Annotated in this window: 51 protein-coding genes and 2 pseudogenes (2 of these 53 cut by a window edge); 43 read left to right on the top strand and 10 right to left on the bottom strand. The window is 48.0% G+C overall.

Going from position 1 to position 57,671, the window contains the following annotated elements; genetic code table 11:
* From trxA to BJP58_RS05035, 7 genes are all read left to right on the top strand, one after another.
* On the top strand, positions 1-64 hold the final stretch of the coding sequence (gene trxA, locus BJP58_RS05065; protein ID WP_194544832.1) for a thioredoxin. Its footprint begins 248 nt before the window's first position; the window shows 64 of its 312 coding nt (coding positions 249-312); its start codon lies beyond the left edge, outside the window; it ends in the stop codon at positions 62-64.
* Positions 65-140: 76 nt separating this feature from the next.
* On the top strand, positions 141-1,685 hold the full coding sequence (locus tag BJP58_RS05060; RefSeq protein ID WP_194543055.1) for a right-handed parallel beta-helix repeat-containing protein: 1,545 nt from the start codon (positions 141-143) through the stop codon (positions 1,683-1,685).
* A gap of 282 nt (positions 1,686-1,967) precedes the next feature.
* Complete coding sequence (locus BJP58_RS05055; RefSeq protein WP_233354968.1) at positions 1,968-2,444, top strand: MarR family transcriptional regulator; 477 nt, start codon at positions 1,968-1,970, stop codon at positions 2,442-2,444.
* A gap of 20 nt (positions 2,445-2,464) precedes the next feature.
* Positions 2,465-2,878: a nuclear transport factor 2 family protein gene (locus BJP58_RS05050; RefSeq protein ID WP_194543054.1), complete on the top strand. Its 414-nt coding sequence runs from the start codon at positions 2,465-2,467 to the stop codon at positions 2,876-2,878.
* Positions 2,879-3,114: 236 nt separating this feature from the next.
* Positions 3,115-3,540, top strand: coding sequence for a disulfide oxidoreductase (locus BJP58_RS05045; RefSeq protein ID WP_194543053.1), 426 nt, complete (start codon positions 3,115-3,117; stop codon positions 3,538-3,540).
* A 180-nt stretch (positions 3,541-3,720) separates the two neighbouring features.
* Complete coding sequence (locus tag BJP58_RS05040) at positions 3,721-4,344, top strand: flavin reductase family protein (protein WP_194543052.1); 624 nt, start codon at positions 3,721-3,723, stop codon at positions 4,342-4,344.
* A 95-nt stretch (positions 4,345-4,439) separates the two neighbouring features.
* A complete protein-coding gene (locus BJP58_RS05035) occupies positions 4,440-5,126 on the top strand; it encodes a sulfite exporter TauE/SafE family protein (protein ID WP_194544830.1) in 687 nt (228 codons plus the stop codon).
* A 6-nt stretch (positions 5,127-5,132) separates the two neighbouring features.
* Here the strand turns inward: BJP58_RS05035 and BJP58_RS05030 are convergent, their stop codons facing one another.
* A complete protein-coding gene (locus tag BJP58_RS05030; RefSeq protein WP_194543051.1) occupies positions 5,133-5,540 on the bottom strand; it encodes a FixH family protein in 408 nt (135 codons plus the stop codon).
* Between the two features lie 488 nt (positions 5,541-6,028).
* On the opposite strand from BJP58_RS05030, the gene BJP58_RS05025 reads away from it, so the two are divergent.
* The 7 genes and pseudogenes from BJP58_RS05025 (at position 6,029) to BJP58_RS04995 (ending at position 13,662) form a co-directional block, all read left to right on the top strand.
* Positions 6,029-6,400, top strand: coding sequence for an iron chaperone (locus BJP58_RS05025; RefSeq protein WP_194543050.1), 372 nt, complete (start codon positions 6,029-6,031; stop codon positions 6,398-6,400).
* A gap of 259 nt (positions 6,401-6,659) precedes the next feature.
* Positions 6,660-7,436 (top strand): TerC family protein, encoded by a 777-nt coding sequence (locus BJP58_RS05020; RefSeq protein WP_194543049.1) that lies wholly within the window; start codon positions 6,660-6,662, stop codon positions 7,434-7,436.
* Between the two features lie 240 nt (positions 7,437-7,676).
* The gene (locus BJP58_RS05015) at positions 7,677-9,932 is read left to right on the top strand and encodes an ATP-binding cassette domain-containing protein (RefSeq protein ID WP_194543048.1); all 2,256 of its coding nucleotides are present in this window, start codon (positions 7,677-7,679) and stop codon (positions 9,930-9,932) included.
* A 44-nt stretch (positions 9,933-9,976) separates the two neighbouring features.
* Positions 9,977-10,474, top strand: a complete 498-nt coding sequence (locus BJP58_RS05010; protein ID WP_194543047.1) for a DinB family protein — start codon at positions 9,977-9,979, stop codon at positions 10,472-10,474.
* Between the two features lie 191 nt (positions 10,475-10,665).
* A pseudogene (locus tag BJP58_RS05005) lies at positions 10,666-10,985 on the top strand (SRPBCC domain-containing protein); the annotation flags it as partial.
* Positions 10,986-11,267: 282 nt separating this feature from the next.
* The gene (locus BJP58_RS05000; protein WP_071220814.1) at positions 11,268-12,518 is read left to right on the top strand and encodes an MFS transporter; all 1,251 of its coding nucleotides are present in this window, start codon (positions 11,268-11,270) and stop codon (positions 12,516-12,518) included.
* A gap of 265 nt (positions 12,519-12,783) precedes the next feature.
* A complete protein-coding gene (locus BJP58_RS04995; protein ID WP_194543045.1) occupies positions 12,784-13,662 on the top strand; it encodes an ADP-ribosylglycohydrolase family protein in 879 nt (292 codons plus the stop codon).
* Here BJP58_RS04995 and BJP58_RS04990 read toward each other — a convergent pair.
* Positions 13,657-14,046: a hypothetical protein gene (locus BJP58_RS04990; protein ID WP_194543044.1), complete on the bottom strand. Its 390-nt coding sequence runs from the start codon at positions 14,044-14,046 to the stop codon at positions 13,657-13,659. The genes BJP58_RS04995 and BJP58_RS04990 overlap by 6 nt on opposite strands.
* A 177-nt stretch (positions 14,047-14,223) precedes the next feature.
* Between BJP58_RS04990 and BJP58_RS04985 the strand changes: the two genes are divergently transcribed.
* Complete coding sequence (locus BJP58_RS04985) at positions 14,224-14,586, top strand: DUF4181 domain-containing protein (RefSeq protein ID WP_194543043.1); 363 nt, start codon at positions 14,224-14,226, stop codon at positions 14,584-14,586.
* 138 nt (positions 14,587-14,724) lie between these two features.
* On the opposite strand, the gene BJP58_RS04980 is transcribed toward BJP58_RS04985, so the two are convergent.
* From BJP58_RS04980 to BJP58_RS04965, 4 genes are read right to left on the bottom strand one after another with little or no spacing between them, the layout of a single operon-like run.
* Positions 14,725-15,120: a hypothetical protein gene (locus BJP58_RS04980; RefSeq protein WP_194543042.1), complete on the bottom strand. Its 396-nt coding sequence runs from the start codon at positions 15,118-15,120 to the stop codon at positions 14,725-14,727.
* On the bottom strand, positions 15,093-16,511 hold the full coding sequence (locus BJP58_RS04975; protein ID WP_194543041.1) for a sensor histidine kinase: 1,419 nt from the start codon (positions 16,509-16,511) through the stop codon (positions 15,093-15,095). Before BJP58_RS04975 ends, BJP58_RS04980 begins: the two co-directional genes overlap by 28 nt.
* The gene (locus BJP58_RS04970; protein ID WP_194543040.1) at positions 16,508-17,179 is read right to left on the bottom strand and encodes a response regulator transcription factor; all 672 of its coding nucleotides are present in this window, start codon (positions 17,177-17,179) and stop codon (positions 16,508-16,510) included. The genes BJP58_RS04975 and BJP58_RS04970 overlap by 4 nt, the downstream gene beginning before the upstream one ends.
* 23 nt (positions 17,180-17,202) lie before the next feature.
* A complete protein-coding gene (locus tag BJP58_RS04965) occupies positions 17,203-19,326 on the bottom strand; it encodes an MMPL family transporter (RefSeq protein WP_194543039.1) in 2,124 nt (707 codons plus the stop codon).
* Positions 19,327-19,722: 396 nt separating this feature from the next.
* Here BJP58_RS04965 and BJP58_RS04960 point away from each other — a divergent pair, with 396 nt between their 5' ends.
* From BJP58_RS04960 to helD, 19 genes and pseudogenes are all read left to right on the top strand, one after another.
* Complete coding sequence (locus tag BJP58_RS04960; protein WP_194543038.1) at positions 19,723-21,993, top strand: AraC family transcriptional regulator; 2,271 nt, start codon at positions 19,723-19,725, stop codon at positions 21,991-21,993.
* Between the two features lie 210 nt (positions 21,994-22,203).
* Positions 22,204-23,169 (top strand): ABC transporter permease, encoded by a 966-nt coding sequence (locus BJP58_RS04955; RefSeq protein WP_233354967.1) that lies wholly within the window; start codon positions 22,204-22,206, stop codon positions 23,167-23,169.
* Positions 23,170-23,183: 14 nt separating this feature from the next.
* Positions 23,184-24,083: a carbohydrate ABC transporter permease gene (locus BJP58_RS04950; RefSeq protein ID WP_071220825.1), complete on the top strand. Its 900-nt coding sequence runs from the start codon at positions 23,184-23,186 to the stop codon at positions 24,081-24,083.
* 53 nt (positions 24,084-24,136) lie between these two features.
* On the top strand, positions 24,137-25,780 hold the full coding sequence (locus BJP58_RS04945; RefSeq protein ID WP_194543036.1) for an extracellular solute-binding protein: 1,644 nt from the start codon (positions 24,137-24,139) through the stop codon (positions 25,778-25,780).
* 70 nt (positions 25,781-25,850) lie between these two features.
* Positions 25,851-26,930, top strand: a complete 1,080-nt coding sequence (locus tag BJP58_RS04940) for a glycoside hydrolase family 88/105 protein (protein ID WP_194543035.1) — start codon at positions 25,851-25,853, stop codon at positions 26,928-26,930.
* Positions 26,931-27,229: 299 nt separating this feature from the next.
* Entirely contained in the window at positions 27,230-28,228 is a 999-nt protein-coding gene (locus BJP58_RS04935) for an alpha/beta hydrolase (RefSeq protein ID WP_194543034.1), read from the top strand.
* 85 nt (positions 28,229-28,313) lie between these two features.
* Positions 28,314-30,101 (top strand): sensor histidine kinase, encoded by a 1,788-nt coding sequence (locus BJP58_RS04930; RefSeq protein ID WP_194543033.1) that lies wholly within the window; start codon positions 28,314-28,316, stop codon positions 30,099-30,101.
* Positions 30,073-31,692 (top strand): response regulator, encoded by a 1,620-nt coding sequence (locus BJP58_RS04925; RefSeq protein WP_194543032.1) that lies wholly within the window; start codon positions 30,073-30,075, stop codon positions 31,690-31,692. Before BJP58_RS04930 ends, BJP58_RS04925 begins: the two co-directional genes overlap by 29 nt.
* 95 nt (positions 31,693-31,787) lie before the next feature.
* Complete coding sequence (locus BJP58_RS04920; protein ID WP_194543031.1) at positions 31,788-33,302, top strand: ABC transporter substrate-binding protein; 1,515 nt, start codon at positions 31,788-31,790, stop codon at positions 33,300-33,302.
* A gap of 396 nt (positions 33,303-33,698) precedes the next feature.
* Entirely contained in the window at positions 33,699-34,568 is an 870-nt protein-coding gene (locus BJP58_RS04915; protein WP_194544829.1) for an ABC transporter permease, read from the top strand.
* A gap of 12 nt (positions 34,569-34,580) precedes the next feature.
* Positions 34,581-35,465: a carbohydrate ABC transporter permease gene (locus tag BJP58_RS04910; RefSeq protein ID WP_194543030.1), complete on the top strand. Its 885-nt coding sequence runs from the start codon at positions 34,581-34,583 to the stop codon at positions 35,463-35,465.
* Positions 35,466-35,512: 47 nt separating this feature from the next.
* Positions 35,513-38,059: a glycoside hydrolase family 3 N-terminal domain-containing protein gene (locus BJP58_RS04905; protein WP_194543029.1), complete on the top strand. Its 2,547-nt coding sequence runs from the start codon at positions 35,513-35,515 to the stop codon at positions 38,057-38,059.
* A gap of 35 nt (positions 38,060-38,094) precedes the next feature.
* Positions 38,095-40,320 carry a beta-glucosidase family protein gene (locus BJP58_RS04900; RefSeq protein WP_194544828.1) on the top strand — a complete coding sequence of 742 codons (2,226 nt, stop codon included), beginning with the start codon at positions 38,095-38,097 and terminating at the stop codon, positions 40,318-40,320.
* Between the two features lie 100 nt (positions 40,321-40,420).
* On the top strand, positions 40,421-42,364 hold the full coding sequence (locus BJP58_RS04895) for a beta-N-acetylhexosaminidase (RefSeq protein ID WP_194543028.1): 1,944 nt from the start codon (positions 40,421-40,423) through the stop codon (positions 42,362-42,364).
* Positions 42,365-42,671: 307 nt separating this feature from the next.
* Positions 42,672-43,133, top strand: a complete 462-nt coding sequence (locus BJP58_RS04890) for a MarR family winged helix-turn-helix transcriptional regulator (RefSeq protein WP_233355114.1) — start codon at positions 42,672-42,674, stop codon at positions 43,131-43,133.
* Between the two features lie 24 nt (positions 43,134-43,157).
* A complete protein-coding gene (locus tag BJP58_RS04885) occupies positions 43,158-43,772 on the top strand; it encodes an NAD(P)-dependent oxidoreductase (protein WP_194543027.1) in 615 nt (204 codons plus the stop codon).
* Between the two features lie 15 nt (positions 43,773-43,787).
* Positions 43,788-44,249, top strand: coding sequence for a DUF2269 family protein (locus BJP58_RS34225; RefSeq protein ID WP_194543026.1), 462 nt, complete (start codon positions 43,788-43,790; stop codon positions 44,247-44,249).
* Positions 44,250-44,401: 152 nt separating this feature from the next.
* Positions 44,402-44,824, top strand: a pseudogene (locus BJP58_RS04875) (aldo/keto reductase); the annotation flags it as partial.
* A gap of 287 nt (positions 44,825-45,111) precedes the next feature.
* Entirely contained in the window at positions 45,112-47,529 is a 2,418-nt protein-coding gene (helD, locus tag BJP58_RS04870; RefSeq protein WP_194543025.1) for an RNA polymerase recycling motor HelD, read from the top strand.
* A 334-nt stretch (positions 47,530-47,863) separates the two neighbouring features.
* Here the strand turns inward: helD and BJP58_RS04865 are convergent, their stop codons facing one another.
* Complete coding sequence (locus tag BJP58_RS04865; protein ID WP_194543024.1) at positions 47,864-48,787, bottom strand: S66 peptidase family protein; 924 nt, start codon at positions 48,785-48,787, stop codon at positions 47,864-47,866.
* A 173-nt stretch (positions 48,788-48,960) separates the two neighbouring features.
* Complete coding sequence (locus tag BJP58_RS04860) at positions 48,961-49,863, bottom strand: LysR family transcriptional regulator (RefSeq protein ID WP_194543023.1); 903 nt, start codon at positions 49,861-49,863, stop codon at positions 48,961-48,963.
* 193 nt (positions 49,864-50,056) lie between these two features.
* On the opposite strand from BJP58_RS04860, the gene BJP58_RS04855 reads away from it, so the two are divergent.
* The 8 genes from BJP58_RS04855 to BJP58_RS04820 all read left to right on the top strand — a co-directional run bounded on the left by BJP58_RS04855 (position 50,057) and on the right by BJP58_RS04820 (position 55,031).
* Complete coding sequence (locus tag BJP58_RS04855) at positions 50,057-50,527, top strand: DinB family protein (protein ID WP_194543022.1); 471 nt, start codon at positions 50,057-50,059, stop codon at positions 50,525-50,527.
* Positions 50,528-50,638: 111 nt separating this feature from the next.
* A complete protein-coding gene (locus BJP58_RS04850; RefSeq protein ID WP_194543021.1) occupies positions 50,639-51,043 on the top strand; it encodes a nuclear transport factor 2 family protein in 405 nt (134 codons plus the stop codon).
* Between the two features lie 273 nt (positions 51,044-51,316).
* The gene (locus BJP58_RS04845; protein WP_194543020.1) at positions 51,317-51,493 is read left to right on the top strand and encodes a hypothetical protein; all 177 of its coding nucleotides are present in this window, start codon (positions 51,317-51,319) and stop codon (positions 51,491-51,493) included.
* The gene (locus BJP58_RS04840) at positions 51,486-52,046 is read left to right on the top strand and encodes a pyridoxamine 5'-phosphate oxidase family protein (protein WP_194543019.1); all 561 of its coding nucleotides are present in this window, start codon (positions 51,486-51,488) and stop codon (positions 52,044-52,046) included. Before BJP58_RS04845 ends, BJP58_RS04840 begins: the two co-directional genes overlap by 8 nt.
* Positions 51,938-53,035, top strand: coding sequence for a hypothetical protein (locus tag BJP58_RS04835; RefSeq protein WP_199341200.1), 1,098 nt, complete (start codon positions 51,938-51,940; stop codon positions 53,033-53,035). The genes BJP58_RS04840 and BJP58_RS04835 overlap by 109 nt, the downstream gene beginning before the upstream one ends.
* Before the next feature lie 220 nt (positions 53,036-53,255).
* Entirely contained in the window at positions 53,256-53,849 is a 594-nt protein-coding gene (locus BJP58_RS04830) for a YdeI/OmpD-associated family protein (RefSeq protein ID WP_194543018.1), read from the top strand.
* Between the two features lie 244 nt (positions 53,850-54,093).
* Complete coding sequence (locus BJP58_RS04825) at positions 54,094-54,594, top strand: MerR family transcriptional regulator (protein ID WP_194543017.1); 501 nt, start codon at positions 54,094-54,096, stop codon at positions 54,592-54,594.
* 2 nt (positions 54,595-54,596) lie between these two features.
* Entirely contained in the window at positions 54,597-55,031 is a 435-nt protein-coding gene (locus BJP58_RS04820; RefSeq protein WP_194543016.1) for an SRPBCC family protein, read from the top strand.
* A 102-nt stretch (positions 55,032-55,133) separates the two neighbouring features.
* Here the strand turns inward: BJP58_RS04820 and BJP58_RS04815 are convergent, their stop codons facing one another.
* A complete protein-coding gene (locus BJP58_RS04815; protein WP_181469777.1) occupies positions 55,134-55,307 on the bottom strand; it encodes a hypothetical protein in 174 nt (57 codons plus the stop codon).
* 84 nt (positions 55,308-55,391) lie between these two features.
* Entirely contained in the window at positions 55,392-56,018 is a 627-nt protein-coding gene (locus BJP58_RS04810; protein WP_194543015.1) for a class I SAM-dependent methyltransferase, read from the bottom strand.
* A gap of 528 nt (positions 56,019-56,546) precedes the next feature.
* Between BJP58_RS04810 and BJP58_RS04805 the strand changes: the two genes are divergently transcribed.
* Positions 56,547-57,671, top strand: partial view of an S-layer homology domain-containing protein gene (locus BJP58_RS04805; protein WP_194543014.1) — the beginning only. The gene runs 4,809 nt beyond the window's last position; the window shows 1,125 of its 5,934 coding nt (coding positions 1-1,125); its start codon is at positions 56,547-56,549; its stop codon lies off the right edge, out of view.

Here is a 57,671-nt window from a genome sequence, read left to right as displayed (position 1 = left end):
GCTTCTATATAAAGAAGCGGGCATATTGCCGAAACATGTCTTGAAACAACGCACTGCCTTTTAGGCTTTCCCATATTCGTAGTGACTCGAGTATTGATCTCCATGTAATATAAATAGGAACAGATGGGAGATGAGGAACGATGTTGAAATTAGTAAAGGCGTTGCTGGTGGGATTGAGCATAACTGTATTTGGTTTGGATTCTGGAAATGTACAATCTTCCCCCGTGTCGGCAGCCGGTACTGAGTACTATGTAGCTACCGACGGGAGTGACTCCAATCCAGGGACGATGATTGCGCCTTGGAAGACGCTGCAGCATGCGGCTGAGGAGGCTGATCCGGGCAGCTTGATTTACGTTCGGGGCGGCGTATATAATCAAAAACTCAAGATAACACGTTCCGGTACAGCCTCGCAGGGTCCCATAACTTTCAAGAACTATGGTTCAGAGAAAGCTATCATCGATGGTACTGGACTTTCAGTCAACGGGATCGAAGGGCTTGTCGAGCTAACCAATGTGAATTACATTACGATTCAAGGCTTGGAGATTCGCAACTATACAACGACTTCCAGAAACGCGGTTCCTGTTGGAATTTATGTTCAAGGTTCTGGCGGCTTTATAAATCTGACGAATAACAAAATCCATGATATCAAGAGCACAGTCACACCTATCGGCAGCGATTTGCTTGGCAGAGATGCTCATGGTATCGCCGTATACGGCACCAAAGCTCCGGAATCGCTTCATGACATTACGATTCACGGGAATGAGCTGTACAATCTAATCTTGGGTTCCAGTGAAACACTGGTGCTGAATGGTAATGTAGATACGTTTAAAGTAACGGACAATCTCATTCACGATAACGACAACATCGGGATCGATATTATCGGTTTCGAGGGAACTGCGCCGGAAGAAGCATACGACCAGGCCCGAAATGGTTTGGTGAAAGGCAATCGGGTATATAATATTTCCTCCAACAACAATCCTTCTTATGGGAAAAAACTCCCGAATAACAGTAATGCAGCCGGTGGTATTTATGTTGATGGCGGTAAAGACAGCATTATTGAGCAGAACTACAGCAACAACAATGACATCGGCATTGAAATTGCCTCGGAGCATGCGGGCAAATCCACCAGTGATATTACGATCCGAAGCAACGTGGTGCACAATAACCGGTTGACGGGCATCGCCATGGGTGGATACGACGACGAACGGGGGTCAACGGTGAATTGCAAGATCGTGAACAACACCGTCTACAATAACGATCTTTTAGGTGAGGGCAGCGGTCAGCTCTATGTGCAGTATGATACGAAAAATAACGTGATTAAGAACAATATCATTGTGGCCAGTTCAACGGGTGTGCTGATCTACAATGAATATACAAAAAATTCAGGTAACGTGGTGGATTACAATCTATATTTTTCACCAGGCGGTAGCACGGATGCTTTCTGGACATGGAAGAACAAAGATTATGCTGGCTTTTCCGCATATCAAGCGGGAACCGGCAACGATGCGCATTCATTCTTCAAGGATCCTGCATTCGTCAATGCTTCAGGAGGTAACTTTCATCTTCAATCTTCGTCCCCAGCGATTGATGCGGGTTCGACGGATTACGGGATCATCGGTACCCAGGACATTGACGGGCAGCCAAGAGTGCAAGGGGCCGATGTGAACATTGGCGCTGATGAGTAAAGTTATGCTTTTTAGAATCGAGTAACAGAGTTGGAATGTTAAGAGAGATTAATAATAGGCTGTTTCGGCAGCAATCGTATGTTCTTATGTGGACAACGTTGTATTATTTTAAGCTAACATCTTCGAACCCATCTACTGTCGCCAATTTTGGCGGCTTTTTTGTCTTCCTGTTATTACTTTTCCCCAATATGTTTTATGAGCTTAGTTTCTTGACATATTTTTGTTAACCGGTAAACTATAATTGTTGAATGGTTAACAATATTCTCATAGGAGGTGACTCCCATGACCTCAAATAAACGTAAAGAAGCGATTGAAGCTGTCCAACATTTCATTATGAATAGAGAGAAAAGTTTACGGGCTCGGAACACGTCGATCGAGAGTGCTGTTGGTTCAGATTCAGTAAAATACTGGTCCATGACGCAACTTCACATCTTATCTTTAGTAAAGCGTCACCCATGTCAATTGAATAATACGTCTTTAGCAACGGAATTAAATTTATCAAAATCCGCTATAACCAAAGCCATAAATACATTGATTCAACACGATTTAGTCGTGACTGCAAAGAAAACGGACAATCTTAAAGAAATTTATTATGAGGCTACAGATCAAGGGAAGCAGTTGGCTGCAGAGCATGATAATCTGCATCAGCAAGCTGAAGAGAAGTACTACGAACTGTTCAGTCATTTTAATGATAACGAAATCGATGTGATTATTCGCTTTCTTAATACGTGGCTGCTGATGACTTCGGAATCCAAATAACTCTGTAGGAGATGACCAAAATGAACAAGCAGGAAGCTATTCGTTTTATATCGCAAATGTATAACGACATTATAGTTAATTTTGATTTTGTTAAAATACCCGATTATTTTCATAACCGATACTATCAAGTGACTGATGGCAAAAAGATAAACTTGGAAGAATTTAAGAATCATCTAACTGCATTAAAAGCTACAGTAGACAAAATTACCGTTTCTCCATTTTACGATACCCTCTATGACGAAGAGCTTCAAACTTTGACATTGCGATACACCGTAGATGTTACCAAGAAAAGCGGAACCCGGGGGTTAATTGAGCTTATCGCGATTTTTGAAATAAAAAACGGCAAGATTGTTCGTTGTAATGAAATCTCGCATGCCCTTCATCATGTTAACGAGTTTAAGGAACTTGCAAGCATTTCTTCTCCAGTTGTTTAATCTTGGTGTCCTGGAGCGCAATTAACACTGTCGGTATTATTACCGGCAGTCTTTTTGACTCATGATCTGATCTAAGGAGAGGATAAGGATATTGAGAAGTTGAAAGGAACGTGTTTTTGAATCTATAGCCCGAAGGAGCCATTTTCATTTACTGACAATTAAGAGAAAATGAGAAAACATATGACCAAATCTCGTATGATGGCTAGAACAAAAATAGAAGGGAGGTCGTTTGAACAATGAATAAAACGGGAGTATGGCTGTTTTTTGCATGGACTGTATCAGCTGTGGCAACTAGCGGAAGTTTGTTTCTTAGTGAAGTATGGCATTTTACGCCATGCGTCTTATGTTGGTACCAAAGGATCTTCATGTATCCATTAGTCATTGTCTTGGGAATCGCGGCATATCGGCAAAAGACGCACATTGTCCCATACATCCTACCCCTTGTCATCATTGGCGGAGGCATATCTACATATCATAGTATCATTCAAAAACTCCCCAAAGAGTCGGATATTGCCGCATGCGGGCCGGTGTCCTGCTTGAATGACTATTTGAATTGGTTCGGTTGGTTGACCATTCCGATGCTGGCATTTGCCGCATTCGTGCTCATCGCCGTGGCTCTATTGCTGGCCCTTCGCTCGCAGAAGCAACATACAAACCAGTGATGAAAGCTGCTCTTATTATATGACCTGTAACAGCCGTCCTTAGGGTCGGCTGTTTTCAATCAACAATGAATGGTAGGGATCCAGTTTTTATATCTTGCGGTCTTATTCCATAACCCTATGCTCCAATAACGAGCTTGTGATACATTACATAAAAATCATGTCGAGGAGATGGAATCTGATATGCATAAAGTCATACATCCAAAAATTCATTATTTCGGGACTTCGGTCGTGTTGATAAGTACCATCAACGAAGACGGCACACCCAACCTGGCTCCGATGTCCTCAGCCTGGTGGCTCAATCAATCATGCATGCTTGGTATGAGCAGCAAGTCTCAGACTGTTCAAAATATCATTCGTGAAGGGGAGTGCGTGCTTAATCTCCCGTCGACTGACTTGATTCCCGCAGTTGAGCGTCTGACCCTGTTAACAGGTCGCAACCCGGTCCCTGAGTCGAAAGCAGCAAGGGGGTATCAGTTTGAGGCGAACAAATTCGGTGTCGCAGGGTTAACACCACTTCCGTCCCAGCTCGTTCAAGCGCCGCGTGTGAAAGAATGCCCTGTCCATCTGGAAGCCAGGTTTGTTAAGCTCCATCCTTTTGAAGAACCAAGCTCACTTGTTGCCATCGAAGTGCGCATCGATAAAGTTCATGTCGAGGCAGATCTTCTTATGGATGCCCATTCAAACTATGTCGATCCTTCGAAATGGAATCCGATGATTATGAATTTTTGCGAATATTTCGGTCTAAGCGAGCAATTGTCCTCATCAAAATTAGCGCCGGTATTCGGACCTGATTCAGTAGAATAATTATTCTTAATAATCGCGCACCTTCATACAATGAATGGATTTGCGATCCTATGAAGAACGGCGTATATTGTCCGGCCGGGAAGGGGGTTGAGAACATGGACTGGACGGGGAGCGGATTACTGTTAGTAGCTCTGACAGGCTTGATGGGGGCGCCGCATTGCCTGGTGATGTGCGGAGGGATCGTTTCTTCTCTGGCCCTTCGAACCAGCAGTTCTCCGCTTGCTTCTACGTTAGCCTACAACGCTGGCAGAGTGACAACGTACACGGTGATCGGAGGCTTTATGGGGATGGTGGGCTCCTTCCTGGATGTGGCTGGCAGCTTTGTTGGCTTTCAAGGCGCGGCCAGCATCATTGGAGGTCTGCTCATTCTGCTGTGGACATTTCGTCGGTACACACTGCCCATTTATAACGCGCATCTGCCGAGACATTCTTTGTTGCATCTGAAATTGGAACGGCTTGGTCAGCGGTATGAGTTGTTTGCGACTTTTCTAACGGGCCTCCTGCTCGGTTTTCTTCCATGCGGTTTGACCTATGCGATGCACATGAATGCAGCGGCATCCGGATCTGGTCTGGAAGGCCTCTTGATCATGCTGGTATTTGGACTTTCGACTTTTCCCATTCTACTCCTAACGGCGCTGTCCGCCGGCAGTTTAACGAAAAAGTGGCGCAGAGGAATGCGTAAACTCGGCGGATTTCTGGCCTTTTTAATGGGGGTGCTTTCCATTTTAAAAGGAATTAGCGCTAACGGATGGATCCCGGGAATTCACCCATGGTTATGGTAAGCAGGGCTAGCGAACGTTGAACAACGTCCTCACCGTGACATTTTGATCCTCCCAACGAAGGACCGCTTCCGCTTCCCAAAGTCCTTGCATAACAGGTACGGCCGTTGCGCTGTATACACCCGGCTTTGATTCGACAATCTCGGCGGGAAACACACCACAAAACATATCGGGCATCTTGAGGTTTAGTTTAATATCGGCATTAGCAATGGGTTTCTCAGGCAGCTCGGTAATGAAAACCTGGAAGGACGTTTCTTTCATGGGTTCTGCGACAGATTGAACGGTTTGTATTTCCATGCGAAGCTGCCCATCAGTATACAGGTTTTCTACTTTGGAACGATCATGAACCTGCTGGTAAAGAATCATAGCCGCGATTATAAAGAGCAACAACAAAGCCATGCCCCATCTTGTCTTCATGATATCCCTTCTTTCGCCTGAAAACATGAGTATTCTCTCATAGGTATGTAAAAAAAGGTCAGAACATGCACATATGGATGACAAGAAATACCGGGCCGGACCCTCTACAACTTTCTAGGGATGTAGGAACTTCCCTGTGAAATGGCTGCGGAGGTTTTTTTGTGCCAAATGAACTTTTATCTTAATGCACCATTAAGATTCCCGTAGGCTCCGCTTTTGATGCCAACCAGGGGCGTTTAATTACAATGTGGATAAATTGGCCATGATAACAAAGGTGAATCGCAATATGGGGTCATTTTCTATTTGAATACAAAAGCGTAGAAACCAAGACATATCATTATATATTGAAAAAAAACTTGATGGGAGAAATAAAAAAACTCTCTTGCATAAGAAAATCCTCTTGTATTAGAATTGTGTGGGGATCGTATATGTTGAGAATATATAGTTGCTTCTCCGATCGACATCATTTTCATATTAGGAGGAACAACATGGAAGTCTTTGCAGAATATTTAGCACATATTGATAACCCTGAACATCGTGAACGTACGGAAGAGGTTTTGGCTTGGGTAACTAAAAAATTCCCGGAATTAATGCCGAAAATGGCGTGGAACCAGCCTATGTTTACCGACCACGGCACATTTATCATCGGCTTTAGCATTGCCAAACAACATTTGGCTGTTGCACCTGAAAGAGTAGTGATTCAGCATTTTTCTGATGAAATTGTACAGGCTGGCTATGATCACACCAAAGAGTTAGTACGTATCCGGTGGGAAAGACCGGTGGACTTCTCATTACTTGAGAAAATGATCGAGTTTAATATTATGGATAAGGCTGACTGTACAACTTTTTGGCGAAAATAGCAAAAAAAGAATGTATAGGAAAATCCCCTTTGAAAAGGGGATTTTTGATGCTGGCTTCGGGAAGTCGCCAAGCTGACCGTGGATCTGAAAATTTGGCCTGAAATGAATGAAACGAGACGTTACTTGACAACGTAATAACGAAAGGAAGTCATGGAACAATCAAAACTGGGGAAAAACCTCTGCTCTTTAAAGTGGAGATTAGATGTTTTCAGCCAGAAGTTTAACCATGAGCATCGCACATAAGAGAGGGGAAGTACTGTTGGAGTCAATTTGGCTAGAGTATGCATGGGCATTACTAATTCTTATTGGATTGGAAGGTTTACTATCGGCGGATAATGCCCTTGTGTTGGCAGTTATCGCGAAGCACTTACCGGAGGACCAGAAGAAGAAAGCGATCAATTACGGGATCATTATGGCTTTTGTTTTTCGCTTCGCGGCTTTATTTGCGATATCGTTTATTGCGAACGTCTGGCAAATACAGGCGATTGGAGCTGCTTATCTTCTGTACCTCGGATTAAAGCACATCATCAAAGCACGTTTCGGTAAGGAAAATAAAAATATTCGCGAGGACATAAAGAAAGATGCTGCCGGTAAAGGCTTCTGGCCAACGGTAAGCAAAATTGCGATTGCGGATCTGGCCTTTGCGATTGATTCCATTCTTGCTGCTGTGGCTCTGGCACTGGGTCTCCCAGATTCACCGCTTCCTGATTTCGGTGGTATGGACGGAGGTCAATTCTTGGTTGTTGTGCTTGGCGGAATCGCCGGGCTTATTCTGATCAAATTTGCAGCCACATGGTTTGTTAAGCTGCTTGCTCAACGGCCAGCGCTGGAGACCACGGCTTATGCAATCGTGGCATGGGTCGGTGTCAAGCTCGCTGTGATTACCTTAGCCCATGAAGATATTGGGGTGTTAGATCACCATTTCCCACATAGCACAGTCTGGACCATAATCTTCTATGGTGTCTTGGTGGCGATAGCCCTTCTCGGTTGGTTTGCACCTGGTAAAAGTAAACAGTCACAGACCGAGCAACTATAGTTCCGTCTTTCGATCATAGTTGACAGATGGCCTTCCCTTAAGGGAGGGCCATTTTTGCATGCCTGTCTAAAATTCAATATGAGCAAAATTATGGATTGACATGACACGAAGTAGTTTCCTATAATCATTGTGTCACTAAATGGTGTCCAATTAGTATATGCTTATACATACCACACTTCAGCCCACTCTTCATATTACAAAACAGGTTGCGTTTGAACCCAGATCGGAAGGATGTTAGCCATGAGCGAATCGAATCAGGAATATATCGTAATCTCGGCTGCGAGGGAAAACAATCTCAAGAACGTATCCTTGCGCATTCCCAAGCGGAAGATCACGATATTCACCGGGGTATCCGGATCCGGCAAGTCATCGATCGTCTTCGATACGATTGCCGCAGAATCCACGCGTTTGCTGAATGAGAACTTCAGTATGTTCGTGCGTAACTTTCTTCCTCGTTATCCGCAGCCAGATGCGGACGCGATCGAGAATCTGAGCATGGCTGTAATCGTTGATCAGAAGCGGCTAGGCGGCGGTTCCCATTCCACGATGGGCACGATTACCGATATTTCTCCCATTCTCCGTCTTCTCTTTTCCCGAGTGGGACAGCCTTATGTCGGACAAGCGAACATGTTCTCGTTTAACGATCCGCAAGGCATGTGTCCCGAATGTAACGGGATTGGCCGGAAATTAGGCGTCGATATGAGCAAGGCGCTGGATATGTCAAAGTCGCTCAACGAGGGGGCTATTATGCTGCCGGACTATTCGGTGAACGGCTGGGAGTGGAACATGATCGTGCAGACCGGGGACTTTGATCTCGATAAGAAGCTGAACGACTATTCGGATGATGAACTGGATCAGCTGCTGTACGCCAAGGCAAGGAAAGTAAAGATGGACTTCGCCGGCAAGGCAACGAATATTACAGTAGAAGGCGTCATTGAGAAGTTCACGAATAAATACATCAAGCAGGATGTGAAGACGAAGTCCGAGCGCACACAAAAAGCTGTTGCACCCTACATTTCAGAGGGCCCGTGTTCCAGCTGCCGCGGTGCCAGACTAAGTCAGGCAGCCCTTAGCTGCAGGATCAATGGACTCAACATTGCGGAAATGTCCTCCATGGAGGTTGGTCAGCTCATTCGAGTTATCCGGGAGATTGACAACGCGGTCGCAGCGCCGATGGTGAAGTCACTAACGGAGCGGCTGCAGCATCTGGTGGATATCGGGCTTGACTACCTGACGCTGGATCGCGAAACGGACACTTTGTCCGGCGGCGAGTCGCAACGCGTCAAGATGGTGAAGCACCTGAGCGGCAGTCTGGTAGATGTCACCTACATCTTCGATGAGCCCAGCGTGGGCCTACACCCCCGTGATGTACACCGGTTAAATGAATTGCTTCAGAAACTGCGCGACAAGGGCAATACCGTGATTGTTGTCGAGCATGATCCCGATGTGATCAAGGTGGCGGATCATATCGTAGACGTAGGACCTCACGCCGGCAGCCGCGGCGGGACGATCGTATATGAAGGAAGCTTCGAAGGCTTATTGGAGGCAGGCACGCTGACAGGCACTCATATGAAGCGGCCGCTGCAGCTGAAACAAGATTGCAGGCAACCCTCCGGCAAGCTATCTATCCAGGATGCCACACTTCACAACCTTCAGAACGTGAGTTTAGATATTCCAACCGGCGTACTGACCGTCGTTACTGGCGTTGCAGGCTCTGGCAAGAGTACGCTGATTAACGAAGTATTCCTCAGCCACCATCCGGATGCGATTGTCATTGACCAATCGGCGGTAGGCGTGTCAACACGCTCGAATCCTGCAACCTATACGGGCATAATGGACGATGTTCGCAAAGCGTTTGCTTCTGCAAACAAGGTCAATCAAGGTTTGTTCAGCTTCAACTCCAAAGGGGCTTGCGATAACTGTCAAGGGCTGGGTGTAGTGTATACAGATCTTGCATTCCTCGAGAACGTGAAGCTGCCATGCGAAGTATGCGGAGGCAGACGGTTTAAGGAAGAGGTGCTCGAGTACAAATTAAACGGCAAATCCATTGCAGAAGTGCTGGAGATGACGGTGGAGCAGGCATTGGAATTTTTTGAACTAAAAGAGGTTGTGCGCAAGCTGCAAGCAATGAGTGATGTAGGGCTGAACTATATTACACTCGGCCAGCCGCTCAGTACGCTCTCAGGCGGGGAATGCCAGCGGATCAAGCTGGCAAGCGAGCTGTATAAGAAGGGGAGCATCTACGTGATGGATGAGCCGACGACGGGCCTACATATGTCAGATATCGGTGACCTGCTTGGGATCATGAACCGTCTCGTGGATGCAGGCAATACGGTGATCGTCATCGAGCATAACCTCGACGTGATCAGTCAAGCGGATTGGATTATCGATATGGGACCGGACGGGGGGAGCCGGGGTGGCCAAGTGGTATTCGAGGGCACACCTTCGAAGATCATCCATGCGGAGCAGTCGATCACGGGAAGATATTTGATGTAATCTTAACCCACTTGTGTCTGCCATAAAAGAAGGAGAGGGAAACTATGACGAAACCATTAATTATCGGAGATGCCGAACATGAATTGGCTCAAACGCGCCGAATTCTGGAGTGCTTACCCGAGGAGCATATGACCTGGAAGCCCCACGTAAAATCAATGACATTAGGCGGGCTCGCCACGCATCTGATCAACCTGCTGAACTGGCAAGTCGCGATTCTTCTATACCCGGAATTCGATCTTTCATCCGTGCCGATTCGGCGGGAAGCTTTGGAAAGACGCGAAGACGTGCTGGAGGAATTTGACGCGAACGTTATACAGATTAATAAGCTGTTAGCCGAATGCGACGAGAAATCGCTCGCCGAGGAATGGATCTTGCGGAACGGCGACTATATTCTCCAGCGTCAACCGCGTGCAATCGCGCTTCGCACTTTCGGCTTAAGTCACATGGTTCACCACCGGGCGCAGCTCGGAGTTTATCTACGGCTGCTTGATGTTCCGGTGCCGGGCATGTACGGTCCCTCAGCCGATGAGGAAGGCAAGTGAAGTAAGGAAAGTCGCAGGACATGGTCAGAGGATGAGGACATATACGAAGTCGCGGAAATCGCGACTTTTTTTGTCAGCCGATATGGACAAGAAAATATATTCCGAAATCGGGCGTTATCGTATGCGACGATTGGGTTATAGAAGTGAGCAATCTGAAAGAAATCCATGAATGAATAACCTGCTATGATCGAAAACAGGAGCACTTGTCGAAGTGGTGGGGCCTCAAGGTTTTACGATGACTACTCAGCAGTTTGATATGAAACCGGGTGGTACATGGGAGTTTATTATGCACGGTCCTGATGGCGTTGATTTTCCCAACACCAACGTGTTTGTTGTGGTCGTTAAACCCGAGCGAATCGTTATCAAACATGCCGTGTTTCCGCATTTTCTGGCGTCAGTAAGCGTTGAGGAACTGGAAGGTAAGACACATTTGACGTATCAAACCGTTTTTGAGGAAACGGTCGCTGTATTCGATAAGGTGAAAACCTATGCCGTTCAAGGTGCCGAATAGACCATGGACCGTCTTGAGGAACATCTGGCAAGTATGTCTTGACACTAACGGCAAACGCTGGTTCCGAGCCCGATTTAATCAGTATGCAAAAGCTGCTATTGGTGGCTTTTTGGTTAAATGAAATGGTACTTTACGTCGTGAGTAGATTCGAATATTGAATATGTAAATTCAGTCTTAAGGAGGAGGTCAACGATGATGAAGTCCGTATAATAAGGATTGGAAAGGAGAGACATACCACGACTCAAGCTGGCATTTTTATAGACAAATTGGAGGTTGAAAAGATTGAATAGGCACGACACAAGCACTAATGCACCAAGCCTTCTTCGCAATCGGTTCCTGCAGACGATTTTATTATCAAGCGTGCTTCTGCAGATCGGAATCTGGGTACGTAATTTTGCTATCCTTCTGTATGTAGCGGATAGAACCAATAATGATCCATACGCTATTTCGCTAATCAGCGTAGCAGAATTTGCCCCGATATTTGTTTTTTCGTTCATCGGAGGTACATTTGCGGACCGATGGAAGCCAAAGCGAACGATGATCTGGTGCGATTTATTATCCGCGGTATCGGTATTCGTAGTGCTTCTGACCATCCATTACGGTTCATGGCAATCCGTCTACCTTGTCGCATTCATCTCAGCTATTCTTTCGCAGTTCTCTCAACCTTCAAGTATGCGATTGTTTAAGTATCACGTGTCTGAAGAACAACTGCAGCAAGGGATGGCTTTGTTCCAATCGCTGATGGCCATCTTCATGGTCCTTGGCCCTATGCTTGGTACATTTGTTTACAGCACGTTCGGCCTTGAAACATCGATCGCTGTAATGGGCGTAGTTTTTCTGTTATCCGCGCTCGTCCTGATTCGCCTGCCGGAGGATGATATGAAATCTCAAACAGCCGCCGTAAAAGGGCAATTCCGTAAAGATTTCGTTGAAGGCTTCCGCTATGTTTGGCAAAGTCAAGTGCTGCGCATGCTCGGGCTTGCGTTTATTCTCGCCGGACTCGCTGTTGGCGTAGCCCAAGCGCTCAACCTGTTTATCGTAACGGAGCGGCTGGGCAGGAGCGAGGAGTTCCTGCAATATCTGCTAATGGTGAATGGCGCAGCCATGCTCATCGGGGGCGGGATCGTGGCCGTCTTCGCGAAGCGGGTTCCGCCGCAGGTTCTTCTTGCCATAGGCATGCTGGCAGGGGCGGTCTGTACAACCATTGTGGGGTATTCCACTAGTGTTCCGGTCACGCTGACCGTTCAATTTCTAAATGGGCTTGTTTTTCCTTGCATTCATATCGGGATCAGTACCATGATCCTGAAATGGTCGCATGCTTCCATTGTCGGTCGGGTGAATGGGGTTCTGAATCCGATGTTTGTTGGGATGATGGTCATTTCCATGTCTTTCGCGGGCGCGTTAAAGGACGCCTTTTCGCTGAGTACGATCTATAGCGGAGCAGGATTACTATTTCTTCTTGGCTCACTCGTCATGGTGCCGATCATGAACCAAAAAGCGCCGGAACATGTACTTACTGCACAAGAGACATAATCTCGCACGATCGATAAGGTTATGTGAAGAAGGGCCGGCTAAAAAAATAGTCGGTTCTCCCTCATTCCCAGGGGGGGAACTTCCAGCACAAATAACTTTACGAATCGGGATGGTTAGAGCATATGCGCAGCCGAAGTCGCGAAAATCGCGGCTTTTTTAATTTACCGATGCCCCATTTCTTTATATTTAGAAGATGACCACTGTCCATTTTGTTATAATTAACTTAATGGATTTCTTATTTAATGAACAGATACGAGGTGGTTGTATGGACAATATATTATATAACCGAATCAAAGGCGGCCTGTATGGAGTGGCTGTAGGCGACGCGCTTGGCGGAACGACGGAGTTTATGAGTGTGCAGGAGATTAAGGAGAAGCACGGCTATTTGACGGAGATCATCGGCGGCGGGGTGTGGCAGCTGGAACCGGGCGAAGTGACCGACGATACGATGATGACGCTGTGCGTGGCAGCAGGAATTCACGAAAATCCAGGAGAGCCAATGGAGGCGATCGGGCGTTTCTTCATGGAATGGTACCGTTCGAGGCCCAAAGACATCGGGAATATCATCCGTCATGTTTTTCAAAAGTATGAGGGAGACTGGTTCGAAGCGGCCTTTGTGGCGCACATGGATATGGGGCAAAGCGGCGGGAATGGCTCCCTCATGCGATGCCTGCCTGCAGCACTTGCCTACAAGGATCCGGCGGACATTGACCGAGTGACCATCATACAGTCACGGATGACGCATTATGATCCAAGGTGTGCCGAAGTCTGCGTCATGTACAACCGAATGGCCCAGCGCCTTCTGCAGGGTGAACATTTAAGAGCAGCCATCATGTCCGAGGTGGTGGGTAGCGATTACGAAGGCATCATTGAAGCACAGCCGGACTGCCCGGCAAGCGGTTATGTGGTCCATACCTTCCGGTGGGTACTGCATATTTTGCTCCATACGTCGGATTTTGCAGGAGTCGTTCAAAAGGCGGCAAATCTAGGAGATGATTCGGATACGATCGGAGCTATTGCCGGTGGATTGGCAGGTATCTATTATGGGTATGAAGGAATTCCTGTCCGATATGCAGAGGCGATCCTCATCAAAGATAGACTCGACCGGATCGTTTCGCAACTGTATGCATTGAAAACTTTATGATAAAGAGATCATGAAACACAATATAAACGCAATGCTCGATAATGGTGTCATTACATATTTTTCTTTTGTACTTCTGGATATTAGATTTGCTATCGTATTTATGCCAAGAAATACAGTAATTACCCAAACCAAAATATTCGTAGGCAGAACATTAAAGATATTGATGACGTTAGTATGCTGCAAAAAAACAACTCCCATAACGAGAAGAATAATAGCGTTTATAGCACTTACAACACGTAATTTGTAGGGCAGCACTTTATAATATCCACCCATTGCAAATTCGCCTAAAGGCAAACCAAGCGCGAGCAACACCTGAAAAACGGCGATAGAAATAAACATAAAAGTGACGATAATGGATAATATGTAGAGCATACTCTCTTCCATACATTTCTCCTCTTTAATTGGTAGTTTATTTTTAAGAGTATTATATTCCTCTTACTATCCTGCAATGCCAAAAGTTATACTTTGTGTCCAGGTGCTTCGGTTAAACCCGTTGCAACCGCCTTTACGGGAATACCAGCTGTTGCACGGCCGCTAACTTTGGAAAGGGGTGACTTTAGCATGCTCTTACTCAGTCTCATTTTATATTCGATCGTATTCGTCTCCGGGTACTTATGGATCAAAAAAAAGCTCAAGGTATCCAACGATTCAAATCAGCTGCTCTATAAGCATATCAATCGATTTCATCTGATTGGGGAGTTGATCATCATAGCTTTGTCCCTAACCGCCCTTTACTTCATGAGGATTGTTTGGGAGTGGAGATCGTCGGCTTATCAGGACGTTATACTTGTGGTAGCTGTTCTACACGCTTTCCGTTCCGTTGTTGAAAGACGCTATAAGAAAGATTCCAAACAGCACATCATCAGTGCTTATGCAAGTGTTAGCGGTCTGCTCCTTTTCCTTGGCATTGAGATGTTTGCGTAACAACACAAGAAGCACTATTCCTATAGAAATCTATAATTCAATCCTTGATGATTCATAAAATTGACGCAGCATCCACTAATGAAAAACAGCCAATCCTTCGCTTGGAGAGGGATTGGCTGTTTTCTATTTAGAAGAAGCTTATTGTTGTTCTTTTTCCGTAAAAAATGTAATGATGGCAAATAACAGAAAGGCAAGCAGCAGGAGCGAACCGCCCACAATAAACAAGACCAAAACCAAACTGTCGTCCAGCTGAAAAGGATTGAAATTGTACATCCACATTCCGAACGTTAAGCCGAAGGACCCCAGGATCGCCAGCCAGCCGTGGACAGCAACCAGTTTCTTATATCTTACTTTGTATGCCTTGTAGAAGATTCCCCAAGCAAATACCGACAACCAGCCGACCAGTAAAATGTGGGCGTGGATCGGACGAAGGGAGTAATCCATCTCGCCAGACATTTTGGAACCAAGATAGGTTCCAAAAATGCCGAACAGCGCTGCATATCGAATTAACCGTAAACTCCATTTTTGTTCCATGATTCATCATGTCCTTCCATTAGAAAAATAACGGTGAAGGTCGTACCCTTCGCAAGCTCGCTCTCGAGCGTTATGGTTCCGTTTAATAGTGTGACGATTTCTTTAACAATGGACAGGCCAAGGCCTGTCCCGTCTTTCTTGCGGGTTGCATCCACCCGGTAGAAGCGCTCGAACACTTGCTTGGCTGATGCCTCCGACAGACCGACACCGGTGTCCTCGAATGTGAGGATGATCTTGTTTCCGGCGGTGGTGCAGGAAATGAAGATATGGCCGTTCGGTTGGTTGTACTTAATGGCGTTCGTTATCAAGTTATCCCACACGATCGCCAGCAGCTCGCGATCGGAGTACAACATGGCTTTATCTAATTTGTACGAGATGGTCAGGTTCCGGTCCTGCAGACTCCATTGATGTTTTTTGATGGATTCCTTGATTTGCAGATCCAGTCGGAGAGGGCTCTTTTTCACCGGGTAACCGGATTGATCCAGGGACGTAATCAGCAGAAGCTGCTTGGTCAGATTCGATAATCGTCTAGCTTCATCGCTCACGATACCCGCATACTGCAGCCGCGTCTTCTCATCCAGATTCGGAAGAAGGAGCAGGTCTCCATACCCTTGAATATTCATTAATGGAGATTGAAAATCATGAGACACGTTGCTGATGAAGGACTTCCGGGCGACGTCATTATGCTGCAGCTGCTGCTGCATACGCAGGAAGTTCTCAGCCAACTGGCCCAGCTCATCCTTACGATGGATATCCAGCGAATACGTAAAATCTTCGTTGGTGATCGCTTTCGTCGCTTCGGACAGCTCCGAGATGGGGTGAATTAGCCGTTTGGTCATTTTGATTACACCCAATAGGCTCACGATGGCGACAGCTACGATAAATCCCGCCAGCATCATATGGATATCGGAAAATAGGATTTTGCTGGCCGGTTTGACGAATAGAGCATAAGTCTGATTTCCGATTTGAAGGGGGAGCCCGACGGTGTTTCTAATATCATTGGAGAAATGCCCCATCATCCAGAGCTGATCCCATATGCCGTCTTTCCCCATATACGGCGTGCCGCTTAACACCTGGTCCATGGTGTGGTCAGGCAGCCTTCTATGCTCAAAAGGCTCACCGAAAAAATACGCCTCCCCGGAACGGTTAGCCAAATATATCTGGTATCCTAGTTGTCCAACGGACTCAAGGAAGGGGTGTACGGTATGGCTCGATACATGCATTTCCTCGAGAACGTGGACGATTTGTTCGGCAACCTCCATGTTTTGCTGCGTGATTTCTTCTTTGGTAAATATCACGTAGACAACGTTTGCCAGAATAAATCCGATAAAGATGCTGATCCCTAGAATGAGCAGTGTTGTGGATATAAACTCCCGATATAATGTTTTCATTCGGCCGCCTCTAATTTATAACCAATGCCCCTGATGGTCTGGATCTCGATGGAAGCGTTGTAACGTTTGAGACGGTCGCGAATCCGGTTCATATGCGTATTCAATGTCATCTCGTTGCCTTGATAATCCTCGCCCCATGCCTGTTCGATAAGAACGGACCGGGGAGTGACTTTGTTGGCCCGTACTGCCAGCATAGTCAGCAGCTCAAACTCTTTTAGAGGAAAGAGAATGGTTTCATCCTTGATGATCACTTCAAAATCGTTCCGGTTGATCTTCACATTGCCGACCTTCAAAACACTTTCCATTGCGCGGCCATAGCGGCGAAGAACAACGGCAACCCGAAACAGCAGCTCCTTTGGCTCAAAAGGCTTCACAAGATAATCCTCGGAGCCTGATTTGAACCCCTGTTCCTTGTCGGATAATTGTCCCTTGGCGGTCAGCAGGATGACAGGAATGTCGAGCTCTTTCGTTAGTATTCTAGTCAGGGAGAAGCCATCCATCCCGGGCATCATGACATCCACGATGGCCAGGTTTACCTCCGACTCTTCCAGAAGCTCCAGCGCGTGCTTCCCGTTATGAGCTTGTAAAACCGTATAGCCTTCCCGCGTCAAATGGATGGTCACAAGCTGCAGGATATCGTAATCATCGTCTACGACTAAAATTTTCACGGAAGACTCCTCCATACCTTACATTATGCCTGGGATGAGAGCTTTCTAGGATCCTTATCTTTTTCGAAAAATAGAATTAAGGATGGAAGCAGAATGCCTCTTACCAGGAATGTATCTAATAAAATACCAATCGCAACCATAAAACCGAACACGAAGAGATCGGCAATCGGCATGGTGGTCAATGCGGCAAAGGTTGCCGCCAAGATCACGCCTGCCGAGGAAATGACGCCGCCCGTATTGCGGATGGCCACTTCAAGAGCTTCCTTGATCTTTAATGTTTTTCTCTCTTCGAGGAAGCGGGATATAAGAATAATATTATAATCGATCCCCAGCGCCACCAAGAATATAAACGCATAGACAGGTACTCGCGTACTGATGGATTCGTACCCGAACAGCATATCGACCAGGAAGATGCCCAGGCCAAGGGCTGACACGTAAGATATGAGGATGGTGGCCATCATATACATCGACATTTTTAACGAACGGGTCAAGGCAACCAGCAGCACGAGAATCAGAGCCGTTTCCAGAATGATGACTTTGATAATGTCACCGTTGTTTACGGTCCGTTCATCGACTAGTTTGGCTGTCACGCCGCCGTAGTAAACATCGCCCCGAAGAGACAACTCGTTAAGAAGGGCGTCAGTCTGGCCCTGAAGCTCTTCAATAAAATCGATAGCTTCGGTGGAATAAGGATTCATTGTCAAGGCAACGCTGAGTTTTGCCGCCTTGGAATCTTCCGTGATGCCGGCCAAGCGGACGGAGTCGATTTCTTCGTAATTCTCCAGCTTTTTCAGGAATTGATCGATCTGCCCGTCGGATAGCGCATACTCGGATTCCAGAAGAACCGTCGACGGCGCAAGCTCGCCTTTGTTATATTTAGATTCCACGATCTCATAACCTACACGCGAAGGCAAGTTTTCGGGGAATTTTTTGACGGTGTCGAATTCATAATTCAGGTTGAATACGTTCAAGGCGGTCATGATCATGAAGACAGCCACGATTCCACCGGTGAGCAGCGGCTTGTTCACCACGAAATTGGCTACTGGCCCCCAGAAACCGTGTTTGATTTCATTGTTCTGACCGAACTGAGGAACCTTAGGCCAGAACGCTTTTCTCCCAAAAAGGGTGAACAGGGCTGGGACAAGGGTGACGGAAGCGAGCATAATAATAAGCATGGCCAAACCGAATACCGGCGCAAAATTTTGATAATCACGGAAATCCATGAAGAACAGAATGAGCATCGCGGCGAGCACGGTGCCGCCTGCAAAAAACACAGGTTCCCCGGTAGCTCGCATGGCAAACTGCATTGCAGTATATTTGCTTTCATGTTTATTCAATTCCTCGCGGTATCGCGAGAACACAAACAGTGAGTAGTCGATGACGGCGGCAAACAGCAGGATGCTCATGATGGAGGTGGTCGAGTTGTTAATTTCGAGTCCGGCTGAGCCCATCAAGGCTACGGATTGGTTGACGACCTGATATACGATAGCCGTAGCAAGCAGAGGAATGAAGGCAAGCAGCGGTGAACGGTAAATAACGATCAATAATACAAGAATGATGACAATGGTGGCAAGTAGCAGAACAAAATCCGCCTGCTCGAAGAGCTTGATCGTATCGCCGGCTATCCCGGCTGGACCTGTAATATAGAAGTCTGTACTCAGACCCCTGGCAATCTCGTTGCCAAGTCTGGAGGCTTCGTCATTGATTTCCGAATATTCGCTGCTGCCAAGACCGGCTTCCAGGCTCATGGGAACGATGATGGTAGAGTTATCCTCCGAAGTAAAACCCTTCAGGGCTTGAGGCGGCAGGGTGCTGATATCGACTATGGATTTGACTCCCTGAATCTTGGCGGATAGGACTCCATTCAAAATATGCTTTACTTCATCCAGGTTTACGTTTCCTGATGCATTATGAAAAACCAGGATTCCTGGCGTTCCCTGCTCATTCGGAAATGTGTTCTCCAATTTGTTCTCGGCTATGATGGACTGTGCTTCATCTGGAAGTGACTGGAAGTTGGTGGCTTTGTAATCGCCAAGCGTGGGACCCGCGCTTAAACCGACCATAACGATCAGCCAGACCAGAATGGTAATCCACATCCCTTTTTTGGTTGAGACCCAATCGGTGATGGGACTTAATAGCTTCCTCAAAGGTTGTTTCCCCCTCTTTAATTTGTCGCACTTACTCTAGCACAGCTAAATAAATTTAATATAAACTCGAAAGTCCGGCCATTCGAGCGGCAGCAAAACAACCAAGTTTAATAACATGGAATGAGTAGGGTAATTGCAAAATATTAGGCATGCCATTATTGATCATCATGGTAAGAAATGATCCTTTATACGAAGAGAATCAGATGTTGATGAAGAATATCAATTGTGGCGATTTACGAGTTGAACAAGATTGACTTAACATATAATGGGAAACTCAGATAATACGAAACTCAGATCTAACCACCATAAACATAAAAATGAAGACAAATGTAAGCGCTTTAGTTATCTTAATACATAAGTGATTTTCTATAGAAAATAAGGGTATGGAGGGGTCCAATGAAGCGAATTCCAATGATGATGCAATTGGCATTAATCCTATTTTGCATCATGGCCATTCCGATGGCGATTTTAACCTGGTATAGCAGCTCTCAGATTCTACAGAATTCAGAGCATGCCTTTGCGGAAACTTCGCTTGCAGAATTAAATGCCAATCGCGAGCTTAATGAGAATGCGTTGAACAATTTGTCCCAGAATACGGTACGCCTAGGAGGCACCGACGCCTTCGATCGAATCCGTCCTTATAAGTCTCTTGCAGAGCTTAAGACGAATTACGTGAATGTAAGCAAAGCGATGGCGGTGCTCAAGGAATTGTTGAATCTGAATCAGAGCGTCGATGGGGTGTATTCATCTTTCTTTTACCTGGACGACGCGAATTACGTGATTTCTACGGACAGAGGCATAACGAGCTTGGACAGATACGAGTCCATCGACTGGCTGAACGAGGCGCTTATGGAGCAAAAAGGGATACGCGGCGTATGGTATCCGCGCAAGCTCGATTCGGGCGTTAATGTCTTATCGTTCGCACTGCCTTTAAACCGGCTGTCAACCGCTACACGCGGAACGATCGTTGTCAATCTGAAGGAGAGTCAAATCGAGCAGTATTTGCAATCATCGAAGTCAGGCAAGCAAGGCTATTTGCTTATGAAGTCAAGCGGTACCATCATCTCACATCACGACAAAGATTTATTGCTCAAGAACGCCTACGAGGAGCCGTATATTCGCGAAATCGCCCGGCAAGCATTGCCTGAAGGGTACATGTTCCGCGAGCTTAACGGCGAGCGATTGCTATATGCGTGGTCCCCTACGAAAGAATTCGGTTGGACGAACGTAAGCATCTACTCGGTCGACGAATTGATGAATAAGCCCCTTACCTTGCAGAGAAGTATCCTTTTGCTTACGATCGTTATTATTTTTGCGGGGTCCATACTGACCGTTTTTATTGCGACATGGTTATCCAAGCCAGCCAGGGAATTGGTCCGTACGGTACGCGGCCGAGTCAATCCGGGGGTGCGCGATAAGAATGAGCTCGTCTTTCTGGAGGCGGCATTCAGACGCATGCAGGAAGAGGAAGAAGGGCTTTATAAGCTGCTAAGTATCCGCGAGCAGGATGCCCAAAGCCACGCCATCCATAGTTTGCTGCGGGGTGAAGTGACCCCACAAGCGGAAGAGATTTTCCCGGACTTGCACTTTCTTGTAGCCGTCGTTTCCATCGACGGTTACCGAACTTATATAAGCCTGAATAATCCGGAAACGCGCAGTTACCATCGCTACTTGCTCATCTCCAAATGTGACGATTTATTCCCGAAAGATGTTCACGCGCGCTGCGTCTATCATGGTGACGGCCACTTCGCAATCCTGATCAACTACAGACAGGAGGAAGATGACAACTATAGGCTTGCCATTTATGCGGCTTTAGACATGTTGAGGAACAGTGCGGCGGAATTGCTCGAGCACTCCGTAACGATCGGCGTAAGCAGTCCGGCAGATTCAAATCGCCTGGTCTCGGATTGCTTTGCAGAGGCGATGGAAGCGATCAAGCAGCGCATGATTGCCGGCAATGGCGGCATTACGTGCTGGAAGGAGGAAGAAGGGCGGGATAAAAAATACATTTACCCTGTTAACAGCGAAAGACGAATTCTGAACTTCCTTGGTCATAGCGATCTGGATAGCATCATCGAAGAACTAAGAATCATTCGTAATGAAATCCGTTCTGCCGAATACGTGTCCTACGATAATATCCTATTCATCTATCATCAATTGGTTGGCGTGACCATTAAACACCTTAGGGAGAATAATGTTAGCACGGCGCGGATCTTCTCGACGCGGGGGAACATTTACGCAGCCCTTGCTTCTATTGATACGCTTGACGAGCTTGAAGAATATCTTATTGAATTTTACAGCGAGATTGTTCACTATCTTACGCGGTCACCGGGCGGGTCCAACAAATATGCCGATCGAATTATCCATTATTTGAATGAGCACTATCGTGAAGAAGTCGTGTTTGAAGAAATGGCTAAGCAAATCGGAATCAGTTACTCCTACATGCGAAAAATTGTCTATGAACATACGGGTAAAAGCTTGTCCGACTATCTCAATTTGCTCCGAATCGAGAAGGCAAAAGAGCTGCTTCTTGAGAGTAACCTGTCGATTGCACAGATTGCATCCGAGGTAGGCTACATGAATGTTCGAAGCTTCAATCGTCTGTTCCGAAAATTTGAAGGCATGCCGCCGAGCAGCTTCAAGCTGCAGAGATCCAAAACCTCGTGAGCAGGACAATATTTGATTCAAATAGACAAAAATGATTCTTGGGTTCTCAGGAATAACGGATCGGCTGCAATTTGGATCAATAGTGGCTGCAGCTTATCAATATTCGGCGTTTACCTTCGGACGAACGGGGCGATATGATAAATCCAACCTCGGGGCCACCGAAATAGGGAAATGAACCGGGGGGAGATCACGCATGGAGGAGGTGAGATTTTGAAAGTCCAAGATGCAGCACCAGGAAATGAAACCGCTTTAATCCCCTTCGCAGGCAAGAAACAGGGAACTCTCTATTATCTTCGTCGGGATTGGCAGCTCTATTTTCTGCTTCTCATTCCTTTAGCGTTTGTCTTGGTCTTTAAGTACGCGCCGATGAGCGGTCTTGTGCTTGCATTCAAGGATTACAAGATTGCCCACGGATTCTGGAGCAGCGAATGGGTCGGTCTGGAAGTGTTTAAAGACATATTCGCAAAGCCCGATTTCGCTCGCGCCATCCGCAACACGCTCTTGCTGAATGTGTCGGACCTTATATTTAGCTTTACAATGCCGATTATACTCTCTTTGCTGCTAAACGAGGTCAAGAACGCTTTCTTCAAACGCGTGAATCAGACGCTGCTTTATTTACCGCACTTTCTGTCTTGGGTCATTATCGGCGCAATCGCTTATCAATTGTTGGGTGAAGGAACCGGTATGATCAATAATCTGATCGCGAATCTGGGGGGAACACGGATCCCGTTCCTTCAAGAGAACGTCAATTGGCTAATCAGTTACATCTTTATTGGCGTATGGCAAAGCATGGGTTGGGGGACCATCATCTACCTGGCTGCAATTAGCGGCATTAACCCCGAGCTGTATGAAGCGGCGGTCGTCGATGGTGCAGGCCGGTGGCGGAAAATGTGGAACATTACTCTGCCCTCGATCCGAGTGACGATCGTGACATTGCTGATTTTGAACCTTGGCCACGTGATGGCGGGTTCCTTTGAGCGTGTTTTTGCCTTAGCGAACAAAGCAACGACGGAGTTCACCACGACCATTCCCGTTCTGGTATATCGCTGGGGAATTGAAGGCGGCAACTTCAGCCGAGCAACCGCTCTCGGGTTGTTCCAAGCTGTCGTGGGGCTTGTCCTTATCTTAATTGCTGATCGGGTTGCCAAGAAACTGGGTGAAGATGGAGTCATTTAGAAAGGAGGGAAGCGATGAAAACATTCACTAGGAGCTATGCGGTGCGCCGCACCAGGAAACTGGACATATGGGATATTCTAATACGGCTCATACTTATTGCTGCCTCACTTGCCTGCTTGCTGCCATTCGTTCATGTCGTTGCAAAATCTTTAAGCGAAGACGCCTACGTCATCGCTAACAAGGTGTTTCTCTGGCCGGCGGGGTTCACTCTGGATGCGTACGGCAAAGTTTTTGCCGATCAGAGTATTCTGAGGTCTCTTTACATATCCGTAATCATTACGGTGCTGTTCACACTGATCGGCATGATCGTCACCATTTGTGCAGCCTACCCGCTATCCCGTAAGCAGCTTAAAGGCCGTTCGTTTTTTAACTTCATCTTTATGTTTACGATGTTCTTTGGAGGCGGCATTATTCCCGAATATATGCTGATCAACAGCCTGGGGATGCTTGATACGATGTGGTCGCTTATATTACCGCTATCCTTTAGCGCATTTAACCTGCTGATCTTAAGGACTTCGATCTCCAGCAATATTCCGGCGAGCCTGGAAGAATCGGCCCGGATGGATGGAGCGGGGCATTTCAGGATCCTGTTCAGCATCGTACTTCCACTCTCCAAGCCGATTCTAGCGACATTGTCCCTTTTTTACGCGGTCGGACGCTGGAACGCTTATCAGGACGCCCTATTCTATATTAAGCATAATGTCGATTTGCGGCCGCTGCAGTTGAAACTATATTACCTGGTGGTTCAGGCCAGCGAGAGCTTTCAGCTAGAGATGACGCAAGTCTCGCTCAGCAATCCTGAAGTGCTCAAAGCAGCATGTGTCGTTTTTGCAACTTTACCGATCATTTGTGTCTATCCGTTCATTCAGAAGTATTTTGTCCAGGGAGTCATGCTTGGGGCTATCAAGGAATAGCATTTCCAGATTCTATTGCATCGATATGATGAGAATGATAAGGGGGAAATACGATGAGCAAACCGAAAATCATGTCTATGTTCATGGTTTTAATATTAATTGCCGGTCTTATAGCGGGATGTACGGGGAACAGCACCAATGGTGAGAAGAAGCCTTCTCCATCGGATGAGGGTAACACGCCAAGCCAAAACGCGGAAGGCAGCTATCCCGATTATTCGCAAGGCTTCCCGGAAAGAGTTACACTCGAAATTCCAGTGTATGAGCGTGCGTTCGAAGGCTGGAACGTAACTGACAACTACTATACACGCTGGATTCAGAAGGAATTCGGCGACAAATACAATATCGAGGTCAAGTTTACGCCGATCGCCCGTACCAACGAAGTTACGACTTATCAGCAGCTGCTCGCAGCCGGCAAGGCGCCGGATATCATTTTCCACTACGACATGCCGCAAGCGCTTGCATACTATGGAGAAGGTGTCATGCAGGAGCTGGACTGGCAAGAGATTGAGCACTATGCCCCAACCTATTGGAGCAATTTGAGCGAGACGATTCTGCAATACGGCGTCGTTGACGAAAAAAACACCTTCTTCTTCGCTGCACGTCCAGATTTCAGCAACTTTGTCAATATCATTCGTAAAGACTGGGTTGAGAAAGTAGGAATGAAAATCGAGGACCTGACTTCGCTCGAGAAGTACAATGAAATGCTCATGAAATGGAAGGAAGAAGGAATCGGCGTTGCCGGGGCCGGTTTAACACGGAACGTGTTCAACTATAGTTACGGATTCCGTGACTGGCCGGTTGATCCGAAGACGCACGCGCTTTATTCCGATCTATCCGTTGCGGATTTTACGACACCGGCAACCGAAGCCTGGCTGCGTAACCTAAGCTATCAATACCATAACGGACTTATCGATAAGGAGTTCTATCTGCGCGACGATGATAACAAGCTCAAGGCCGAGTTTGTTGCGGGAAATACGGGCACCTACGGTTTGTACCTGACCAATAACACCGATGCGTTTGAAGCAACGCTGAAGAATAATCCGGAAGCTGAATTTGCCGTGCTTCCCCCTGGCTCCGGCGTACCGGAGGGAAATATGCCCCAAGGACGCGCCGACTGGCCGTTCGGGTTGATCATGGGAATTAACCATGAATCGACGGAAGAGGAGCGTGCTGCTGTATGGATGTATCTCGAGTGGATGAGCCAAGTGGAGAACCTGATGTTCCTGCAGAACGGGGTGGAAGGTGAGAACTATACGCTCGATTCCGATGGCTTGCCGGTGAAAAAACCGGATTTCAAGGGCGAATCCGTACTCTCTCAGAACAATAACAAGGACTATTGGGCACTTGTAACGGAAGCGCCATCCTTCGCAACGCCAGAGCTAACGCTTAAAGCTAACAAAAATAACTGGACGCCTGCGGGTTATGAGCAAATTGTCGAAGACATGATTCAATATCGAAACGAGACCAAGCCATACCAGACGCCGGATCCGCTGTTCACCGTAGTCCTTGAGAAGGTTACCGAGTATAAGGCGGATTTGAACAACCTCTTCCAAGAGCTGTATCTCGACATTATCCTTGCGCCAGCAGACCAGTTCGATGCGAAATACGAAGCGGCCAAGCAGAAATTCCTCGACGCCGGCTATCAAGAGATTTTGGACGAGAAGCAAAAAGCGATTGATGCAGGTCAATTCCGGTAATCACGAAAATCTAAACCAAAACTCCGAGCTCCTGCCGAAAGCGGGGGCTCTGGATGATATGGAGGGCAATATGAATCTGAAACTAGATATCGCTTTAGAAGATTTAAAGCAAACCGCCAAGCGTGTTGCAGATTATACGTTCGGGATGGATTTGACGTGGGATTGGCCGGGAGGTGTCGCATTCTATGGGATTAGCCGGCTGTTCGAGGTGACTGGCGAGCATGCTTATCTGGAACGGATGATCGATTGGGTTGAGGAGTACTTAGAGGCGGGCATTCCGGAAGGATGGACCGTGAACACCTGTGCGATGGGGCATATGCTGCTGACCCTATATGAACAGACGAAGGATCAAAAATATATGGATCTCATTTTAAGCAAGATTGATTATTTGGAGCATCAGGCTTTGCGATTCGGTGACCGGGTCCTTCAGCATACGGTGTCGGCTGACAATGACTTTCCGGAGCAGTGCTGGGCGGATACTTTGTTCATGGCGGCATTTTTGGAGCTTCGGGTCGGCGTGCTCCTCGGAAAGAAGGCGCTCATCGACGACGCGCTCCATCAATTCGAACGGCATATTCATTACTTGCAAGATGAGGATTCCGGGCTGTGGTACCATGGCTATAACCATGTCAAAAAGGACCATATGTCCGGCATTCATTGGGCGCGCGCCAACGCCTGGGCAGCCTATACGATGTCCCGAGCGGCAAGAGGGCTGCCGGAAGGCTATCTTTATCCTCCCATGATGCACATATGGAGCTCCTTACGCGACCAGTTGGCGGCAATGAAACGGATGCAGCATGAGGACGGTCTGTGGGGCACCGTGCTCGATTGCCCGGAAGCTTACAGCGAAGTATCGGCTACAGCGGGTATTGCAGCAGCGATGGTGATGCAGGGCAATCCGCTGCACGCGAAATATGTGAGAAAAGCCTTGGCCGGGGTTCTCGCCAATATAGCGGATAACGGACGGGTTCTGAACGTGTCCGGAGGAACGGCGGTCATGAACGACATCGAAGGATATCTAGGCATTGACCGGAAATGGGCACAAGGCTGGGGACAAGGATTGGCGCTAGCGTTCCTGTCGTCGGTCATTGACGTTATCGAAGCCCAAGGAGATCGCGAGCTTAGCAAACGTAGCGATCAAGTCGATTAGACCTCAGGCTACTTGCTCATCATAACAACGGACATCGGCGATTCGAATGGAGCATGCTGGAGGATATATAGATGATTTAGAAGTCGCTAAGTTAGCGGCTTTTTTTACTATAGCGATGTAAGTTTTGTCCTTAGCTGAGGACGCTCCACATCTTAGATTCGGATCATTACTCTATAGAACACGCGGAATGCTGGCGCAGGTCGTTATATGACAACGAAGAAGTCGGATTAACGGTAGATCATAGGGATGCAAAGGAGGTAGAATGTCGTCACCAAAGAAGCATTAAGGAGAGAAGCATATTGATTCTGAAGATTATAAAATGGATGCTGTCCGTCTTTGTTCTTGTTATCATAGGGGGGCTTCTGCTTGTAAATTTAACGCCTGTTCCATTTATCCATTGGCTGCGCAGCCAGCCGGAAGCAGCGCCTGCAGCACCTTCAAATTGGGCGGAGCTTGAGCAGGTGGTAGAGGTTCATAAAGACCTCAAGTATCCTTCGACATTCAAATCCAACGAAATGGACCTGTACCTCCCCAAAGACCGTGCGGGCAAACTGCCTACGATCCTATGGGTTCACGGCGGCGCTTTTGTGTCAGGAGATAAATCGGGCACCGCCTATTGGTGTACGATGATGGCCAGCAAAGGTTATGCGGTCGTCAGCATGAATTACGAGGTGGCTCCCGAGGCACGATATCCGGCACCAGTCCTTCAGATGACTGAGGTCTATCAGCATCTTAAGGAGCTTTCGGATTTCCCGTCCTTGGACTTGGACCGTCTAATTGTCGGCGGAGACTCAGCCGGCGCCCAAATTGCATCCCAATTCATCGCAATTCAGACGAATGCCGACTTGGCGCAGCGGACAGGGATTGAACAAGCGGTTCCGGAGGAATCCATACAAGCGGCGCTGCTGTATTGCGGTCCGTATAACGTCAAACAGCTGGCGAGCGTTACCGGCAGATTAGAGAAGTTCTTCCTGAATCAGCTGGGGTGGGCTTATATTGGAACACGGAACTGGAAGGATGGGACCGAAGCAGAAGAAGCTTCAACGACAAACCATGTGACAACTGATTTCCCGCCAACCTTTATAACGGACGGCAACACGGGTTCTTTTGAAAAACACGGTAAGGAATTGGAGGCGCGGCTCAAAGAGGCAAACGTGCCCGTGAAGTCATTGTTTTACCCGCTGTCCCATGGCGTCGTGCAGCACGAATATCAATTTCAGCTTAACACTAAAGAGGCCATGGAGTGCTTTGAGATGACGTTATCCTTTTTGGAAGAGCAATTGCAAGAGCGGGGATAAACAATGACAAAGACTGGTGCTTCAACTTTTATCGGGAGAAGTAGTAAAATGGGGATAGCTCAATACCAGGGAGAGGAGTCTCATCATGTACAGCCATATCAAGGCAATTCCTTGGAATTCGATTCGCGTCAAGCTGGTGCTTGGCCTTTTGGGCGTGGCAATCCCTCTAATCGCCTTACTGATCTATATGAGCTATTACAGTGTGAACGTCATTCATAATCAGGTGGCGGTCTCCAATAAAAATATGATCTCCATCCAAATGAGACAGATCGATAACCAGCTCGCGGAGATCGAACGGCATCTGGTGAATCTGTCCAGATCGGAAGTCAGTGTGCTGACGATGAAAGACGCAGTGCCGGACAATACGTATATGATGGCCAAAAGCGATGTTTCCCGGAAGCTGTCCTCCGATCTATCGGTTTATCCTTATATTGACGGACTTTTCGTATATTCATTGCCGCGGCATGATTTTGTTGAAGCCTACAAAGGGTCGATGACCTATAACGGATTATTGAAAATGCGAGATTACCTGCAGGAAAGCAGCACGAGCCAGAACCGTTTCTATGGAATGGAGGCGAACTGGCAGCTGCAAGAGATTGAAGGGTCCTATTACGCGATCAAGGTGCTCAGGGATGACAATATCAGCATCGGGTCATGGGTATCCCTCAGAACCTTGATGTCGCCGATGTCGGTTCTGAACACGGGTGAAACCGGAGCAATGCTGTTCGTCGACGCCCAGGGGAAGCCGCTTTATAACACGAAGCCCCTGCAGGATGAAACGTTGGATTTCACCCATGGTTTCAACAGCTATTACATGTCAGGCAAGGACAAGGACTATCTCATCGTGGGGGAGACTTCGAAGAAAGCGGACATCAGCATGGTCGCCGTCATTCCGGACAAGCTGACGCTCGAAAATCTGCCATATCTCAAAAAGACGGCTGCCATCCTGTCGGCATTCGCTGTTCTGCTGCTGCCGGTTAGCTTGTGGTTCCTGCGGAAAGTGCTGCTTCGCCCGCTGCAGAAGATCGTTCAATTAATGCGAAGAATCGGGGAAGGGAACTTCAATTTGCGAATCGAGAAAGTACCGACCGCTCCCGAGGAGTTTCAGCTGGTTTATCGCACCTTAGATCAGATGGTGTCGCAAATTGAAAAGCTGAAGATTGACGTCTATGAAGAGCAATTGAGCAAGCAGCAGGCGGAGCTGAAGCAACTGCAGCTCCAGATCAACCCGCATTTTTTCATGAATTCCCTGAATATTTTGTACCATTTGGCACAGGTGAAGCGATATGAATTGATCCAGGAGATGACGATTTGCCTGGTTCAATACTTCAGATATATGTTCCAGAGCAATAATCAGGCTTTGGTTCTATTAAAGGATGAGCTGCAGCATACGAGAAATTATTTGCGGATTCAGCAGCTGCGGCTTCCCAATCAATTCGAAAGCGAGATTCATGTTCCGGATTATCTGCTGGAGACCCCTGTTCCTCCGCTGATGCTTCAGACGATTGTAGAAAATACGATCAAGCATGCCGTAAGGGCAGATGTTCGGACGATGCTGGTCATTGAAGCGATCCTCGACGATCTGGCGGAAGAGCCGACCGTTTGCTTGACCGTACGTGATACCGGAGATGGATTTTCGGATGAGGTATTGGAGGCGATCCGCTGCGGCGGACAAGGTGCAAACGCCGGGCGAGCGCATATTGGCTTGTGGAATGTACGGGAACGTCTGCGTCTGCAGTATGGGAATGGGGCCGTAATGGATTGCTATAACGACGATCCGCACGGGGCGGTCGTCGAACTCTTCATTCCGTTAAGCCCTGGACAAGATGGAAAGGAGGACGCCAATGCGTCATGTACTGATCGTGGACGATGAGGTTATTGCTGTAGAGGGATTGAAACATGGCGTGGACTGGGATCGGCTGGGTGTTTCCGCTGTATTTACCGCCCATAGCGCCAGCCAGGCGATGGAGATCATCCGGCGGGAGCGCGTGGATCTTCTGTTATGCGATATTGAAATGCCGCATGGGTCCGGCTTGGATCTATTGGAATGGGTACGGGGATATCATCCGGATATCGTTGCGATATTCCTTACCTGTCATGCCGACTTTCACTATGCCAAGCAGGCCATTCAGCTGGGCAGCTTTGATTATTTACTGAAACCGGTCCCTTTTGCCGATCTTGAATCCGTTGTAAGTAAAGCGATCGAGAAGCTGGACCAGGAGCGCGAGCAATCAGAGTTCAGTCAATATGGGAAGTTTTGGATGCAGCATCAGCCCCTGTTGGTTGAACGATTCTGGCTGGATATCCTGAATCAAACGATTCCAAGCCGCTCCGCTGCAATCAAGGAGCAGGCGGAGAATCGCAATATTCCGTATTCGGAGGATATGATCTTTACCCCGATACTGATTCAAGTTCGGAGATGGTATAAGGAAGTCACGCTGCGGGACGAAAAAATCATTGAATACGCGATACGCAAATCCGCCGAGGAGCACATCCAAGAGAGGGCCGAGCATGGTATGCTGGTGCCGGTGGAGAAAGGGCGCTGGCTCGCCTTGATCAACAGGGATACGGCATCGGTGGATGATGATGCATACAAGGATATGTGTGAGAGGTATATCGATGCTTGCAGGAAATATTTCTATGCGGGCGTCGCCTGTTATATCGGGGAGCCGGGTCACGGACATGAAGTCCCTTCGATGTATATTCAATTGGATCGGATGAACGAAATGAATGTGGCTTATGATCAGCAAGTCTTTTTGCTGAAGGAAGAGAAGCCGTCGGCTGCCCTCCAGCAGATGCTTCCGGATATGAGCATGTGGGCGATTCTGCTAAAGGAGGGCGCGAGCGGACAGGTCCTGAAGGAGGCGGAGGCTTACATCAGGTCTCAGATCGAAGGTAACTCACTCACTTCGGATTTACTGAATCAATTCATTCAGGATTTTCAGCAAATGCTCTATTATGTGCTTCATCTGAAGGGGATCCAGGCGCATCAGCCTCTCAGGGACAGCCGTTCCTTGGAGTTATATGCCAGATCGGTGCGCTCGGCTACGGATGCGTTGGCCTGGATTCATCATATCGTTCAAAGGGCGATGGATTTTGCATCATCGGTGGAGCATTCGCCAAGCATCGTAGAGAAAGTAAAGGCTTATATCCGCGAGCATCTATCCGAGGATCTGTCGAGGGAGGATATCGCGAGTCATGTGTTTTTGAATCCGGATTATTTGACCCGAATCTTCAAAAAAGGGACCGGCATGTCGATCTCGGATTACCTGCTCCAGCAGCGATTGCGCATGGCGGCCGGGCTGCTCGCAAATACCGAGCTGTCCGTCAGTTCGATTGCGACGCGAATCGGCTACGCCAACTTCTCTCATTTTTCCCGCATGTTCAAAAAATATATGAATATGAGCCCGGTCGAGTACCGGCAAGAGCATGCCGGCATCACCAGCTCCGGGGAAAGTCGGTAAAGTGACAGTGAAAAGTCGTTACAAGAGCAGTGCACAATCACGTCCCCTCTTACAATATAGCTAGAAATACATCAATCACAAAGGCGGGGGAACAGATGAAAAAATCATTCGCACGACTATCCACGATGCTCTTGAGCGCCGTCATACTATTGTCGGCCTGCGGAGGAGGGAAAGCAGCCGACCAAGACAATGAGCCGGCAAGTGAACAAAAAGCCCTCACGGAGCTGACGGTCGTGCTTCCGGTGGCAGGCTCCATACCGAAGGATATGCAGCAAGTGGAAGACGCCATCAACAAGATCGCGGCAGAGAAAATACAGGCCAAGGTCAAATTTGAGCATATTTCTGTCGGAGACTGGGAGCAGCAAACGAATCTGATGTTTGCAAGCGGTGAGAAAATGGATCTGCTGTACTTATCCGGTTATAACTTCAGCAACATCGTTGCGAAAGGTCAGCTGAAGCCTCTGGATCAATTGCTTGAGCAGCATGGTCAGGGGATCGCCGACGCCTTGGGTAAAGATTATTTGCAAGCTACGCGCATCGGAGGCGAGATATATGGAACGCCGACGGTACGGGATTTGGCGGCCAGCTATGGGCTGACCATGAGCAAAGACTTGGTTGATAAATACAAGATCGATGTTGCCTCGATCAAGACGCTTGATGACGTGGAGGCCGTGCTGCGGAAGGTAAAGGAAGGAGAGGGTCCTACCATGACACCGCTGGTTACCGGTGCAGCGGGGCAATCCTTCCGAGAGAATTATGTCAACTACGATAGTCTGAACGACACGATCGGTGTTCTTCCGAGCTATGACAATGGCCTCAAGATTGTCAACTATTACGAGACGAAGGAATATGCCGGCTTTGTCAACAAGATTCGCGGCTGGTATCAGGACGGGCTGATTCCACAGGATATGGCTACAACGCAGGCAACGCGGTTTGACATGATTAAGGCAGGCAAAGCCTTTGCCTATATGGCTATGCAAAAACCCGGCTTTGCGGAGAGCGAGAAGAAGCTGTCCGGGCTTGAGCTGGTCACTGCAGAACTCGTACCTCCTGTAGCTACGACGAGCACGGTAACGGGAGCGATGTGGGGCATTCCGGTCAATTCCGAAACTCCTGAGAAAGCGATGGAATTTTTAAATCTGATGTACACCGACAAGGATATCGTGAACCTGTATGACTGGGGGATCGAAGGCACCCATTATGTAAAGGTGGACGGCTTTGACAATGTGATCGATTATCCGGAGGGTGTTGATTACAACTCGGTGGGTTATAAAATGCCGCTTGGCTGGCTGTTCGGGAATCAGTTCTTGTCTTATGTCATAAATGGCGACGATCCGGAAATTTGGTCCAAGATGGATGAATTCAACAAGAGCTCCAAGCGCTCCAAAGCGATGGGCTTCCTGTTTGATGCTTCTCCGGTGAAGACCGAGTATGCAGCCGTAAGCAACGTCATTACGCAATATAAAATGCCGCTGGAGACAGGCAGTGTAGACCCGGAACAAATTTTGCCGGAGTTCATCTCCAAATTGAAATCGGTCGGAATCGATAAGATTATTGCGGAGAAACAGAAGCAATTGGATGAATGGGCTAAAACCAACGGCGTGAAGTAAAGCATCATGTGAACAGTCACGGGTTACCCCGTGACTGTTTCTGTTTTGTATAGTGAAGAGGAAATGTTTAAAGTTTAAGCTCATCGATCAAGTGAAGCATGAACGGCAGGCAGCCAAGGATATAGCCTTGTGCAGCCTGCTTTTTTCTTGTTGACATAGCGCCTCCAAGGGAATTGGGATGATCCAGCGCGTTTTCTGTCCTAGGTTCTACTCTACTGGCGCTGAAGTCGGGAAAGCACAAATGTGAAGTCGTCAAAGCGGTAGTGGCCCGTGTGCTTGCTCTTTAAAATGAAGATATAGATTCGGCTATAAAGCCGCAAAGGGGGAAGTGCGGTGACAAGTACAACACGCCGTAAGGGACGGAGATCCCTTCGGAAGTACGTTCCGCTATACATCATGATGTTGCCGGGGCTTATCTACCTGCTCATCAACAATTATTTGCCGCTGTTCGGTCTAAGCATCGCTTTTAAGGACGTGAACTACAGCAAAGGGATATGGGACAGTGACTGGATCGGCTTCAAAAACTTTGAGTATCTGTTCAAAACGGATGATGCATTTATCATTACGCGTAACACGATTCTTTACAATGCTGCGTTTATCGTTCTCGGCTTGATCGTTTCGGTTGGTGTCGCGATATTGCTGAACGAGATCCGAAACAAAGTGGCATCTCGCTTTTATCAAAGCGTCATCATTCTGCCGTTCCTTATCTCCATCATTATCGTCAGCTACCTGGTTTACGCCATGTTCAGCGTGAATACGGGAATGGTGAACAAGACGCTGCTGCCGGCACTTGGGCTGGATCCTATCTCATGGTATACGGAGCCGAAATATTGGCCCTTCATTCTGACGGTCGTGCATATTTGGAAGGCAGCGGGGTATTCCTGCATCGTTTATTTGGCAGCCATCATCGGCATCGATCCCGAATACTACGAGGCTGCAAAGCTGGACGGGGCCTCCAAATGGATGCAGATCCGCAAGATCACGCTTCCGATGATTACGCCGGTGATCACCATTCTGACTCTGCTCGGTATCGGGCGCATCTTCTATTCGGATTTCGGATTGTTCTACCAGGTGCCGATGGATTCCGGCGCACTGTTCTCGACCACCAATGTGATAGACACCTACGTATTCCGCGGGTTGATGCAGCTCGGTGATATCGGGATGTCCTCGGCGGCAGGATTCTATCAGTCGCTGGTCGGCTTCGTTCTCGTGCTGGTCTCCAATTATGTCGTGCGGAAAATTGATAAAAACAATGCTTTGTTCTAAGGAGCGAACCATATGAAAAACGAATCTCGCGGTCTGCAATGGGCAGCGCACATTATCATGATTGTTTTTTCCCTGGCGTGCATTCTTCCGTTCATCCTGCTGTTCATCTCATCGATCACGGACGATCACACGATTGCCGTGGAGGGCTATTCCTTCTTCCCCTCCAAGCTCAGCCTGGGCGCATATGAATATCTATGGAGAGAATCGGCACAGATCTTCCATGCGTACGGGATCACGATCCTGATCACAGTGATCGGCACGAGCGCAAGCCTTGTCATCACTTCGCTGCTGGCCTATCCGCTATCCCGCAAGGATCTTCCCGGCGGCGTCGTGCTGTCGTTCATCGTGTTCTTTACGCTGCTGTTTAACGGGGGACTGGTTCCGACCTATCTGGTCTATACCCAGCTGTTCGATATGAAAAACACGCTGCTAGCTCTGTTGATCCCCTGGCTGCTCATGAATGGCTTCAATGTGCTGCTGATGCGGACCTTCTTTGCCACCACGATCCCTTCGGCGGTGCTGGAATCGGCCAGCATGGACGGTGCCGGGGAGTTCAGAATGTATTACAAGATCATTCTGCCGCTGTCGCTGCCGATTATGGCAACGGTCGGCATGTTCCAAGGGCTGGCATACTGGAACGACTGGAATAACGGATTGGTCTTTGTAACGGATCCGGAGCTGTTCAGCCTGCAAAATCTTCTGAACCGGATCATGAGCGATATCCAGTATTTGACCCGCAACAGCAGCATGAATTCAGGGAATGCACTGGAGCAGCTGCCAAGCGAGACATTCCGGATGGCCGTGGCCGTCATTGGCGTCCTGCCGATCCTCGTCGCCTATCCGTTCTTCCAGAAATACTTTGTTAAAGGCATGACGATCGGTGCGGTAAAGGGCTAAACCAGAACGTATAAAACAAGATGACCAAGGACAGGAGTGAAGTCGAAATGATAGGAAATTGGCATTGCATCATCGACAAACCGCGAATGAAAATACAGTTTAAAATCAGCAAAAAAGCAGACTACACCCTCGATGCCGTCATGGAGCCCCTTCCGGTTCCGCTCTCATTCCCCGACGTTACGGTGCAGGGCAGCCAACTACGGGGACTGGGTAAAGTGTTTTGGAAGCCGGATGAGGATCTTTCCGTCCAGCTGTCGTTCGACGGGGACTCGTTCACCGGCGAGCTTCGCATCCCCTCGTTCGGAAGCTTCCCCCTTCAAGGTGAAAGGGGGCGGGGGCCCTATCTAGCACAATCCTTGCTGGAGGGAGCAGCGGAGCATCGAAAGAGCGGGGTACGGGAGCGTACGGACGAAGAGATTGCAGAGGCTGTAGAAGCGTTGCTTGCCGACATGTCGCTGGAGGAGAAGGTTGGTCAAATGTGCCAGTGCCAGGCCTCCAATTTCTCCTTCGGGAATGCCGTGGAATCCGACCCGCCCGAGAAGCTGATTGCCGAGGGCAGGGCAGGGTCGGTACTGGGAGCCTTTGACATCACAAGAGTATTCGAATTGCAGAGAATAGCCGTCGAGCAATCGCCGCACGGCATTCCGCTGCTGTTTCATGCGGACGTCATCCACGGCTCGCAGACTATTTTCCCGATTCCACTGGCATGGTCCTGCAGCTGGGACATGGAAGCGATCCAAGAAGCGTGCGCGATCGCCGCTAAGGAGGCCAGCGCTTCCGGAACGATATTCAATCACGGCCCGATGATCGACATTACCCGTGATGCCCGCTGGGGCAGAGTATCGGAAGGAGCCGGCGAGGATCCGTTTTTAGGGGCGTTAATTGCCAAAGCTCAAGTTGCAGGGTACCAAGGAGCGTCTCTGCATAACGAAGAGACGCTGGTCGCCTGCCTGAAGCACTTCATTGCCTATGGTGCAGCAGAAGCCGGCAGGGATTATAACAGTGTGGACATCTCGGAGGGCACGCTGCGAAACGTGTACCTTCCGCCGTTTAAGGCTGCACTGGAAGCGGGAGCCGACTCGGTGATGAATGCCTTTAATATTTATCAGGGTGTCCCGGTTGCGGCTAATATGTTCGTACTGAAAGAGCTGCTGCGGGAAGAGCTGGGCTTTGACGGAATCCTGATTTCCGATTACGGCTCTGTTGACGAGATTCGGATTCACGGACACGCGAAGGATACGAAGGAGGCTGCGCTAAAAGCAGTTCATGCCACGATGGACATCGAAATGGTGACACGCGCTTTCGATCATTTGCCTGCGCTGGTCAGGGAAGGTAAGGTGAGCGAACGGCAAATCGATGATGCTGTTCGCCGCATTTTATATGTGAAGTACAAAACCGGTATAATGGACGACCCATATCGATATATTCGCCCTGAGAAAGAAATCGAATACCACTTTAACAAAGCGCATCTGCAGGCGAGTTTGGAGTTGGCGCGCAAATCGGCCGTTCTGCTCAAAAATAACGGCGTGCTCCCGCTGGCTAATGATGCTGGCAAAATCGCGCTGATTGGTCCGTTTGCCGATAGCAAGGATCTGCTCGGACCGTGGCAGTTCTCCCGGTACGGCCATGAAACGGTGACCCTGTACGAAGGGCTTCTGGAGAAAGGCATCCCTGCGGAGCGCCTCCTCTATGCTCAAGGCAGCGGCGTGAATAAAGCGATTGACGGCGGAATCGAGGCTGCAATCTTGCAGGCGAGAGAGGCCGACATCGTCGTTCTGGCGCTGGGTGAGAGCAGCGATATGTCCGGTGAAGCCGCTTCCCGCATGGATGTCGTCATTCCCGAGGCGCAGCAGCGGCTGGCGGAAGCCGTGATCGCGGAAGGCAAACCGACGGTTCTTGTCCTGACGAACGGACGTCCGCTGGTCCTGGACTGGTATGACCGGCATGTCGATGCCATTCTGGAAACCTGGTTCTTAGGCTCGCAGGCAGGTCACGCGATCGCAGACGTGTTGACAGGAGATTACAACCCGTCAGGGAAGCTGACGATGAGCTTTCCTGCCCGCATCGGGCAGGTGCCGGTATACTACAACAGCTTTAACACCGGCAGACCGGTAACTGATACGAATGGAAAGGATAAATTCATATCCAAATACTTGGACGGACCGAATGACCCGTTATATCCATTCGGATATGGGCTGAGTTATACGACTTTTGATATATCGGCGATCACCCTGGACCGTCGCGAAATGACGGCGGACGGTACCATTACGGTCACGGTGAAAGTGACGAATACGGGCGGTGTTTCCGGGGAGGAAACCGTTCAGATGTACATTCAGGACTGCTGCGGGAGTATTGTAAGACCGGTTAAAGAGCTGAAGGGCTTTCGGAAAGTATGGCTGGAACCGGGAGAGAGCCGGGAGGTTACGTTTACGATTAAAGTCGAGGCATTGACGTTCTGGTCGCCGGCTTCCGGCTACGCGGCTGAGCCCGGCACATTCAAGGTGTACATCGGTTCCAGCAGCCGGGATCTATCGGATGGGATAGAGTTTGAATTGCTGGATGAAATGAATCATAACGGGGAGGAATTGAATTGACCGATCAGCGGGATTTGAAAGCACTGGTTTCGCAGATGACCTTGGAGGAGAAGGCGAGCCTTTGCTCCGGTAAGGACAATTGGCATACGAAAGGGATCGAGCGGCTGGGCATTCCATCCGTTATGGTGACGGACGGACCGCACGGGCTTCGCAAGCAGCGGGCCTCGGCTGACCATCTGGGCTTGTTCGACAGCGTGCCTGCAACATGTTTTCCGTCGGCGGCGGGCGTAGCGAGCTCATGGAACCGTGATTTGATCTACCGGATGGGCGAAGCGCTCGGCAGAGAATGCCAGGCGGAGAACGTAGCTGTATTGCTGGGGCCTGGAGCTAATATCAAGCGTTCTCCCTTATGTGGGCGCAACTTTGAGTATTTCTCTGAAGATCCTTACTTATCAACCGAGATGGCGACCCATCATATCCAAGGGGTACAGAGTCAGGGGGTAGGGACCTCGCTCAAGCATTTCGCGGCCAACAACCAGGAGCATCGGCGGATGACGTCGGACTCTGTGGTCGACGAGCGGACGCTGCGTGAAATTTATTTGGCCAGTTTTGAAGGCGCCGTCAAGCAAGCACAGCCGTGGACGGTGATGTGCTCCTACAATAAAGTGAACGGGGAATTTGCTTCCGAGAATGAGACGCTGCTGACCGATATTTTGAAAAACGAATGGGGCCATGACGGCTTTGTCATTTCGGATTGGGGTGCGGTTAATGAGCGGGCCAAGGCGCTTGCGGCCGGAATGGAGCTGGAGATGCCGTCAAGTCACGGCGAGGGGGATGCAAAAATTGTAGAGGCCGTAAGAAACGGCCAGCTGCCCGAATCCAAGCTGGACGCTGCGGTGGAGCGTCTGCTTGCCGTGATCTTCAAGGCCGTAGATCAGCGAAAGCCTGATGCGGCCTTCGATCAGGCGGAGCATCACCGTCTGGCTCGCGAGGTGGCTCAAGAGAGTATGGTGCTGCTTAAAAATGAAGGCGGACTGCTGCCTTTGGCCCGAAGCGGCCGCATTGCCGTCATCGGCGAATTAGCTAAAGAGCCGCGCTATCAGGGCAGTGGCAGCTCCAAGATTCGTCCGACCCGGCTGGACGATATCTTAGAGGAATTAGAGGCATCGGCCGGCGATGCGAAGGTCCATTACGCCCCCGGCTATAAACTGAACGAAGAGGACATTGACCCGCAGCTGCTTCAGGAAGCGATTGCCCTCGCATCCGAGGCTACCGTTGCCGTTGTTTTTGCCGGGTTGCCAAACCGTTATGAATCGGAAGGCTTTGACCGGAAGCATCTGCGGATTCCGCCGAATCAGATCGCTCTGATCGAAGCGGTAGCGATGGTGCAGCCGAATCTGGCAGTGGTGCTCAGCAACGGCGCACCGGTGGAAATGCCGTGGCTTGGAGAAGCCAAGGCGGTGCTGGAAGCGTATCTTGGCGGACAGGCGCTTGGCGGAGCAATAGCCGACATTCTATTCGGTGACGCGAATCCGTCTGGAAAGCTGGCCGAGACGTTCCCGGTTAAGCTAAGCGACAATCCCTCGTACTTGTTTTTTCCCGGGGAAGGCGACCGCGTCGAATACCGCGAAGGTTTGTTTGTCGGGTACCGCTATTATGATTCGAAAAAGCTGGCTCCCCTGTTTCCTTTCGGTCACGGGCTGAGCTACACCAGATTCGAATACTCCAATCTGACCGTGGATAAAAAGCGGCTAAAAGATAATGAGAAGCTCACCGTTTCCGTCGATGTGATGAATACGGGAGCCCGACCTGGCAAGGAGATCGTTCAGCTCTATGTTCATGATATGGAGAGCAGCGTGATTCGGCCTGAACAGGAGCTGAAGGGCTTTGACAAGGTGGAATTGGCTCCGGGGGAAGCCAAGACCATTACGTTCGAGCTGGATCACAGAAGCTTCGCCTATTATGACGTTGAGCTGAAGGACTGGGTCGTCGAGAGCGGCGAATTTGAACTTCGAATCGGCAAGTCCTCCCGGGACATCGTGCTTACGGAGATCGTTGAGGTGCAGTCCACAACGGTGCGGGAGATTGTATTCCATCGCAACTCCACCGTATCGGATTTGAAAATGACCGTCAAAGGCGCGGCTTTTGTAGAGGATTTTATCGGCAAGCTCCCGTTTGCATCAGCGATTGAAGACAGTTCCCATGCGGAAATGTTTCGGGCGTTCCTGGACGCCATGCCATTGCGCGGCTTGTTGTCGTTCAGCGGCGGCAAAACGACAGAGAAGCAGCTGAGTGACTTGATTGACTATTTGAATAACTGACTGGAATGAGTTGCTAAGAATAGCTGATTCAAACATTACCACAATCATGATATGAAAAAATTCTTCATGTGTCGGATCAGGGAAAGGAAGTGTCTATTCAATGAAACAGGAGCAACCCATGCCGTTGTATCCACGGCCGCGACTTGTGAAATGGCTGGGTGGAGAGAAGAACTGGTCGGGCAGCGTTTCGTATGAAATTCAGGAAAGAGAAGTCCCAGCCGTGGAGCAGGTGAGACTGAAAACTCGATTGGAGCAGGCATTGTCTGGTTCTTTTCGGGATGATCCTTCAACAGATTCGTCCATTCCGATATCGGTCTCTTTACAGGAGAGGCTGCATCCGGAAGGCTATGTCTTACAATGGGATGAAGCAGGTCTCCATATCGAATACAGTCAACCGGCCGGGTTGAATTATGCAGTGGTTACCTTGGTGCAGCTACTCTCTCGCCAAGGCCTTACTTGGAGTTGCTTCCGAATAGAAGATGAGCCCGATTACCCGGTACGCGGCTTAATGCTGGATATCGGACGGAGCAAAATTCCGAAGCTGACCGAGCTGTTCCAGCTGCTAGACCAGATGGAGAGTTTAAAGCTGAATCATCTGCAGCTGTATATGGAGGGATACTGCTTCGAATATACGCAGCATAAGACGGCGTTCCCTGAAAGCACGCCAATGACTGCGGAAGATTTCCGGAGATTGGACGCATACGCCGCAAGCCGATTTATCGATCTGGTGCCGAATCAGAATTGTCTGGGCCACATGGGAGATTGGCTCAGTAAACCTGCATACCGTGACCTTGCGGAGCATCCGGATGGAATGCCGATTGATGGTCCGTATCCATTGACATTCCCTCCCACCACCTTGAATCCTGTGGACCCGCGTTCTCTAGATTTGATCCGGGGGATGTTCGACGGATTGCTGCCCGCGTTCACATCCGATTGGGTGAACATCAATATGGATGAGCCGTTTGGTCTTGGATCCGGCAAAAGCAAGAAGCGCTGCGATGCGATCGGATTGGGTCCGCTGTATATGGAGTATGCAGAGGGCGTGACGGATATCGTTCGAAGCCACGGAAAGAAAGCGATGATGTGGGGAGATGTATTGACCCGCCATCCGGAAGTGGCCGAACGGATCCCGGACGATGTGACGATCCTCGACTGGAATTATGACAGCAGCATTTCTTTTGTTGAGCACTGCAGCATGCTGCAAAAGCACGGAATATCGTATTTCGTCTGTCCGGGTACCAGCTCTTGGTCCTCCCTGTCCGGGCGGACCGACAATATGCTGGACAATATCGCGGACGCAGCGGTCCAAGGTCAGAAATACGGAGCCGGAGGACTTATCGTGACCGACTGGGGAGATAACGGACATTGGCAGGTTCCGGTCATCAGCTATCCAGGGTATGCGTATGCAGCGGGGTTAAGCTGGTGCACGGAAGGCAACCTGCATCGGGAAGATGAACTGAAGAGCTATCTGTCGGAGTACGTATTTAAAGACGCCAGCGGTGAGATCGGGCATTTCCTGATGGAATTGGGACGATACTACCATTTGGAGAACAGCTCGCTTGATAACGGCACCTATCTGAGTGCTTTGCTGACCCGCGGATTAAAGAGCCGGGAGCAGCTGGAGAAAGAACTTAGCTTGTTTTTGCGGATATTTGCAGAGCTTAACGGCACGACAGTCGATTCGTTTCAGCTGAATTTTCAATATCATGACATGCTGGCGTGGCTGAAGAAGCGTAAAGAACAGCTGGGAAGAGTTGATCTTCAAGTTCGCGATGCCGACGTCATTACAGACGAACTGCGTAATACCCTGCGATTGATTGAACAGGCAGTTGGCATTCACCGATATATGTGCCGGATCGATATGTCTGATGCACAAGATGAGGTCAATTGCATCATTGATCTGGAATCTCAGCTCAAGCTGGTTATTGAAGAATTTAATCGATTATGGCGGATCCGCAATAAGGAAGGCGGTCTTACAACCAGCACCCGAGCGATGTATAGGCTGCTTGAACAATACGAAGGGATTCGGCAAACTCAAGAATAAGTTTTAGAGCAGCAGACCTCAACACATTCAAACGCCAATAATTGAAAGAGGTAGTCTGGAGTCATGTTTGGTGAGTTACAGGAGAAAATTTCATTTGTACGAGGATATACTCATAGCATTTAAAGTCGCGATAATCGCGGCTTTTTTTTATGGAGGATCGCTATTTATTATCTAAATGGATAGAAAATATTCGAAAGCGGGAGCTTGGAATGGTAAACAAACAGAACTTCGTTGAATTTGGTTGCAATAACCAACTAAATTCAATTAAAATGTATATAGTTGGTTAATAATACTATTGGGGTTGAATATGATGAAAAGGATTGAATTCCAGAACGAATCGTACGGAAAAGAAATAACCGCAATCAATCGACATTTGCATATGCTGCTTACTCCGCGTCTAGCCCCGCTTCGCTTGGGATTTGGGCAACACATGTTTTTGCTAATGCTTTCAATGAAAGAGGAGGTGAATCAGAAAACACTAAGCGAGCAATTGATGGTCGACAAGACAACGACGGCAAAGGCGATCCGAAAGCTTGAATCTGAGGGTTATATTCGCAAAGAAATTGACCCCATCGATCTACGGAACCAAAAGATATATCTTACCGATTCCGGAAGGGCTGTCGTTCCGAAGATTGAGGAAGCGCTAGCAGAAGTAATGGAGATTGGAACAGAAGGGATCTCAGCAGAAGAGTACCTGGAATTAATAAGGTTGTTAAAAATCATATTAAACAATTTGAACAAACATGTACAAACTTCAACTCGTCAGTGATTCTAATGAGCAGGGGAGATGGATATGAGAATAACCGTCATAGGTTCAACGAGTCCGACAGGACTGGAGGTTCTAAAGTACGGTAAGAAGCGTGGGCACGAGCTTATTGCGTTTACAAGACGCCCGCAGTTGTTAAGTATGGATCAGAGCTTTGACAAGATCGTAACTGGAGATGGACTTCATAAATCTGACGTTCTTCATGCGATTGACGGAAGTGATGCTGTAATTGCGATTATCGGCGGCAAAACCGATATAGCCGGCGTTACGGAAACAATTATTAGATCGATGCAGGAAAGAAAAACCCGGCGTCTCATTTTTGTCAGCTCTTATTTACTCGAAGCCAAACGCCCCAGAATCTTCGCTTCATTCGCAAGATGGATCTTTCGTCACGAATTGACGGAACTTGATAAAGCCGAGAAAATCATCCAGGAGTGTGACCTTGATTGGAGTATCTACCGACCAGCTCAATTAAATAATAACCCTTCAACCGGAAAGATAAGAGTTCAGGAACAACGTCATGGTTTTGCTTCCGGTCCATATCAAATTTCTAGAGCAGACTTGGCCAAGGTATTAGTTGATGCTCTTGATAACAATGCGAACTTCAGGAAAATATATTGTGTTACTTGGAGCAAGGAATAGAGAGGGGATGATAAGATGTATTACCTGTATACTTCACTGTTAGTGTTCCATATTCTATCCGCAATTTTTGGAGTTGGGCCGGTGTTTCTGTTCAATATGATTTTGAAGAGGGCGAAGTCGGTGGAACAGTTGAGATATGCTCATCATATCGTTGAAAAATTGAACCGAAATGCCAATGTTTCCTTTGGTATTATCCTCATATCAGGATTATTGATGGGCTGGATAAACCCTTACTTGTTTCAAACGGAATGGTACATCGCTTCGCTAGTGTTGTTTTTTATCTCAGGCATGTATGCGATCTTTGCGGTTGAACCCATCCTGAAACAAATGCAAGGAATCGCGTCGAATACGTCAGGGCCTAACGAGATTTCCTCAGAATATAAGACGTTATTTCAAAGAAAGCAATCCCGAGATACGGTGGCAAACCTAATAGCAGTCATGATTATTCTCCTTATGGTAATTAAGCCCGCATTTTAAGGTATGAGTATAATACCTGGGAGAGCCTGCCGATCCAATAGGCATACTAAGTCACAGAAATCGCGCCAATATAAATAAGCGGTACATTATGAAATAAGGATTGATCTAGAGTTAACTCTAGGTGATAGACTTAAATGTAAGAAGGGATTTTCATGGAATATGTGAAACTAGGGAATACCGGGCTCGACGTATCCCGCATCTGTCTTGGATGCATGGGATTTGGCGCAGCAGAGCGGTGGGTGCATCAATGGGTGCTTAATGAGGAGAACAGTCGTCCTATTATTAAAAAGTCATTGGAGCTAGGCATCAACTTTTTCGATACGGCGAATGTGTACTCAGACGGTCCAAGTGAGGAGATGTGGGCCGCGCATTAAAGGATTATGCCAATCGGGATGAAATCGTCCTTGCGACCAAAGTTCATTTCCGTATGCACGAAGGTCCTAACGGTATGGGTCTGTCCCGGAAAGCAATTATGAGTGAAATCGACAAAAGCCTCAAGCGCTTGGGTACCAATGGAGGCTCTTCATGATGTGGTGAAAGCCGGAAAGGCCCGCTATATCGGAGCTTCAGCCATGTTAAACGCCAGCGGACTTACATTGGATAAAACCGGGTTGCGGGACCTCTTCCTACAACGCGGTTTTTTTGATTTTATGGGAAAATAAAAAAACTTGGCAGATGCGCCAAGGAGTACAAAAAACAATTGAACACAAAAAAGCGCTATGCTATAATCAGTAGCGCAATTGAAAAGTCATTAAGAAACCGATATTATAATTTATTATCCTAATCTAATTGTACATCGGTGATCCTGATTTGTCAATGCACTTTTTTCGGACCAGATTGAGAAGGAGTGTGTTCAGAAAACATGGAAGCGAAGGAATGGCAGTTAGAACAAGAACGGCTGGATCAGGTAAGGGGAAAGATGAAGGCGAGGATCGACCAGTTGGAACCAAGCGTTACCGGGATGCGCGATCAGGCTGCTGAGATTCGCAGGCGATTCTGGGAAGAGGTTACAGTCAACACGAGCTCGGACGAAGAGTTTGAAGAAACATTTTATACGATTAAACAACAGGCTGCGGTGTTATCCGAAAGGGAGCGTCGTCACCGGCTTCTGAAGCAGCAATGGAGGAGCTTACATCGGCTGCTGCCGTCTCCTTATTTTGGGCGTGTTGATTTTCTAGAGGACGGCCTGAATGTGAGCGAGCAGATTTATATCGGCGTATCATCCTTCGTCGATGAAGATGAATTGAGCTTCCTGGTATATGATTGGCGCAGTCCCATCGCGAGTCTTTACTACGACCATTCCCCCGGTGCGGCCTCTTACGTCACGCCGGTCGGGCAGATCACGGGTATGATGGAGTTGAAACGGCAGTATCAGATTCACGATGGACAAATCCGTCATATGTTTGATGCGAACGTAACGATCGGCGACGAGCTGCTCCAGCAAATGCTGGCCAAAGGCGCGGACTCCCAAATGAAGAGTATCGTATCAACCATCCAGAAGGAACAAAACGCCATCATCCGAAACGATTTTAGCCGGCTGCTTATCGTCCAGGGGGCGGCTGGCAGTGGGAAGACCTCCGCAGCCTTGCAACGTGTGGCGTATTTGCTATACAAAAACCGCGATTCGCTTAAGGCAGACCAGATCGTTCTTTTCTCGCCAAATCAAATGTTCAACAGTTATGTATCCACTGTCCTTCCCGAGCTCGGCGAGGAGAACATGCAGCAGACGACTTTTCAGGAATATCTCGAATATTGGCTGGGTTCATCCTTCCATGTCGAGGATCCCTTCAATCAGATCGAATATGTGTTGACCGCACAATCAACTCCGAATTACGAGGCTCGTCTTCAAGGGATGAAGTACAAGGCATCCGAAGCTTTCATGAGGGCTCTGCAGAACTATGCGAAGTGGCTGGGGCGGGAAGGCATCCTGTTCAAAGGCATTCGGTTTCGGGATCGTGTTCTGATAACGTCGGAGCAAATGAGAACCCAATTCTACAGCTACGATCCTTCCTTGAGCTTAGCCAATCGTGTTGATCTCTTACAAAAGTGGCTTCTGAAGGAACTTTCATTATTAGAGCGCAAAGAGCGGAGGGCGTCCTGGGTTGAGGAGGAGCTTCAATACCTCGACAACGAGCAATATGCGGAAGTTTTCAGCGAGTTGCATAAGGATAGGGAAGTGTTTGATATCGCCGAGCGTTATGCCGTTGTTTACGAGAAAATAAGCAATAAGCGCAGAGAAGATGAAGGTGACTTTGACTTCGCCGAGCGGGAGGAAGACATCCTCAGCCAAAGGATTGTGAAGATGAGCTTCAAACCGCTAAGGCAAGGCGTGAAGCGATTTTCGTTTATCGATGTCCAAAGCTTATACGTCCAATTGTTTGATGATGAAGCTGCTTATCGAGAGAAGACAAATGAGACCGAGATCCCTGTTCTATGGTCTGAAATTTGTAGGCAAACCAAAGAAAAGCTGGACCGGCTCGAATTATTCTATGAGGATGCGACTCCGTATCTGTATTTAAAAGAACTGATCGAAGGCGTTCGAACGAACACGGAGATTCGGCATGTGTTCGTCGATGAGGGGCAGGATTATTCGGCGTTTCAATATGAGTATCTCAAAAAACTATTTCCGCGTGCCCGCATGACGGTACTCGGTGATTTCGGGCAGGCGATCTTTACGCAGTCTACCAAGCTGCATGAGTCCGATTCGCCGCTTACTCGACTTTATGGTGAAGCCGAAACTTGTTTGATCCACCTTGTGCGCAGCTATCGTTCAACACTGGAGATTGTGGAATTTACGAAAACGCTGCTCTCTGCTGAGTCGGAAATCGTCCCCTTTGACAGGAGCGGACATAAGCCGCTTCTTGTGAAGTTAGATGACGAAGAAATGCGCGATGCACGAATACTGAAAGACATCGCAGCACTTAGAGCCGAGGGCTTAGACTCTATTGCCGTCATTACGAAGTCTGCGGCTGAAAGCCGCGCAGCCTTTGAATCTTTAAGGGAGCAAGGAAGCGAAGGATTGCAGCTCATTACGAAGGAGACGGTCACCTTTGAAAAAGGAGTTATGGTTATTCCCGTATATCTCGCCAAGGGTGTTGAGTTTGATGCCGTTCTGATTTATGAGGCATCACCTCAAGCTTACAGCCGGGAAAACGATCGCAAGCTTCTGTATACAGCATGTACGCGGGCCATGCACCGACTTCATGTATACACAACGGACGATTGGTCACCGTTCGTGCAGGCATTGCCAGCTGATTTATATGAGAAAGCGGCATATTGACGGATCCGTGATGACGCCCTCCGCCACAAGGTTCTGCTCATGATTTAGCCATTTCTTCGAGAACAGATCAATTTGATCCTCGAGCTAATTTTTAACCATGCACAGCTCGATGATCAGAAAGCAGTGATCATGTCAGCTCCTATGCAAACAAAGGCGCTGACTCGCTTGTATGAAAACATGTAAACAGCCTTTGCCGTTATTCGGCCAAGGCTGTTTTTTTGCGCTTATTAGTCTGAACTCTACGTCATTCATTGCAAGGGCAGGGGACTTTCCTTTCCGGCCCAGAATTGTGGGTCTTGTCGATAGACATGACCTTTTATCGTCTTAGCCGAAGTTAAATGCTGACTGTAGGTTCAACCGTCGTTATTCTATTATTGACGGAATCGAGTTGTACTGTTGCGCCAATTGGCAAGGCGGCTTTATACATCCCATGTCCTGTAGCAAGATTTGTTATAAGCGGCTTACCGAGAGGTACAACAAATTCGTTGATTAAATCTTCATAGGATATGCCATAAGCTGCCTGGCAGCCTGAGCATTCTCCCATAATAATGCCGATGCAGTCATTAAATTTACCGGCAAGCTTTAAATCGTTCAAGTATCTGTAGACGGTATTGGTGGGTTCATGCGTTTCTTCAAGAACGAGAATTTTACCCCGTGTATCGATTTCGAATGGCGTGCCCAGCGTATCGACAAACGATGTGAGATTACCGCCCACAAGCTGCCCCGTCACGTTGCCCGGAATACGGCTTATCAACGGCATCCCCGGCGGATTCAAGATTGGCCGGGTTAATGAATACACGGATGTCGCGGAAAAAAACTGATCGAAATTATAAGCGGGCGTTTCGGGTTTGAAGTCAATAAGCATCAGACTATGGAATGTTATTAAATCTACATATTGATGCAGAACATTTAATAGTACCGTGATGTCGCTGTACCCCGTGACGATTTTTGGGTTACTTCGTATCTCGTCGTAATCCAGGTAGGGAAGAATTCCGGCCACGCCTGTACCGCCTCTGGTAGGCAGTATCATTTTTACCTGCTCATCTCGAAACATCATCATTAAATCGGAGGCTCGCTGCTCGTCTGTGCCGGCAAGAAACCCGTTTTGCGCATATACATATTGACCCAATACAACATTAAGCTCCATTGTTCTCAAATATTCGATTCGTGCATTAATGATGCCTGCAGCGAGCGGGCTGCCCAAGGTAACGATTCCAACGGTATCGCCCCTCTGCAAGATTGGCGGAGGTATCGGCATATTCTTTTCTTCCCTTCCTGAGAATAGAAGAAGCCATCGTGATCATGTCTTTAGAATATATTGGCTAGATTCGCAATGCAGTACTAAAAAAGAATTTTGAAAAGTTTGTATTCTTAGTTGAGATAGGGGAAGGGAGAAGGCTTGAGCGGGTTTGTTACTGGTGGTGCTACCTTCTACGAAGACTTCGATTGATGGATAGCTGTGTCGATGTAGGCTCTCAAGGTCTTGATAAACGTACGCATGGCGTATCCGACATACCTGTCGCTGCGGTAGATCAGACAAATGTCCTGAGAAGGCGTAGGGTTCCTGAGGTGCACGACCTTGATGTCCGGATTGTGAAGATTCTCCAATAGAAGTCGCGGCAGAACACAAGCGCCGACTCCGCTCTGTACCATCTGAAGGAGGGAAGATAACGTTGTCGTCACCAATTTCGACTGAAGTGTAAACCCGTTGTCCATGCAAAAGCGGTCAATCACCTTGCGGCATTGGTGGTCTCCTGGGAACATGACCATCTTTAAGCCTTGCAGCCTGTTCAAGGGGATGAAATTCTCCGTGGCAAGGGGATCATTCCTACTTACAGCCAATGAGAACTCCTCATGAAACAGGGGAATTGTCGTGAGACGTTCATCGATAACAGGTCCAATGGTTACGCCCACATCGATGCTTCGGTCCAGGACTTGTTCGGTTACTTTCGTGGTTTCCAAAAGGGACAGTGAGAGGGTGGGGTAGGTCTGATGGAAGTTTAATAGCATGGCATTGAACATGAGATCCGCGTCACCGGGCAAGACCCCGATGGAAAGGGACCCGCCTTGCATTTGCTTCAGATCTGCAATGGCGTCGCCCGCTTGCTGCAGATGCCTGAAAACGGCAGCACCGTGTTCGCGAAGAATGGCTCCAGCGTCTGTAAGGACAATGGTTTTTCCCACACGATCGAACAGCAGAACTCCGAGTTCTTCTTCCAATCTTCTTATCTGCTGGCTAATGTTGGGTGCGCTGACTCCCATTTTTTCGGCAGCTCTCGTGAAATGAAGCTCTTCACAAATGGCCATGAAATATTGCAGTTGTTTTAACTCCAATGCTCGCACCTGCTTTCTAATGCATCGTGTATCATGCTCAATCCTTATTGTTGCTCCGACTTCTTCTTCTGTCAACGAATAATCGTTAACTGATACTTAACGTTCCGGTAACGCCCACTGCATTGATGGTTAGTTCCGTAAGACATAAAATGGGAACATATCAAGCGGTTCTCACGATAAAGGAGGAATTAGCATGTCTGAAATGATTATCAATACGGCAACAACCGCACGTCAAGTGCTGCAGCAGCAGGTGCAGGCGATCCCGGAGGAACTGTTCGATATCCAACCGGCTGGTTTCAACAATACGGTCCGTTGGAATGTCGGCCATATGATTTATTGGATGGATAAGTATTCTCCCTTGATCTTCGACTCCACGCCTATCGTACCGGGCTCTTATGAAACGCTGTTTAACTCTGGCACAAAGCCCTTGGATTGGACGGTTGCTCCACCATCGAAGGAAGCGATGGTCGAGATGTTAACGGCGCAGCTTTCCCGTATCACTGAGTTGAAGCCTGAAATGCTGGGCGAGGAGCTTTCGGCTCCGTTTGACTTGGGACCGTTCCATTTCAACACCTCTGGTGAGCTGTTAAACTTTATCCTGATTCATGAAGCTTTTCACCTTGGAACGATTTCGAGCCAGTTAAAGGTTCTTTCGTCGAGTTAACCAATGTTAAGCAAGATTCCTATTTCAAGACGTCTCACCATTCAAAACGACTCAATGAAAACTCAATTATATTTGAAGCAAACAATAAACCGTAATGAGGAGGAATTTTCTATGGAGAAATCTCTAGACTCAGTCCAATCCCGAACATGCGAAGGGTTTGATGCCTTTAGGCATGCGTTGGAAACGGGGGATACAGCTGATTTTCTTAATAAGGTTACGGAAGACTTTCATTTCTCTGTTCCGCTCCCGCTAGAGGGGTGGAATCATGAACAGCAAGGCAAAGAGCGGTTTGAGGAATTGATCAGGTTCGAGCGCTCCGTATTTCAGATGCAGCTGACTCCGCTCATCGTTCTTGAGAATGAGGACAACGGGATGGTGGTATTTCGCTCGGAAGGCTTGTTGAATGGGCGGCCTTTTCGTAATGAGCTTGCAATCGTCTTTGAATTTGAGGCAGGGCGGATCCGCTCCTTCCGCGAATATGTAGGTATGCCGTTAAAAAACTACGAGAACCCATAATAGATATAAAAGCTGCAGTGTATATTGGAAGCCAGACTCCATTCGGATCAGGCTTCCAATACATGTTCCAGACGTACACGCTCAATTTAACGCTTTCGGCCTTGTTCAGTATGCTTTACGAGCTGCAATTCTACTTATCCTTCAGATTAATTCTAAAAACATCCCCCGCATTACCACCAAAAACCATCATGCCGCTTCAGGCGGTACTACCGTGTTCTTGTTGCTTGCCTCCCGCGAAGAGCTCGTTGTCTCATTCATAACCGAAGTGTATCTATGCTTGTTAAGAATATATTATATTTATGGGCCGTCTTCGAATACAATGTACGTATAGCCAAGCACGAGATCAAGCCTGAAGCAAGCGATCCGGCCCGCCTTAGAACGCGACTTGGCCGGTGTTCACGGGTGAATCAAACCAACTACAAGTTTATCGGAGGGGATTCGAATGGGTAAACAGTTTCCGGCCATGCTCCCCGAGCATATGGCCTTCATCCGAAAGCAGCAGCTGTTCTTTGTCGGAACGGCGCCCATGTCGAGGGATGGGCATGTCAATCTGTCGCCGAAGGGATATGACACGTTTCGGATATTGTCCGATCGTAAGGTTGCGTATTTGGATTTGACCGGAAGCGGCAATGAGACCAGCTCTCATATCGAAGAGAATGGTCGTATCACGATGATGTTCTGCGCATTCCAGGGGCCGCCGAACATCCTGCGCCTATACGGGACCGGAACAGTGATTCTCCCGGAGGACAACGAGTGGGAGCAGCTGTACGAAATGTTCGAGCCGCTGCCTGGAGTCCGGCAGATAATTATGGTCGACATACATAAAGTCCAGACGTCCTGCGGCTATGCGGTTCCATTCATGTCGTACGAGAAGGAGCGAGAGACGCTCCAGCGGTGGGCGGAGCAAAAAGGCGAAGAAGGCTTGCACAGTTACTGGCAGGAAAAGAATTTGAGCAGCCTCGACGGATTGCCGACGTCTCTTGGGAAACGTATAAGGACATAGCGGTTGGTATCTCGCGGCTGGACGATGGGACAAGAGTGACTTTGAGGAGGTTGAAAGTGGAACATTCCCAAATCGTACATACAATCCTTGCAAAATTAGGAAATGAACGTTTGCTTACGGAACTGACAACAAAATTGTCGCAATCGGAGATGACTACGCTTCTTCTCGCGCTTTCACAAGAAATGACGGCTCAAAGTTCTCCCGTCGACTTGTTAAACAAATATGCCACGAATCGTTTTGTGAAGCCTTCCGAACTCAGTCCAATTAAACTGAAGAAAATAGAGCTTGATATGCTCGAATTGGCCGAAAATAGCGGATTTACCTCATTGGAGCTTTCTCCAGCTAGTCCGTTGGGAAGCTGTTCAGTGATTGCAAAGGTTGATCAAAACAAGGTGATATCAGCAACAAGAGGCGTTGAATTGATGTCGGACAGCACCAATATGCTTGCGATTTATCTGGCGAATGGCATAAAGAACAAATCAATAAACAACAGCATCAACGATGTGCATGTTTGCGCAGCCAGCAGAGTCACTCGAGGGCAATGGTATAAACAGGCCAACGTCCTGCCTCATTTCGGTTTATTCACCTTGGTTAGTTCAGGAAAAGATACCGGTTCATATCGCTTCGAGAAAGATACACTGACCCGGCACATCGCATTCTATCTCAATTATTATGGTGGGAAGCTTGGTCAGGAGACAAAGGTATTTCTTCATATGCGCAAGGGCTATACCGATTCAGAAGGTTTCCTGGACAGAATGGTCGATCATTTGAATGTAGAGTTTCCCTCCTGCTTATTTATCGAAGATAGGGTAGAGAGCAGCAACCAGTATTATAAAGGCCTGAACTTCGAAGTGAATGTGAATGGAGTGAATATAGTAGATGGCGGTTTCGTGGATTGGACCCAGCAATTGCTCGGGAACAAGAAGGAACGATTGTTGATTAGCGGGACGGGCATGGATTTACAGTTGATCACCGGAATGATTCAATGAACGAGTCAGTTTCAATCAAAATCGAATTCGATTCAATTCGATTGAACTGCTGCTAAACTGAACTGAATCTGCGATCGGCAGCAAAAACTTCATCTACGCATGCGAGGGTCGCGGATTCCGTTGACACGACACCAAACAGTGTCCTATACTTAATTGCAACCGCTCTGGAGCTCGAGAATGGATTGGAATTGCTGCATAAAAAACTTGAGGGGGGACCTCGATGGTAAACGGTGAAAGGAATTCAAAGATAGATCCCTATTTTAACAAACTTAAGAAGTGGAAGGAAGAATTTAAGCTGCTGAGAGAAATCGCTCTTGACTGCGGGTTGACCGAGGATTTTAAGTGGATGCATCCATGTTACACGCTTGACGATAAAAACATCGTTTTGATTCATGGCTTTAAGGATTACTGTGCGCTTCTGTTTCACAAAGGGGCGTTGTTAAAAGATCCCCATGGGATTCTAATCCAACAAACCGCGAATGTTCAGGCGGCGCGTCAGATTCGGTTCACCAATGTTCAAGAGATCGATGAAATGCAACTTATCTTGAAAACATATATTGATGAAGCCATCGAAGTTGAGAAAGCCGGTTTGCAAGTGAACTATAAAAAGAATAGGGAATACACCATACCGGAAGAATTAGAAAGCAAATTCGTGGACATGCCCGATTTAAAAGCGGCTTTTGAAGCATTGACACCGGGACGACAAAGAGCATATATTCTACATTTTTCTACACCCAAGCAATCCAAAACCCGAGAGTCAAGGATTGAAAAATATATTGCGCATATCCTGGATGGGAAGGGGTTAAATGATTAATTTATGTTATCTTTGTGGGAGGAAGAGAACATACATAGATTAAACTCCGCGTTAAACGCGGAGTTTTTTGTTTGCAATTAATCGTTATTGGGGTGGCTTCCTTATCCTATGGCTCACTGCTTTAGATAAGAGAGCAATCCAAACAAATTTCAACAAAAAAATAATTTTCGGTTGCACCTAACGTAACGTCATCTTTTATACTAAAACTACCGGTACATAGTTAGCGCTAACTAAAGGAGCTCTTATGAAACGAAATTGGAAGGTAGGGGAGCTTGCCAAACAAACGGGGCTCACCGTGCGGACTTTGCGATTTTACGATCAAATCGGTTTGTTCTCTCCATCGGACAAGACGGAGTCCGGTCATAGGCTGTACGACGAATCTGACCTGTCACGCCTGCAGCAGATTATATCGCTTAAAGAATTAGGCTTATCTTTGGAGGATGTAAAGCTCATCCTGAAGGACGAGCAGATCAGCCCACTAGAGATCGTCAAGCTGCAAATAGCCCGAATCAAGGAACAAATCAAGGTGCAGCAGCAGCTTCTTGAACAGCTTCATCATCTATCCAAGTCGATGCAGGGGATGGCGCCATTAGCGGTTGAAGACTTCACTGACCTCATGCAAGCGATTAAAAAAAGCCATGAGAAGTTAGTCATCGAGCGGAGAACGAGCTGGGAACACCATCTGGATGTATTGGGTAATTTTATTGCCGAGGAAGAGAAAAAATCGAAATCTAGGGAGGATTAATTATGAACGAACGATTTGTTAAACATGCCACTTTCGTCGTCGAACGGTCTTATTCAGCTTCGCCTGCGAGGGTCTATCAAGCTTGGGCCGATCCGGCTGCCAAAGCAAAGTGGTTCTCAAAACCCGATATTTTCGAGTTTCATGTGGGGGGACGCGAATATAGCAGCGGTGGCCCGCCAGAGGGGCCCGTCTTTACGTTTGACGCGTGCTACCAAGAGATTGTGCCGGAAGAGCGCATCGTCTACAGCTATACCCTGGATTCGGATGACAAACGTATCTCCGTTTCAATCACAACGGTCGAGCTCATCCCGACCGAGGATGGCACAAAGCTGGTCTTCACGGAGCAGGGGGCATTCTTAGACGGGTATGATACGCCTGAAGTGCGTGAGCATGGGACAAATGAGATGCTTAATGCACTTGGAAAGACACTCGAATAGCGGCTTCCAGCATGTTAAACCCCACTGTTAAAAAAATCAGTGGGGTTTAACCACAACCTGGATAATAGAGGCTAGAGTGAAGAATTGTTAAATAGATATCTATTACTCTTTCCGACTTATAAACTCATTCGGAATATCTTCACCTTCCGGGTTATTGTTTTTAATTTGGCTAAGACGTCCATTGCGATACTCACCACCATGAACCTTGTTCTGGCGCTGACCATTATTATCCGTACGATCATGCTGATTATGATTATAGTTCCTGTTATTTGCCATTTCGCATACCACCCTTTTCTCTAAGATGTACAACATAGAATGTGTATTGAGATCAGATTTATGCAGATTGGCGGCTCGAGGACTCTAATTTAGTTGCCTGGTTGGTTCCGCCGTGAAGTAAATCTCGTTATATACCATGCACTTTGTAAACTTCTTAAGTACCTCACATCGGTATTGCCCGTTTTGGAATAAATCTAGGTAGCTGTTTTCGCTGCGGATATACTTTCCATCATCGTACCAGTTCATAAATCGATTGTTAAATCTTCTTTTCATACAAAAATACGGCTCCATGACGATAACCTTGCCACCTGGTTTCAAAATGCGTTCAAACTCGACCAAATATGAACGAATCTGCTCATCTGATATATGGTGAAGAACAGCAACGACAAAGATATAGTCAATGGAGTTGTTTTCTATAGGGATCTGGCGTTCATCAAATATTTCAAATGTATGGTTGGGGTACAGTCTTTTGGCCAGACGAACCCGATCCATATTGGGCTCAATGCCAAGATACCGATCTGAATGACAAATAGAGCAATTTGCTCCGGTACCCGAACCAAAATCAAGGATGAACTTATTCTCCAATTGGAAGTGCTTCTGAATATGGTCATGGATATATTTTTTGGTAATCCATTGGGGACGGACAAACCAGTGATACAAACGCGGAGACAGAGGCATTTCTAACAAGTCACCACCCTTTTTATATAGCACAAAGGTTAATCTGACTCATCGTCCCATTCCTTATACGTAGAAAAATTAACCGATTCCCATCGATAAAGGCAAATAAACTATTTATATAAATAAAGCAGCCGGAGTTTGTCATCCGACTGCTTTATTAAGTTCACTCTTCAGGAAAATTATCGAATAGACCTGAGCATACGACTCCATGCATTTCCGTTGAGCCTGCGTCTATATGCCATTCCAATCAGTGTAGCACCCACCCCAACAGCCAATAAAGATATAACGGTTTTCTGATTATTGATTTTGAAAGGGATCATTCGCTGCATTTCATTCACTCCTTCATCTGAAATATTTGTTCGAGCTCCGAACCATCGTATTATGGGTACGTTATGAACTCTTCATTCAGAAAAAGGATGGGTATAATGATGCTGCAATTTGTTTCCATGTATGATTAAACGTTCCCCTTACTTTCGTTTACGAAACATGCGATTTCGTTTGATATCCGCTTGACCTTTATGCTTTAGGATTTTAGAGGATAAAAGCATAAAGGAGGAGCACATGAAGCGAAAATGGATCGCCGGCTTATTATCCGGCATACTGATCGGCAGCAGCTTATTTGAGCTTGCACTTGCAAGTACCCCGGCCTATGCTGCGCCATCGGGAGCGATGCCCGTATTTATCTCGGAAGTTTATCCCGATGACCGGTCGAATCAGCAAACAATCGAGGGCGCGGGCGGGGCCGATCTGTTCGAATATGTTGAGCTTTATAATCATTCGGGAGCACCGATCTCGTTTAATGACGAGTTCAACATTCGTTACGACTATAATACGGGCGTGAAGACGTTGACGGTGACGGACACGGTCTACGGCAATCCGGATGGGGTGGTCATCCCGGCAGACAGCCCGGCTGTGCTCTGGGTGGAACGGACAAGCTCGTCCATATCCGGGGCGGCCGCCGCATTGACCGAATCCGATTTTCGTCAGTATCACTCGGTTCCCGGCCATGTGCCGGTATTCAAGCTTCGGGGACAGGACGGCCTCAACAACACGGACCGCGGCTTATACATAACCCGAAAAGGCGATGACGCCGCCGTGATCAGCGGCTTCTATTATACCGCCGAGGATGTCGGCGACGGCAAGAGCGTGCATCTTCAGCCGCCTGCCGGCGGTACAGGAATGATTCCTTACGCCCGGGAAGCTGCGCCTTCCGCCGGAATCATCGATCCGGGGCAGCTATCGCCGCCTGACAATCGTGTACCTGATATCAGTCACACGCCGGTTACTTCGGCCGATCGGACGCAGCCGCTGACCGTAAGCTCAAGTGTCTATGACGCAGACGGCGATGCGCTAAAAGTAAAGCTGTATTACAAAACGGCCGTCAGCAGCCCCTACAGCATGATCGACATGGTCGGTCGCGGCAGTGATCAATTTGATGCGGTCATTCCGGCCGATCAGTTGATCGGGGAGAAGCTGCAGTATTATATCGAGGCAGCGGATGGAATTCAGCAGGCGAGATCCGCCGATTATGAAACGGCTTTAACCGGAGGAGCTGCCGGCGGGACCGTTCCGCGCATCCTGATTACTGAACTTCTGCCGAATCCGGCCGGGGATTACCGGTGGGGAAGCGGCAACCAGTACGAATACGTTGAAATCTACAATAATTCGAATCAGGTATTGGACCTT

It is taken from the genome of Paenibacillus sp. JZ16 (genome assembly GCF_015326965.1).
Taxonomy (GTDB): Bacteria; Bacillota; Bacilli; order Paenibacillales; family Paenibacillaceae; genus Paenibacillus_AQ.
The sequence above is the reverse complement of the archived record's forward strand: the minus strand, read 5'-3'. Positions and strand labels throughout refer to the sequence as shown.

Excerpts from the sequence above, each read along its gene's own strand:
- BJP58_RS05060 (WP_194543055.1), top strand. The coding sequence starts at position 141 with ATGTTGAAATTAGTAAAGGCGTTGCTGGTGGGATTGAGCATAACTGTA.
- BJP58_RS05055 (WP_233354968.1), top strand. The coding sequence starts at position 1,968 with ATGACCTCAAATAAACGTAAAGAAGCGATTGAAGCTGTCCAACATTTC.
- BJP58_RS05050 (WP_194543054.1), top strand. The coding sequence starts at position 2,465 with ATGAACAAGCAGGAAGCTATTCGTTTTATATCGCAAATGTATAACGAC.
- BJP58_RS05045 (WP_194543053.1), top strand. The coding sequence starts at position 3,115 with ATGAATAAAACGGGAGTATGGCTGTTTTTTGCATGGACTGTATCAGCT.
- BJP58_RS05040 (WP_194543052.1), top strand. The coding sequence starts at position 3,721 with ATGCATAAAGTCATACATCCAAAAATTCATTATTTCGGGACTTCGGTC.
- BJP58_RS05035 (WP_194544830.1), top strand. The coding sequence starts at position 4,440 with ATGGACTGGACGGGGAGCGGATTACTGTTAGTAGCTCTGACAGGCTTG.
- BJP58_RS05030 (WP_194543051.1), bottom strand. The coding sequence starts at position 5,540 with ATGAAGACAAGATGGGGCATGGCTTTGTTGTTGCTCTTTATAATCGCG.
- BJP58_RS05025 (WP_194543050.1), top strand. The coding sequence starts at position 6,029 with ATGGAAGTCTTTGCAGAATATTTAGCACATATTGATAACCCTGAACAT.
- BJP58_RS05015 (WP_194543048.1), top strand. The coding sequence starts at position 7,677 with ATGAGCGAATCGAATCAGGAATATATCGTAATCTCGGCTGCGAGGGAA.
- BJP58_RS05010 (WP_194543047.1), top strand. The coding sequence starts at position 9,977 with ATGACGAAACCATTAATTATCGGAGATGCCGAACATGAATTGGCTCAA.
- BJP58_RS04995 (WP_194543045.1), top strand. The coding sequence starts at position 12,784 with ATGGACAATATATTATATAACCGAATCAAAGGCGGCCTGTATGGAGTG.
- BJP58_RS04990 (WP_194543044.1), bottom strand. The coding sequence starts at position 14,046 with ATGGAAGAGAGTATGCTCTACATATTATCCATTATCGTCACTTTTATG.
- BJP58_RS04985 (WP_194543043.1), top strand. The coding sequence starts at position 14,224 with ATGCTCTTACTCAGTCTCATTTTATATTCGATCGTATTCGTCTCCGGG.
- BJP58_RS04980 (WP_194543042.1), bottom strand. The coding sequence starts at position 15,120 with ATGGAACAAAAATGGAGTTTACGGTTAATTCGATATGCAGCGCTGTTC.
- BJP58_RS04975 (WP_194543041.1), bottom strand. The coding sequence starts at position 16,511 with ATGAAAACATTATATCGGGAGTTTATATCCACAACACTGCTCATTCTA.
- BJP58_RS04960 (WP_194543038.1), top strand. The coding sequence starts at position 19,723 with ATGAAGCGAATTCCAATGATGATGCAATTGGCATTAATCCTATTTTGC.
- BJP58_RS04950 (WP_071220825.1), top strand. The coding sequence starts at position 23,184 with ATGAAAACATTCACTAGGAGCTATGCGGTGCGCCGCACCAGGAAACTG.
- BJP58_RS04945 (WP_194543036.1), top strand. The coding sequence starts at position 24,137 with ATGAGCAAACCGAAAATCATGTCTATGTTCATGGTTTTAATATTAATT.
- BJP58_RS04940 (WP_194543035.1), top strand. The coding sequence starts at position 25,851 with ATGAATCTGAAACTAGATATCGCTTTAGAAGATTTAAAGCAAACCGCC.
- BJP58_RS04930 (WP_194543033.1), top strand. The coding sequence starts at position 28,314 with ATGTACAGCCATATCAAGGCAATTCCTTGGAATTCGATTCGCGTCAAG.
- BJP58_RS04925 (WP_194543032.1), top strand. The coding sequence starts at position 30,073 with ATGCGTCATGTACTGATCGTGGACGATGAGGTTATTGCTGTAGAGGGA.
- BJP58_RS04920 (WP_194543031.1), top strand. The coding sequence starts at position 31,788 with ATGAAAAAATCATTCGCACGACTATCCACGATGCTCTTGAGCGCCGTC.
- BJP58_RS04915 (WP_194544829.1), top strand. The coding sequence starts at position 33,699 with ATGATGTTGCCGGGGCTTATCTACCTGCTCATCAACAATTATTTGCCG.
- BJP58_RS04910 (WP_194543030.1), top strand. The coding sequence starts at position 34,581 with ATGAAAAACGAATCTCGCGGTCTGCAATGGGCAGCGCACATTATCATG.
- BJP58_RS04905 (WP_194543029.1), top strand. The coding sequence starts at position 35,513 with ATGATAGGAAATTGGCATTGCATCATCGACAAACCGCGAATGAAAATA.
- BJP58_RS04900 (WP_194544828.1), top strand. The coding sequence starts at position 38,095 with ATGACCTTGGAGGAGAAGGCGAGCCTTTGCTCCGGTAAGGACAATTGG.
- BJP58_RS04895 (WP_194543028.1), top strand. The coding sequence starts at position 40,421 with ATGAAACAGGAGCAACCCATGCCGTTGTATCCACGGCCGCGACTTGTG.
- BJP58_RS04890 (WP_233355114.1), top strand. The coding sequence starts at position 42,672 with ATGATGAAAAGGATTGAATTCCAGAACGAATCGTACGGAAAAGAAATA.
- BJP58_RS04885 (WP_194543027.1), top strand. The coding sequence starts at position 43,158 with ATGAGAATAACCGTCATAGGTTCAACGAGTCCGACAGGACTGGAGGTT.
- BJP58_RS34225 (WP_194543026.1), top strand. The coding sequence starts at position 43,788 with ATGTATTACCTGTATACTTCACTGTTAGTGTTCCATATTCTATCCGCA.
- helD (WP_194543025.1), top strand. The coding sequence starts at position 45,112 with ATGGAAGCGAAGGAATGGCAGTTAGAACAAGAACGGCTGGATCAGGTA.
- BJP58_RS04865 (WP_194543024.1), bottom strand. The coding sequence starts at position 48,787 with ATGCCGATACCTCCGCCAATCTTGCAGAGGGGCGATACCGTTGGAATC.
- BJP58_RS04855 (WP_194543022.1), top strand. The coding sequence starts at position 50,057 with ATGTCTGAAATGATTATCAATACGGCAACAACCGCACGTCAAGTGCTG.
- BJP58_RS04850 (WP_194543021.1), top strand. The coding sequence starts at position 50,639 with ATGGAGAAATCTCTAGACTCAGTCCAATCCCGAACATGCGAAGGGTTT.
- BJP58_RS04845 (WP_194543020.1), top strand. The coding sequence starts at position 51,317 with ATGCTTGTTAAGAATATATTATATTTATGGGCCGTCTTCGAATACAAT.
- BJP58_RS04840 (WP_194543019.1), top strand. The coding sequence starts at position 51,486 with ATGGGTAAACAGTTTCCGGCCATGCTCCCCGAGCATATGGCCTTCATC.
- BJP58_RS04830 (WP_194543018.1), top strand. The coding sequence starts at position 53,256 with ATGGTAAACGGTGAAAGGAATTCAAAGATAGATCCCTATTTTAACAAA.
- BJP58_RS04825 (WP_194543017.1), top strand. The coding sequence starts at position 54,094 with ATGAAACGAAATTGGAAGGTAGGGGAGCTTGCCAAACAAACGGGGCTC.
- BJP58_RS04820 (WP_194543016.1), top strand. The coding sequence starts at position 54,597 with ATGAACGAACGATTTGTTAAACATGCCACTTTCGTCGTCGAACGGTCT.
- BJP58_RS04815 (WP_181469777.1), bottom strand. The coding sequence starts at position 55,307 with ATGGCAAATAACAGGAACTATAATCATAATCAGCATGATCGTACGGAT.